The organism is Paenibacillus sp. J31P316 (genome assembly GCF_056269105.1).
In genome coordinates, this window is record NZ_JBWDNI010000002.1 from 1 (window position 1) to 57671 (window position 57671).

Sequence of the window (57671 nt, forward strand, 5' to 3'; positions counted from 1 at the left end):
CCTCATCCGAGCAGCAAGCTCCAGCATATCTTCTTCTTTCAACATCATCAAAGGGTGAAATCCTGCGAATTCATGAGTCTGAGTGAGGAAACTGAATCATTTCGAGGGAGCGTAATCCTGGGTCGCCGCGGCTTCGTCACCAGGAACACCGCCGTATGGATTTGTGCGGCGGAGATTCGCGCAATTTGATCCTACAACTTAGCGTTCACTACAGTTCAGGAGGTAATTTCCCCTCTGTTAACCACGTCTTCATTGCATGATCAAATGGAATATTGTCTTTTTTCAATCTGGGGTACCACTCCATTTGAGCATTAAGCAGGTCGATGTGAGACTTCAATGTAGTCACTTGTTCTTCTATTTTTTCTTTTTGTTTCTCAAGAATTTCCAACCTTTTTTCACCTGATTGGTCTCCTTGTAAAGTGAGATCCGCATAGTCTTTAAGCTGAGCGATTGGCATACCGGTACTACGAAGACAGTTAAGGAGATTGATCCACTGAATATCCTCGTATTCAAACATGCGTATACCGCTTTCGTTTCTTTTGATGATCGGCAGAATACCTTCTTTTTCATAATATCTTAAGGTATGGATGGACAACCCCGTCTTTTCTGCAACTTGGCCGATCGTAAATTCTTCGTTCATTCTGATTATGCTCCACCTTCCGCCATTCATTGAATTGAAACCTATGGTTCTTCTTGATTTAGAATATACGCGTTTGGAAACGATAAACCAACTTTTACGTCCCTCACTGGGACATCGAAACAGAAATCAAAATTATCCACTTGATCTAGAGTGAACTCTAGACTGTAGCATTTGAATTGTACGAAACAACATACGCCGTATGGGAATTTAAAGGGAGAGTGAAATCAAATGAAATACAAGTTGCTTGGTAAAAGCGGATTAAGAGTATCGGATATCGCTTTGGGTACGATGACATTCGGGGATCGTTGGGGCTGGGGAGCGGATAAAACGGAAAGTCGCAAGATTTTTGACGCTTATGTAGAGGCAGGAGGAAATCTAATTGATACCGCCAACATGTACACGGGAGGAGATAGCGAGGAATTCCTCGGGGAATTTGTTGCATCGGAGCGGGAGAAATTTGTCATCGCCACGAAATATTCACTGACCATGAATCCGAATGACCCGAACGGCGGAGGGAATCACCGCAAGAGCCTGGTTCAATCCCTAGACGCAAGCTTGAAACGGTTGAAAACCGATTATATTGATATGTACTGGCTGCATGCATGGGATTTTATGACCCCGGTCGAAGAAGTGATGCGGGCTTTAGACGATCAGGTTCGAGCCGGAAAAATTCTGTACATCGGCATCTCAGACACTCCGGCGTGGATTGTCGCAAGAGCCAATACAATGGCAGAGCTGCGGGGCTGGACTCCATTTACCGGATTACAGGTGCCATACAGTCTGGTCCAAAGGGAGGCGGAACGCGACCTAATCCCGATGGCAAAAGCGTTGGACATCGGGGTAACCGCCTGGGCTCCGCTGGGTGGTGGCGTGTTGTCCGGCAAATACAAAGGAGGCAGGCCAGAGGACTCTAAGCGGGTTGATTTTACTGGGGAAAGCGTTTCGGATCGAAATCGCTCTATACTGGAAACGGTTGAAATCATTGCTCAAGAGATCGGCAAATCGCCTGCACAAGTAGCCCTTAACTGGATCAGACAGCAGGAAGGAATGACAATCCCGATTATTGGTGCAAGAACGGAAACGCAGATCAAAGACAATTTAAACTGCCTCACCTTCGAGCTGACACGTGAGCAGATGGATCTGTTAACCATCGCCAGCAATATCCCACTGGGATTCCCGCATGATTTTCTGGGGGCGGATCAGTTCAAACAATCCCTTCATGGTCAATTCGCAGGCAGAATCGCCAATCGCAACTGATAACGGCCAAATAAGAAAATTTCAAGTGCGATGGGCGTTGAATGAACGGAACGATAGTTAAATGAATACGGCGGTAGTCCAAGACTTTATTTTCTAGTCTAAGACTGCCGCATTTCATGTCGCCGCTTTTGTGTCTTTGGACATACGTCGGATACGTGTCTTTAGACACCTTAAATGCGCTAATATTTTTTTGATATTTGTTTAAAAAGGACTTCATTCCTATTCATTCGTGACCGATATAAAGGATAATGATTCATTATCGCGACTATAGTCATGAAAGATCAGGAAAGAAGGGTTACTTTATGAGAATAATTCACCGCAAACCGATCAACGCTACTTTGCTTCAAGCAGGTATTAAGACTCGTTCTTCGAATTTCGCCGCAACGGCAGCCATAGAGAACGGATCGACGAAGCGCAGAGGAAAATTCACGACCGGCTTGATTAATGGATCGCTTTTGGTCGTGCCATTCTGGCTTTTTATCGCCTGGTTGATTTTTCACAATTAAGCTGAAATTCCCCGAGCTGCCAAACCACTTTCACCCGGCAACCTTTCCGAACTTATAAATTCTCCCTATACGCAGCTTTACTTCCCTTCCAAGATCGGAAAGAATAATCCGCAACTCCGTTCCGATGAATGGAGTTTTTTTGCATCAACCGGAGTTCTTTGTAAGTCATTTCCCTTCCGGGGCGTCTTTCATTTGCGCCGATAAGGTGCTAAATGTCTCGCTTCCATCTCTCGCGAAGTCGTAGCTTGCCACGATGAATGGCTACTTTCACATTGGTGATCGATAAACCCAGTTCACTGGATATCTCTTCATATCTGAGTTGATTCACGTAGAATAAGCGCAAAGCCCGTTTTTGTTTTACAGGTAACGCTGCGATCTCCCTTTCGAATCTTTCCCATATGTCTTTATTCAGGAACTGAATTTCGGGGTTTGTAGATTGGGCTGGATCCCTGATCAGTTCTACTTCGGTTAAAGGTAAAATGAGTGCTCGTTTCCGTTTTCGATACCAGTCAATAAAAATATTGTGCGTTACCGTGAATAGCCAAGACTTCACTTTCCATTCTTCGACCGAGTTTGAAAAGCTATAGGCACGTATGAATGTTTCTTGCATCAAGTCTTCTGCTATCCCCGAATCACCGGTCAGTTTATATGCATAGCAGTAAATATCGCTCCGATGCAAGAGGTACACGTCCTCTAAATTCAAGCCACTATTTCTATTGTCAAGAGAATTCGTACTTTCAGCATTGCGGCGTAACTGCTGACGCACGCGATGGTCCGAGGAAATCATATGTTCGTTCCCCCTGCTCATGGAAACATGCAAGAAATGGATGTTAAGCTTGCTATATTTTTGCCATGGTTTATAACCAATTTCGTTTTCATAAAAACCCTCCACGAAGCCGTCTGACTTTACTATAGCCGCCATTCATAAAGTAAAAAGAAAGAAAATGTTAAGTTTTATAAAGATACACAAGAAAGAAGAATCCGCTGTATCAGCGGACTCTTCTTTCCTTTATATTCGATTGCTTACATCGGTTGCATGGGATTGCCCTTCAAGATATCTTCCACTTCTTGGTAGCCCTCCAGGTAGGCAAAGTTATAACGTGCTGGAAGCGCGAACACGTATTTGTCATTGCGAGTTAGTTCGCTTGGTCCCATAGGCGCTGCGCCGATGAAAAACTTCTCCTGCCGAAGCGCGTTCCATTGATCGATTGTAAAGACGTAAATGGGGATATCCTGTCTAGGCTTGTCAGCTGTCCATTCGGGATGGCGGATGCCGATGGACGCGCCGCTTTCTACGACCTTACCGGCAGTCGCATCCTGACCTTTCCATTTGTCCGTTACGATCGTGTACCCTTTCCAAGTGTCGGGCAGCGTGAAGCGGAAGCCATATTGGGTATTCTCATAGACGGTTTGCTCGACTTGATTCGCTTGTGCAACGACTGGTACTGCCTGTTCAACATGATTCGCTCTGTTTGCGGACACTATGGCCGGTATGGAAACGGCGACAACAGCCAGCAGCAGCAGCACCGCGGCTCCCTTGTTTTTCTTTTTCATATTCATGTTTCCTCCTCGTTTTATTTTTACCTTCATTCACTACCGCGAGCGGTATGCCGCGTTGCCTCATGGAGCCTACCGCGATCCGGTCAAAGCCAGTTTTGCGGCTAATTTATATGAATACGAGTGTTTCGATTTGTTCATCACATAGAACTTCACCTCTTATTTTCATTGAAGAACAAGCGACGGTTGAATTACAACCTCATATTACCTAGTCCAGCCACGACAAGAATGACAGAACGGTAAAGAAACGGCTACAATTAGGTAACGAAGGTTTCTGCCTGTAGGAATGACAAAAGATGATTGGCGTTGGCCAGGATTGCACACTTCGCAGGTAAGCAGCACAGGTTTTCAAGCATAAGAAAAACCGCCAGGGCATAATGCCTTGACGGTTTGTTTATCGTTGATCTAATGTATATTCTTTGTCAGCACCTTCAAACGGTCCAACTTACATCGTTTAGTCGTGAATATCAGTTAAACACAATCGATAATTAGTATATAGTATGATCAATTTAATCATTTATAAACATCTTACCATCAAATTATTCGTTACGGTCATTCCGCACTTCATTAAATCGCTGCTTGCGATGAAGAATCACTTCAAGGAAGTATGAATCTCGACGACTCTGCTGTCGTAGCTGCTTCCGTTCCATACCGAGTAGGAGAGCTTATCGCCTGAGGGACTCCACGAGGAACTTACGGCGTTCTCGACATCGGCTACGATACGGGTCGCTTTATTGGCCAGTAGATCGTGGACGTATAAGCCTTTGACCGTCGCCCCGCTAACCTCCGCTTGCATGCTGTACGCGATCAGCCGTTGATCCGCTGACCAGGAAATTCCTCCAAGCTCCGCTCCCTCCGCAATCTTCTTCGCGTTCCCTCCATCGGGATCACACAGCACGAGTTTTACTTTGGAGCCGTCGTATTGTTTCACCAGCAGCTGCTTGCCGTCGGGCGAAGGAATGACGCTGCCCACGGAACCAAGCCCCATATCCTTGGTTTCGTTGGTATCCGAATGAAGCACCTTTAGGGCTTCATCCGCATTCGTGTTGTAGTAAATATTGTTGCCGAGCTTGACTGCGATAATTAGCGCGCCTTTGTTCAATTCCTTAAGCGCGGCGATATCGCCTTCCGTGTTTGCCGTGAAAGCCCCGCCCGCATAAGAAGTACCGATAATGCTATTATCATCCGACCATCTGGCGCTTGTGGCTCCTCCAATGGCATCGCCCGCCAGGCGAAAGGACTTCAGCGTTTCCAGATTCATGACATTATACGCGGGGTCGCCTAGCGTGTACTCCGAGTAGAGGAGATGCTTTTTGTCCGGAGACAAGCTGGCGCCTCCCAGGAAAACATTCTCTTGTTCCTTCAGCGGAACGAGCTCACCCGTCTTCAGCTTGAATAGGTACAAGCTGCGCGGATAAGAACCTGACAGCTCCTCCAGCTTCATCTTCGCTAATGCAGCGTTCTCCTTGGATACAATAACCGTATCCTCGTCTAGCCATCCGGATATTTCGATCTTATCGTAGCGCTTGATGCCGTCGACGGTAATGGCCGGTTCCGCAGCCGGCGCCTTGCTATCGTTATTAATAACGGTTATGGTGCTGCCCGGTTCCTTAATAATCTCGCGATTTCCTCCGCTATTTCCGCTGCAAGCGGTGATAGTAAGCAGCAGTGAAGGCACGCAGGCCATGATGGCTAATTTTGTTCGATTCATTGTGATCGCCTCCTGTTGCTTACAATAACAACCGAATGTTGCGAAGAAACGAAGAATTGTTTCCGAGTTGTAAACAATCTTATCGAGATTGAATCGGAAATGCGATTCGGAACGTCGTACCGTCGCCATCCGACTTTACAATGGAGATGCTGCCGCCCTGCGTCTCGGCATAACGCTTTGCCAGCGACAGACCAAGTCCAGCACCGCCATGCTCTCTGGATCTGTTCTTATCCACCGTATAGAACGCTTTGAAAATCTCATCTCCGAGCTCGCCTGGAATGCCGATCCCCGTGTCGGATATTTCGATGACAACCTCGTTGTCGCTTACAAAGTTGCTTACGCGAATGCAGCCGTCCGGTTTGTTGTATTTGATCGCATTGTCAAGCAGGTTCACGAGCACGATATTCATATAATCCTTATCGGCTTCCATGTAGGCTTCGCGCAAATCCGTTTCCAGCGCGAGGCCGAACTTATCCATTTTCCCCTTCAGGCTGCCAAGCACCGACTCAATGATTCCCCGTACCTCGATCCTTTCCTTGTTATACTCGAAATCGTATTTCTCCATCGCCGACAATTGCAGCACCTTCTCCACCATTTCGTATAGCCTCTGCGTCTCTTCGGCGATATGCGTTTTGGCCGTGGCCAGCAGTTCTTCGTCATCGGGATACATATCGAGCAGGTCGAGGTAGGCTTTTATCGAAGTCAGCGGCGTCTTGAACTCATGCGTGACATTGCCGATAAACTCCTTCTGCTGCCGATCCAGCTCCGATAGCTTGCGAACCGCAAGCGCCAGCTTCTCCCGCTCCTCGTCTTTATCCCGCATCGTGGCCATGAGGCGTTCGCTCATGGCGGCAATGCCCGAGCCCAGCTCCCCGATCTCGTCCCTCCGCTTGATGACCGGCAAGGCGAACTGTCCCTCGCGGATACGGCCAACCGTGTCGTTCAGCCGAATGATACTGCGAGCGGACGAGCTGAAGAACAAATAACCCAAGAGGAAGCTGAGCACGAACACGCCCGCTCCGATATAGATGAACAATCGCTTAATTTCTTCGTAGAAGGCTTGATGGTCATGGAGGGAATAATAGAATTGGATGACACCGACCTGCTCGTCGCCCGTACGCAGCGGGGTCAAATAATACATCGACTCCCCCTCCACCGAATACGCGGTCTTGTTCTTCAGCGCATAAGGCAGCATCCGTTTAATGCTGCTCGATGGAGGAACCATATCCCTCTTCCCTATGACGGCGCCGCTCCCATCGTACAAAACGACGGGCTGTCCGCTGATCCGCTCCAGCTGCTCAGCGAAAGCCGCTCCATGGGTCTCCAGGAATGTCTGCGGGACTTTATTGGATTGCTCCATAATGGATTGAATGAAATAGACGTTCGCCGTGTCGGCTTGCTGCGCGAGGAGCCTTTCTGCCTGCGCGCGCTGATTCCGCTCGATTCCCTGGAGCACCAGCAGGCTGAGTACGAATACCGTGAGCAATAGAAGACCGGCGAGAAATAAGCTGAACTTCAGCCTGATACTAATTCTCACCGTGACCTCCGAATGCCCTGTAGCCGATGCCGTGGACGGTTTGGATGATGTCGCCGTAGTCGGGTCCTAACTTCTTGCGCAAGCGTTGCACGTGAATGTCTACCGTGCGCGTCCCTCCGTAATAATCCATCCCCCACACCAGGTCGAGCAATTGCTCCCGCTCGTACACCCGATCGGGATTGGCCGCGAACAACGCCATCAGGTCGAATTCCTTGGGCGTCAGCTCCAGCTTGCGTTGCCCCGCTATAACCGTTCTTCTAGCGACTTGTACGTTCACGCCGCCTAGTCGAACCTCCATCGGCTCCTTCTTCTCTTGGGCGGCCTGCATTCGTCTAAGCAGGGACTTGAGCCTCGCAAGCAGCTCCCGCATATCGAAGGGCTTCGTCATATAGTCGTCAGCCCCAAGTTCCAGCCCGAGCACCTTATTCACGATGTCTTCCTTGGCCGTCAACATGATGACGCCAATGCTGCCTTTGTCCTGCAGCTTCTTCAGCACGTCGTAGCCGTCCATGCCGGGCAGCATCACATCGAGAATGATCGCGTCGGGTCGGGTCTCGCCAAGCCGCTTCGCGGCAATATCCCCGCGGTCGATGACCTCTACCGCGTAGCCTTCTCGCTTCAGGGCATATGAGATCGCATCCGCGATCGCTTTTTCATCTTCAATGACCATGATTTTTGCTGGCATGACATTTACACCTGCCCCATGTCGTTATCGTGTGCTTCTATTATAAGGGTTGGACGTGCCGTAACCAAAATTCAATCGTATAGAGCAGCGCTGCTTTTGTATGCAGTGAGGAGCATCAATATACGCTTCCTTTGTCTTTCGTCGGGAATGAAAAACCGGAACGTTCCTCTCAATGGAGAAACGTTCCGGTTTCATTCAGGTTTTCCGTCTGCGCCAACCAAAGACCTTCACATGGACAATCGCTCGGGTCGACCAATGAGCAACCAGGTGAAGAAGAATAAAGACCACGACCAGCGGTTTGAACAACAACCAACAGACCGCCCACATGACGAAAATTTGCCAAGGCTTCATTTTACGCATGAATCGATTAGGCCACAAACAGATCCGATAAAGGATATAGCGATTGCGGAGCGACTCCAGGTATTCGTCCTGGTACTGCTTGTCGTCTGGATTTAAACGCACCGCGCTGCGCATATACGTCTCGTGCAGCTTATAATCGCCGCGTCTTGCCGCAGCCCAAGCCAGGTGCATTAAGACAATCGCTTCTTCCGTACCATACCGGAGCGCTTCGCGTTCCAATTCTTTGGACGCTTCGTCATTTCCAAGCAGAGCTTCCGTATAGCTAAGGATCGATAAATATTGGGCATTCTCGGGCTCCAGCTCGAGAGCCGCCTCGATTTGCGCCTTCGCGTCCTTGAATTTGCCCTTCTTGTTCCATTGATTAGCTTGCAAGTAATAGTAATGAGCCTCGTAAGGATCAATTCGAAGCGCTTCCCGAACCGCCTCATCGAAAGCAGCCACGTTGCCGGTCTCGTAAAAGACCGAAACGCGGACATACCAGCCTAAATGATGTTCGGGGTCCCGTCTTAACGCTTCCCCTCCCCAATGCTGAGCTTTATCGTATTCCCCGTTTAACAGGCATATCTGCGCGTATAAGGCGTATGGATCCGGATTATGGGGATCTTCCCGCAGCAGCTCTTCCGTTTTGGCCATGGCTTCCTTATATCTCTTCCAAGACATCAGCTGATATACTGCGCTGTAGAGCGTACTAGAGGAAGGCGTCGCTATCTCCTCCACAAATAATCCTCCTGTCGAATCGTCTATTTAATCCCATGCCGCTTCGAATAGTCTAACACGATCTTATAGTCACCGTTCACATCGCTGTAGATCGCATAGTTCCTGGCTGTCGCAAACCATTCGACCGTTGTCGCCTTGCGTTCTTTTAACGATTTCCGTAGATCCTCCTGCGTAATCGGATGAATTTCTCCAGTCTCGAAGGTTCTCTCCATCGCCAATGTAACGGCATCATTAACGACCTGCTCCAGGTCGGCACCCGAGAACAGCTTCGTCTCTGCCGCCAGCTTGCCAAGATTGAGAGTGCTTGTAGGCTTGCCCGCAAGCTTCAGCTGCAAGATGGTAGAACGTTCTTCCTCCTCCGGAGGCGGCACAAATACGAGGTGGTTAAACCGTCCGGGACGACGCAAGGCGGAATCCAGATACCACGGCGTGTTGGTCGCGCCAATCACGAACACCTGGTCATTGCCGGACTGCAGCCCATCGAGCTCGGTCAGGAGCTGGTTCACGAGCATTCGTTCATGATGCTGCCTCATCTGGTGGCGGCTTCCGCCCATCGCGTCCAACTCATCGATAAAGATAACGCACGGCTTATTTTCTCGTGCTTTCTGGAACACGTCATGGAGGTTATGCTCGCTTTGACCGACGTACATCGACAGAATCGCTTGCAGCTCGATATGAATGAAATTCGCGTCAATTTCACCTGCTACTGCGCGTGCCAGAAACGTTTTGCCGCATCCGGGAGGTCCGAACAAAAGAAGGCTTCCTCCGGCTTCTTTGCCGTATGCTTTGAATATTTCCGGCTGCTTGAGAGGCAGGATGAAGTTCATTCGAATCTTCTTCTTCACTTCCTCCAGCCCGCCGACATCTTCGAATGTCTCCTTAGGCTTGTCCGATTCGACTAAGGAATGATTATCCTTATCGAATTGCATCAGCTTCAGCTTATTCTTTCGTCTCTCCGATAGTTCATCATAATCCGACATGCTAGGTTCCTCCTCCTGCTATATAGAAAATAGTAACATATTCAATTCATCGTTTGTTTTACTTTATCTTGAAGCAGCTCAAATTCGGTAACGAAACCATAAATTCAAGTACATGGATACAGCAGCATGCCCGACTTTTCGATGGAGCAGTCACAGCACTTTGCATAATTTTTTTATCGAAAAATTTCAGCGACATCTGATGGAAGAGCTCTTGCTGACCGCTTGCAAGGAAATTGTCCAGCAGTGCCCCCTCTCAGAAGCACAGCCTCAACCGATCTGACCGGCTCGAACAAAAAACCCACGATCACCATAAAATTCCACCTATTTCCGCGATATCCTCCCCGTTCGCATTCGCCCATTGAAGCGTGAATTGGCTGATTCGAAAGTGAACGCAACTTCGTAACCCTGAATCTGTATTGTTTAACAACCAGTGGGAAGGTATCTCCTTTGTGTCTTTTATTGGAAAACAATATAAATTCTTATCTTTGGAGGACAAGAAGTTGTATCCATAAAATAAAAAATCCGCGATTGTCGCGGCTCTTAATGAGATAATATTCTTGGCACCTTACATATAATAATTGGACTTTTATTTTCCAAAATATAGAGAGGGTGAAGAAGATGGAAAAAAGGCAAGAGAACCCCTTGCACCCGATTCCCCAGAAGGTTGCCGAAGGCTTTCAGCGTTATCGGGAGTATCTGGATGCCGTTAACGAACGCCAATTCGAGCTCGCAAAGCTCGCAAGGCCAACCCAGGACGAACGCATCAAAGAAATTACGATCAAAGAAGCGGCTTACAGAGCGATGGGCGTAGACACGGAAACCTACCGCCAATCGATCTCCGAACTAAGAAAGAGCCAAAACGACCGTATTCGGCTTCGCGAGAACCAGCCTCCGATTCTTCATACGTACGACGATTTATCGTTTAATTTTTCGCCTCCGGAGCCGCACGTAGACGATCCGACCTTCTGGTTTTCGACTTCCAATTGTTCTTGGTCTGAACCTTTCGCCGGGGAATACTTGGATGACGGACTCCATATCAGAGGTTACCTCACCTATGGCGATGGCGATCTTACCAAACGCTCCATCAGCGTCGTATCGCGCTACGAGTTGCAGGGAAATCGCATTCCCCGGCCGAATAACGTAAATGCTTGGAGCTCCGCACCCTATATTGAGTTGTCTGGCGAAATCTTGGGCTGGGCGGGGGTGGCGGACTGGCTCTCCGGCGACGATTGGAGCAAATGCTGGATGACGAAACGGCAGACGTTATTTCAATTTACGTTCGGAGAGGACGGTCCCTTCAAATATAAAATCGGCGAAAAGTCCGAAACGAAAGAATTGTTTTTTATCGAAAATAACGGCGATATGCGCCCTTATATTTTTCGCGGAACGGAGTTCATGCCTGAGGTTATCGTGCACGAAATACTGCCGGGCGAAAGCGTTTGGGCCGAGCTGGAAATTCGTTTCGACATGCAGCTCGAAGGCGACAGCTTGGTGTGGATTGATAAAGGCGATCTTATCGTGCGCGGCTACCAATGGCCGCTCGTACCGCTTAATTGGCTCGGTATCCCCATAAGTGGATGAATTCGGAGTGCTGACTTTTAACGACCTAACTCGGTGACCAAATAACGCCAAACCTCCAATATATCTGAGGTTTGGCGTTTTGTTCGCAAAATGATTGCCTATTCTGCTAATTAATATAAATGGACTGTAGTAATCTCCGACACCTAGTATAATCGACTAGTGCACCGCCACGTCATGCCTCTTCGCTGCGATCTGTCGCAAGCGCTGGATCGATGGACAAGGCGGTAATCTCCTTGCGCCATTCGCTTGTAAAATCCAAGTCTGCCGCAGCAAGGGAAGGCTCAAGCTGCTCCAGGTTCCGCGCGCCGATAATCGGCGAAGTGATGGATGGATGATTCAGAACCCATGCTACCGCCAATGTCGCAGGATGAATGCCCTTTTCGCTGGCATAGCCTGCAAATCGTTCTGCAATCGCATAGTAACTCTCATCGTGATAACGTTTCGTATAGTTGCTCTGATCGACCAGTCTTCCGGTAGCCGGTTTCTTGCCAATGCCGTATTTACCCGTCAACAGGCCGCCGCCCAGCGGACTATAGCTGATAACGCCTAGCTTTTCCGATTCGGCCAGCGGCAGCAGCTCGACTTCCGCTTGACGTTTCACAAGGTTGTACATGGGCTGAATGAGTTCAAAGCTTGCCAGGCTTTCCTTGGCGGAGATGCCGAGCGCCTTCGCAATCTGCCAAGCGGACCAGTTGCTGACGGCGGGATACAGAATCTTGCCCTGCCGCCGCAAATCATCGAGCGCACGAAGCGTTTCTTCAATCGCGGTCAACGAATCGAAGCGGTGAATAAAATAAAAATCCAAGCGGTCCGTGCGAAGCCGCTTCAAGCTTTGTTCAACGGACAAAAACAAATGCCTGCGCGAAGCGCCTCGCGCATTCGGGTCGGATCCAAAGGGGAATCCTGCTTTCGATGTCAGCACGAGTTCGTCGCGCTTGCCCACGATCAGCTCGCCTAAAATTTCCTCGGATACGCCGCCGCTGTAGACATTGGCGGTATCGAAGAAATTGATGCCTTTATCCAGGCAGCGATAAAACATTTGCTTGGAGGTTTCTTTATCGGCATTGCCGCCAAACGACATCGTGCCGAAACATAATTCCGATACTTGAATGCCCGTCTTGCCGACTGTTCTGTATTTCATTGCAACAACTCCTCCTTCGGTCAATGAGCGATGTCCAGCTCCATTTTCATTTTAACCGATCGCTCTCCGGTACTGCGAGGCGGAATGATCCTCCGGAAGCAGGCGATTCCCCGATCCGAAGAGCTTCTCCCGCAAGGTTCCGGGCTCATAGTCTTGTTGATAGACCCCCCGGCGCTGGAGCTCAGGAACAACCAGGTCGACGAACTCGCGCAAGCTTCCCGGCGTGATAAAATGGGCGAGATTAAACCCGTCCAGCCCCGTCTCCTCCAGCTGCTCTTGCATGCCGTCCGCGACATCAGCCGGCGTTCCCAGCAGTAATCGTCCCTGCCGGTTGTCTAGCGTGCCGATCCGCTCCATGACTTCTTTCACCGTAAGCTGATTCCGAACCTGCTTCGTATATTGGGCGGCTCTGCTCTGCCCGTGATCCGTGGCCTTGTAAGCGAGATATTCATCAGGCGAGTATGCCGACAAATCATAGCCGCTGGAGCCGCCGAATTGGGCAAGCGCCGCCTCCCCGCTCCAAAGAGCGGCATATGCCTTCAACTTATCTTCCGCTTCCTCTCTCGTGTTTCCGACGATCACATTCAATCCCGTGAACATTTTGATGCGCTGCGGGTCCCGGCCCAATTGCTCCGCTTTGTTCCGAATATCTTCAATCGTAGACTTGAGCGAAGCCTTGGTATTCCCTCCGACGAAGACGCATTCCGCATGCTTGGCCGCAAAATCGCGCCCTCGATCCGAGCTTCCCGCTTGGTATAAGACTGGCGTGCGCTGCAGCGAAGGCTCGCTTAAATGCGGTCCGGGAACGGTGAAAAACCGGCCTTGGTGTTCGATCCGGTGAACTTTGCCAGGTTCCGTATATACACCGCGGACGGCATCCCTCACCACGGCATCTTCTTCCCAACTGCCTTCCCAGAGCTTATAGACAACCTCTAGAAACTCATCGGCAAGCGCATACCGATCGTCGTGACGGATCATCTGGTCCAAGCCATGATTCAAAGCGGCATTCGGCAAATAGGACGTTACGATATTCCAGGCGATTCTTCCATTCGTCAGATGATCCAACGTCGTCATGCGCCTGGCGTGCGCATAGGGATGTTCGTAGGTCGTTGTAACGGTGACCGCGAACGACAAATGCTCGGTAACGGCAGCCATTGCCGGCACAATAAGCGCCGGATCATTCAGCGGGACTTGCACGGCGTCCCGGATGGCGGGATCCCGGCTCTGCTTATAGACATCATAAATGCCGACCACATCCGCAAGGAACAGGGCGTCGAACTTTCCTCGTTCCAACAGCCTGGCCATCTCTGCCCAATACGTCAGATCGGTATAACGGTGCCGTTCGCTGTCCGGATGCTTCCATAAACCGTGTGAATTGTGCATCGCGCTGTTCATATCGAACGCATTCATGATTATTCTTTTCCCCATTGATCGTGCCGCCCTTCTACTATATAACCCTAAATCTTATATTCATGATAAACCCCGTTCAAAAACCACTTGCCGACGTGATGCAGCTTCAGCCGGGCAGGGTCGTGAAGGGTGTGTATGCGAACGTTGCGCCAATGGCGATCAAAATTATATTTGCGGTCCATGGAGGACGTACCGGCTACTTCGAAGAGCGCATTCGTGATCTCGATCGCGGTCTCCGTTACGAGCCACTTCGCCGAGTCGACGGTTAGTGCCGCATGACCGGCAGTTAGTGCATTCAATTCGACCCGAGCCTGATCGATTGCGTCAGCGGCACGATCCAGCAAAGCTTCGGCTGCCTGCAAACGAATGCCGAGTTCTCCGAAACGTCGGATGAGGTCCGGCTCTTCAGCCGCTGTCGCGACTCCGCTTCCATACGCGGGACGCGTGTTGCTACGAACAAAAGCCGCGGCATCTTCCAAAGCAGCGCGCGCGATGCCGATATCAATCGCCGCATGCATGATTTGACCGAAGGCCGAGAAATATTGGGGTCCTTCAAAAATCTTCCAATGCGATAGCACCTGCTTCTCGGGCACTTTGACATCGAGAAGCGTGACGCTGCCGCTCGCGGTTGTTCGCTGGCCAATCCCTGACCAATCGTCGAGCACAGTTACGCCAGGCGCATGCCGCGGCACGAAGGCGGTCATTCGCTGTTCCGCTTCATTCAGAGCGGTGACGGGAATCCAATGCGAATACAGCGCGCCCGTCGTATAAAACTTGCTTCCGTTCAGCACGTACTCGTCTTCCCGATCCGATCCGCGGATGGACGTCGTGATTTTTCTTGCCCCTTTGCCCCGGCTTCGTTCCGCTAATCCGTTGCCGAACTGGGCGCCTTGCAGCACTTCCCCGAAAAAGAAGCGCTTTTGTTCCTCGCTGCCGATCAATTCGATCGTTTTGACGAAAAAATGATGGTTCTGCGGAATTTGGCCAATGGATCCGTCGGCATGGGAGATGATTTTAAAAATCTCCACAAGCGTTCGCGTGCTCACTTCAGGCCCGCCGTAGGCTTTGGGTACGACCAGTCCAAGCAGGCCCAGCTCGGCCAGCCGCTGCATCTCTCTAAGCGGCAGTTCGCGTCCGCGATCGCGATCCGATGCGCCAGCTCGAATCTCGTCCGCGAAGGTCCGCGCTGCGGCCAATGCCTCTTCGTCGCTTTGCAATCTATGCGCCTGCGGACGATCGCTGAAGAAAGCAAGCGGCAAATCCCGCTCCGCATACAGTGAAAGCGGCTCGCGCTGCGGGCGTTCGATTTCTCCGCTTTCCGCAACTACGATCGCCCGTCGGTGTATCGATTGCCCTTGCGCGGCATCTAAGGAACACTCGCCTTGCAGCCATCCGCCTGCTTGCAGTTCCCGATGAAGACGAACGAATCGATTCCATTTTTGTTCGGTTACGTCAACGCCGAATTGTCGATGAAGCTTCTCCGAGTAGAGGAATCCGATCGTTTGCTCGGGGATACCGAGCTGTTTGGCCGTCAGCCGGTTAGCTTCTTCAGGATGACGAATCGCCCACTCTGCGGCCAGGTGGATATGCCCGAGCAACCGCTCAATCACTTCCGGCTCCTCTTGAAGCCACCGCGCGGTAACGACCAACGCCGTAAGCTCCGAGGTAACGGGAAGGAATCCCTCCAGCTCCCGAACGTCCAACAATCGCTGCGTTTCGACAGCGACTTCGCGTTCAACGTACACGGCCTCTACTTCGCCCTGCAGCAAGGCGCGAAGTTCTCTTCCCCTCGTACCCGCATCCTCCTTCGCTTTAGCCGCTTTTAGCTCCACCAGCGTCGGACTTCCAGCCGGAATGCCCGCCTGTCTCAACGCTTCGTCGATATGCCTGATCGCCTCCTGTTTACGCAAGCCGAGCTTCCAGGGGTCACTATCCGCTATCCCAATGACAGCCCTGTGAAGATCGGCTGCGGAACGAAGCGCAGACTCCGAACGTACCAGAATCGTATGACGTCGCTCCTGCAGCTGAAGACCGACGATCGCTATGCTTTCTCCTCCGGAGAGACGCCGAAATGCCCGAACAGGGTGCTCGAATGCAAGGAATTCGTCGTGCTTTTCATTTCTATACAGCCGGAAAGACCCGGAAATCCGAGAAACCGGAATTCCGTTTCGGCGCAGATCCATAGGTAGTTCTCCCAGTGCATACGCAAGTGCTATCCCATGAGGCACTCTAGGCTCGGCAGCAGGAACCGCTTCTATGTTAATCGACATACTTATCCTCCTGTTAGGTTAAAGTAGTTTGTTTCCGATAAGCTGCGCCGGGGTGGTCTTCAGGCAACCGTCGAATGCCTGAACCGAAGAAACGTTCCCGCAATGTCGTTTCTTCATATTCCTCGCGAAACATTCCCCGGCGCTGCAGCTCGGGGACGACAAGCGCAATGAAATCGCGCAGGGTATCGGGAGAGAGGAGTTGGATCACGTTGAAGCCGTCAATTCCCGTTTCTTCGACCCAGTACTGGATACGGTCGGCGACCTCCTCCGGGGTTCCGACGACGAACAATCCCCGTCCGCCGAGCTGCCCCAACGTCTCCGTTACCTCGCGAACCGTCTTGGGTCGGGGACTGTCCTTCGTAAATTGGGCGGCAGCGGTTTGCCCATGGTCCGTCTCCGCATAGGTCAGAACATCGTCCGGATCATAGCGCGATAAGTCGTATCCGCTGCCGCCTCCGTAATGGGCCAATACCCCTTCCAGGCTATACAGCGATTGAAAGGTTTCGAACTTACGCTGCGCCTCCTCCCGCGTGCTGCCGACGATCGCAAGCAGGCCGGTCATGAGTTTGATATGCGCGGGATCCCGGCCGTAGGCGGCTGCTTGACTGCGAATGTCCTCCGCGTAGCGCTTCAACGTTTGAATGCTCCCGCCGCCAAGGAACACGGCCTCCGCATGCTTAGCGGCAAACGCACGGCCGCGCGCAGAGCTGCCGGCCTGGTAGATAACCGGCGTTCGCTGTAAGGAAGGCTCGCTCAAGTGCGGCCCGGGCACTTTGAAATAACGGCCCTCATGTTGGATTAGATGTACTTTCTCGGGGTTCGTGTACATCCCGTTCGCAACGTCGCGAATGACCGCATCGTCCTCCCAGCTTCCCTCCCACAGTTTATAGGAGACTTCCAGGAATTCGTCCGCGATCTCATAGCGTTCGTCATGACGAACCATCTGTTCCAGTCCGAAATTTTGGGCTGCGCTGGGCAAATAGGACGTGACGACATTCCAGGCAAGTCTTCCTTTGGTCAAATGATCGAGCGTCGACATTCGTCTGGCATGCGCGAAGGGCTTCTCGTAGGTCGTGGAGAACGTAACGGCGAAGGCAAGGTGCTTCGTCACGAGCGCCATCGGAGGGACAACGAAGAGCGGATCGTTGCAAGGAATCTGCACCGCTTCGCGAATGGCCGTTTCCGCGCCTTGTTTATAGACGTCGTACACGCCTACGACATCCGCCAAAAATAACGCATCGAACTTTCCGCGTTCCAGCAATTCGGCAAGCTCCGTCCAATAGCGAATATCCGTATACCGATGCCGGTTATTATCGGGATGACGCCACAGCCCGTGTACGATATGGCCGACGCAGTTCATCTCGAAAGCGTTCAGGTGGATTTTTTTAGGCACAATCATCGTCCTCCTTCTTACAAGCGTTTATCCAATTTCCGCACGATATAGTTTCCGGTAAATTGAAACACTTGGACAAACAGCACCATAATGATAATGGTCACGAACATGACATCGGTCTGATAGCGGTAGTAGCCGTACCGAATGGCAAAATCGCCGATTCCTCCCCCGCCGACGAGTCCTGCAACCGTCGAATAGGACAAGAAACTGACCGTGACGATGGTAACCGAATTGGCAATCCCGGAGCGGGCTTCGGCGTACAGCACTTTCCACACGATTTGAAATTTGTTTGCGCCCATGGACTCCGCTGCCTCCACTACGCCGCGATTCACCTCCAGCAGGATCTGCTCAATGAATCGCGCAAAATAAGGTACCGCATTAATAATCATGGGCACGGTTGCGGCCGTAGTCCCTAACGCTGTGCCGACAACCATTCGAGTAAACGGAATTATCGCGATCATAAGAACCAAGAACGGAAACGAGCGGATTAAATTGACAACCCCATTGAGAATGAGATAAAACGTAGGCCATTTTAGAAATGAATTCGGACGGGTCAGGAACAAAATGGTTCCGAGCGGTGTACCGATGGCAACCGCTATCGGGATCGTCAGAACGAGCATATACAACGTTTCCCACAAGGCCTGAAGCAGCTCGGGCCACGCGGCATTGACATTACTGAACATAGCTGGCCTCCAATTCCCGCTCCAATGTAATCTCGTTCTTGAACAAGTATTGCGCGATCGGAGATTGCGGCACGATATTTTTCGCCCGCAAATCAAACCTTTCGACGATTTTACCGCTCTCCATAACGGCGACTTTATTGCAAATCGCTTTTACGACATTCATCTCGTGAGTCACGATCACGATGGTGATGCCCAAGTTGCGGTTAATTTCTTGGAGAGCAGCCAATATGCTGCCCGTTGTTTGCGGATCCACCGAAGAGGTCGGCTCGTCGCACAGCAGAATCTTCGGATTGCCGGCCAACGCGCGGGCAATAGCCACACGCTGCTTTTGTCCGCCGCTTAACTTGGCCGGATACGCTCTCGCCTTGTCTGTCAAGCCGACCATGTCCAAGCATTCCTCGATGCGCTGCCTGCGTTCGGCTCTGGGCATTTTTGCGATTTCGAGCGGGAAGCTGACGTTATCGTAGACGTTCCGGTTATTGAGCAGGTTAAAGTGCTGAAAGATCATACCGATTGAAAGCCTTCTCATTCGCAGCTCGTGAAGCGGAAGCTTGGTGAGCTCTTCACCATCGACGATAACTTCGCCCGTGTCCGGGCGTTCCAACAAATTGATCGTCCGAAGCAGCGTCGATTTGCCGGCTCCGCTAAACCCGATCAACCCGTAAATATCGCCTTGCTCCACTTCAAGAGAAGCGGAGGATACCGCATGAAGCGGTCCTCCGGCGGTCGTAAACGTCTTGCTAATGTTGTGCAGGGTAATCATGGAAAGCCCTCCCCGTTATTACTTACTTGTTCAAGTAATCCAAGCTTTCGATCGCATCGCCGTACTTTTCCTTGTAAAAATCTTTGATGGCCTGGCTTTCGTACGCTTTTTGGAGCGCTTTGATCTTCGGCGTCCCGAGCAGCTTGGTGTTCGCGGCCACGATGCCTTTGTACGGCAAATCTTTGCCGGTTTCCAGCGCTAATGCATCCTCTTTAGGTTTATAGCCCATTTGAACGGCCGTACCGGCAAACAGAAAGCCGACGTCCACGTCGTCCAACGTGCGCTGCAGCATCAATTGATCGACTTCCTTGAATTTGAATTTATGCGGATTGTCGGTAATGTCTTTGAGCGTTGCGTGAATAACCTCCACGCCTTCTTTAAGCTTCAGCAGCCCGAGATCCCGCAGCATGAATAGCGCGCGTCCGTTGTTCGCCGGATCGACCGGAATGCCGAATGTCGCGCCGTCGGGAACCTCTTTAAACGACTTATACGTTTTGGAATAGAGTCCGGAAGGCGTGAACGTGGTGTAGAAAGCCCGCGATATGTTTTTTAGGCCTTGATCCTTCACGAACTGGTCGAAATACGCTTCGTGTTGGAAGGAATTCGAATCCGCATCGCCGTCGTTGACGATTTTATTCGGTTGAATAATGTCATTGACAACCACATAATCCAGCGTATAACCATCCTTGGCCAGCTCCGACTTTAGAATATCTACAATTTCTCCGTTAAACCCCGCATCGCTCATCACATGATGAATGACCTTATCCTCCGGATTTGCATTTGCTGCCGCTTCGTCCGAATCTCCCTTCCCGCAAGCTGCGACCAGGAAGGTCAGTGCCAGGATGATCATGAGCACGATAAATCGAATTGGATTCTTCATTTTTCTACGACTCCTTTTATAAGATGTATAGGTTAAAAATAGAGACTAGGACGGCGGACCAAGCCGAACGTCAGTGTCCCCAGTTGTCTGGTCGGTATGTAAAGGGGGAGCGATGCCTGTTTGCCAGGCGAAAGTCGGGCGCGTGCCATTTACGACGTAGTCGCCAACAATCCGTTCTTTATAAATCAGCGGATTATGGTTAGCAATCGTTCGGGCATTGCGCCAATAACGGTCAAGCGATTTGGAACGGATAGTCGCCGACGCACCCAGCGCGTCAAAAAGAGTGGATACGGCTTCGAGCACCAGTCTGGCAACGACCGTCTGCGCTTGGGCGACTTCAATCTCCGCCTTAACGCTTAAGTTGTCCGCGTATTCGGGATCATCCGCATGCTGCGCCTCATAGGCACCTTGCACTGCTTCGGCTGCCCGGAGCACGAGTGCGCCTGCTGCGTAAGCCTGGCTGTGCACGCGTCCCGCCACTTGCAGCACCTGCGGGTCCTCGCTGGATCGATTGGCTGCGGCGTGCGAATATGTTCGTCGCCGCTTCGCAATCTCCGTCGCCACGTCGCGTGCGGCTGCGCGGGCGATTCCGGCGAGCGTGGACAAATGAATCATCTGAGCAAACGCCGTTGCGTACTTGGGATACGTCTCCCGTGCGAACACGTCATCCGGTTCCACCGGCGTTTCCCGGAAAACAGTCGTGCCGCTTCCGGTCAGCGTTTGCCCGAATCCAGCCCAATCATCCACGATTTCAACGCCTCTAGCCGTCGACGGTACCATCGCGGTCACGATGTCCCCCTCTTCCACGCTCGCGCCTACGACGATCCAATCGGCGTATAGGGTGCCCGTAGAATAATACTTGGTGCCGTTTAAATGAAGGCGATCCTCGTGTAAAGTCAACTTCGTGTCATAAGTGCCGACCTGGGCGTTGCCAGTCTCGGTTAAGGCGTTTCCGACAATCGCGCCATCCGCGATACGCTGCAGCCAACGCCTTCTACGTTCCCCGTCGGGCAAATACAGAATGCGCTCGACAAACCCGAAATGTATTCGCAAGGCTTGGGTCACATTGGAATCGGCCTCCGACAACTCAATAAGCAAGTGGAACAATTCAGGAAGCGAGACGCCAAGGCCGCCCTCTTCCTTGGGAATTCGAAGGGCACCGAATCGCTTTTCCTTCAATAGTTGTATTTCCTCATGCAGCAGCTTTCGGTTTAACTCCCGATCCACTGCGCCTTGGCGAATGTGTTGAAAAACTGGTCTGAAACGCTCGGCCAATTGCTCATAATGGTCGGAGGGACTACATCCCCAGGCACCGCTGTTTTCTCCCATGTCGCTCCTCCTTGTTTCTTCGATTAACAATGAACCTTGGTCATCGGGACGATGACGCGTCTAATTTCCATCTGATTCACGCAGCCTTTCCTGAAAATAAAAAGGAGACCCGCATGCCTTAAGGCTGGAGGTCTCCGGTTGTCCGGTTGAACAAACTATGATGAATTGCCGACGGCCCCGCGTTTGGCAGAGTCTTGGATCAACTTCCAGATCGGAGCCGTGAGACTCTCTTTATCGTGCGCCAAGTACTGGTTGGCGAATCCCCGTACGGGATCCCCAGCGTAAAAGCGCTCATACAGTTCATGCCTGGCTCCCAAAGGGCTCCCGATCAGATCCCAGGCAAGCTTGAACAATTGCACCTTTTTCTCCGCACTGACGGTTGCTCCTTCGAAATACTGGCTCATCAACTCGGAAATCGTGCCGTAAAAATCTTCAATGCTGGACGGGACTTGAACAAATCCGCCACCGCCTACCTGCTGTAAAATTTCGACTGCGCGCGGATAAAACTTCGTCCCGATGTTTCTTGCCGTATGGATATAAGACAGCTCCGGGACTAGCACGCCGCTCTCATTGACCTTGGCTTGCGCCTCGGAAGCGATGATGAGGGCTTTCATGCAATCGATTTGCGTGAGCAGTTCTCCAAGCTTTTCTTGGATATGCAGAAATCCGCCTACCCCAATGGCTTCTGCCACAGCAAAAGTCACCCCGGTAATAAATTCAAGCTTGGCTACATAGCGAACGATATTTTGATGAAAAGCAAGGGCGTTCGCTGTCGTGTTCGCCCTCAACGCCATCACTTTCTTCGCATCGCCATACAACAAGACGCGTTCCCAAGGAATCAATACGTCATCAAAAAAGAGAACGGCATCCATTTCATCGTACCTGGCGCTAAGAGGTGAATCGTGTTCGTTCTCGCTGGCGAACGATTGCCGGCAGACAATATGCAAGCCCGGAGAATCGGCCGGAACAATCAGGACATGTGCGTGCTCCCGATGAGCCTGTTCCAGTTTGAGAAACGAGAAAATCACGAAATCATGCGTATACGGCGCGCCGGTGGCAATCATCTTAGCCCCTCTTACCACAATCCCTTCGCTCGTCTCCTTGACGACGTGCAGAAAGCGCGAGGCAATGCGGTCATCGTCAAGACCGCTGGACCGATCGATTTGCGGATCGATTATGGCGGTTGTCAAGAAGAGATCGTTATCCCGAGCGGTTTCATAATAAGCCGAGATTTTATGGGCAAATCCGGGTTCCAGACGCTCAAGCTCATTGCGCGCCGCATACCAGCCGGTAATGAAAGAACGCGCATAGTCCGATAGCCTGCTCATCATGCCATTACACTGTTTGGACCAAAAAGCAAAGGATTGGCTTCGCTGGGCGAGCTGTTCCGGCGTATGAGGAACCAGAAACGAACTATGCACGTAGGCTTCTCGCCCTTCCATTCGATAACCGACCTGCGTGCGAAGCAGGGGATCATCCAACGTATTGAAGAGGCTGCGAATCGTTCCCAGCGTCCCGCGAAAGGCAGGATGCGTTTCCAGCTGAACAACCTTGCTTCCGTTCAACCACACCGTTCGCCCGTCGTTCAAGCTTTTCAAAAACGTGTCGCCTCTCAACCGTCCACCTCCCCCACTAAAGCTTATAATTCCTATTAGTTAACTCAGGTATTGGGTATATCTTAACGTCGCGCCGTCCCAGGGTCAACAAACAAAATTCCAGGTTTTGGCGTTTATCGGACAAAAACGGAAGATATGAACGAGATGCGATCGTCAATCCAACAACACGCCGTTATTTGTTTGCCTTGTAATTCATCGCGTGATAAAATCCCATCGCCGCAAGCCGGCTCAATTGAATGGCCATATAATTCGGCGAGTAGATCATGCCTTGCTTTAACCAGGACACCGCAGTCCCCGTAATCCAGAACGCCATACTTTCCAGCAAGATGTCCAACGGGATCGGCTGCTTTTGACTCATTCGGTTGTTGTCGATTCGCAGACTAAGGGTACTCCGGACGGCTTCTATCAACCTTTCTTCGAACCTCGATTCCGGCAAATGCGATAACAATACGTGATAGGAAGAAGCATGATCGGCCAAATGCTCAAACATCACAGTAAAATACGGATCAGGCCCGTCTTGCTGCGGCTCATAGCCGAGAATTCCAGCCTTCCTGTTTTCATACAAGTCAGTCAACTCCGCAAGCTTGGCTGCAATGATCTGTTCCAGTAAATCGTATTTGTCCTTAAAATGCGCATAAAACGTAGAACGGCTAACGTCGGCTGTTTCCGTGATGTCTTTAATCACAATCGTATCGAACTGCCTTTTCTCGCATAAGGACAAAAACGCGCTAACGATATGCTGTTTTGTTTTCGGAATCCGGCGATCCGTTCGGGAGATACTCATGTGAATCACACCTTAGTTTAAAATCATACACCGTTAAATGATTTGTACAAAACTAGACATATTTAACAGAAGTGTTCACTTACAGCATTATTTAATTGCTCATTATCATAGCGGACAATGCAAAGTTAATCAATCGGAATTATCATATATTGTTAAGATACGGTCTTGTACGCTTGGCCATATTCGGTCATGGTAAACGCAGGAAAAAGCCGTCGAGTCGCGCTCGACAGCTTGCCCATTTCTTTGGCTCAACAGGAATGTTTAGCGTAATATTTTACGGATAAATGTAAGCTGCGGTGGATAACAAACGGCCATACCATTCATAGGCAAGGGGCAGAACCTTCTAAGTCGTTAACCGACCCTGAAGGTACTGCCCCTTAAGGTATGAATCAAATCATCCAGTCTGCATGGAAATCCTGCTTGAATTCTTGAGGAGAATGACCTTTGAACACCAGCTCCGGGTTTTTCACGCTCACTTTCGTGCCATTCGGAACCGAGGTCGTAATAAAGGCATTGCTACCTATTACGACGCCTTTGCCAATAACCGTCTCGCCGCCTAATATCGAAGCGCCGGAGTAGACCGTTACTTCATCTTCCAGCGTAGGGTGGCGCTTTTTGCCTCGAAGTGCTTGTCCGCCCCGGGTGGATAATGCGCCAAGGGTGACACCTTGATAAATTTTAACATGATTGCCGATAACGGTCGTTTCGCCGATCACGACGCCTGTGCCATGATCGATAAAGAAATAGCTGCCGATCGTTGCGCCGGGGTGAATATCGATTCCGGTCTCATTGTGCGCGTATTCCGTCATAATTCTCGGAATGAGCGGCACGGAAAGCTTGTACAATTCGTGCGCCAGCCGATAAATCGTGACGGTGAATATACCCGGGAAGGAGAAAATGATCTCGTTCATATCTTGAACGGAAGGATCGCCTTCGAAGGCGGCCTGCACATCGCTTGCCAAAACTTGCCGGAGTTCCGGCAGTTTGCTTAAAAAAGCGTACGTAATTTCATCGGACTTCGTCTCTACAGCGATGTTTGCCGTCTTATCGTTAGCGGCTTGATGCTTCAATACGGAACTGATCTGTTCGAGAAGCTTATCGTGAACTTGAATGAGCAGATCGCCGATGTGATAGTCCAGCGTAGCGGGAGTAAGCTTCTGTTTTCCGAAATAGCCCGGGAACAGAAGCTCTCTCAACAATTGGATAACGTCAATGATCGTATCTCTGCTCGGAAGAGCGACCGCATCCAATTGAATGACATGAGAATGCTGTTCATAGCTGGAGCCGATCGCAGAGACAAGGCTGCCGAGCTGCCCATGAAAATATTTACTCATCTTTTCATCCCCAATTCCCATGCTTGTACAAACAGGGAAGGCGAATCCTATGCCTGCAATCCTCCCTGTAACGTCATTTCATTGTAACTCCAATTGAGGTCGCTTTACAATTTCAAATGTGCTGTTTGCCCTTAATTGAAAAGGCTGCCGTGAAATTCCGGCAGCCTAATATCGTTGTGCTAACGTTTTCCGTTAGGTTAACATAAAGTATTAAATTCTCACGGGAGGAGCGCCAAACCTTAAAGCGTTACTTCTGGATTCAATACATAGCTCCGACGCACGTAAACGCGTTTAAACCCTGCTCGCCCAAAGTTGCGGTAAGACTGATTCGCGTGCTCTTTTCCTTCGGGCGGTTGTCCGGTTTCTCCCGTGAAACCGATAACGCCGGCAGCGATCCCATCCGCTATGCGCTTTTTAAACAGCGCATTCTGCGCCCCCCTGCCGCGATATTCCGGCAACGTCGAAGCTACACCAAGCCAAGCCCAGTTGTTGTCGATGAACATTGCTGCGGAAGCGACAGGTTTAGTCCCGTCATAGGCCACGTAAGTTTTCCATCTTGGCCGTCCGGCCAATGCCGTAAATAACGGTAGGTTTGAGGCCGGTATGCCGAACCCTGCCTGTACGGCGAGCCCGAAGTCTTCGGCAAAGGATGCCTCAACGAGCCGAATATCAAGCTCCGTCGGGATCGGATGGCTTTCCGCGGGCGATGCGTCCCGATAAAATTTCGCCCAACCGTTCCCGGCGCTTTCTAATCCTCTTGCGTTCAACCACTCCTGAATCGGTTCGGTAAGCGCAAGTGGCGGAATTTGCAAGCAATAGGACGGGACAGCATGCGCGTTCATCCATGCGAGCGCCTGTTCCAGCTCCGCTTCGTTGGCAGGCTCCGCAATCCCGACGCCGAGAATACGGTTAAATTCTGCGATCGGCAGCGCGTGATTGGCAAGGGCAATACTCGTTCCCACGCGCGCAAAGGCGGCCTTCGAACTGCGTACATAGTCTATTGGCGCAGCGGTAAACAGATCCAACCAGGCCTCTCGCTCGACCGTCTCGATAAACGGAAAGACCTTGTTTTCAATCGACGGTTTCATCATGCCGAATTTTTCCACCTCCATCGGAATAACTGCCAATTCCCCTATATGCGAATAGTAATCGATGTTTAACGTTGGTTGATTGATCTAGGCCCCTCTCCAATTAAGCCAAACGATTCAAATGAGCAGCCAGGGCTTCCGGATGCGAAAAAAACGGTGAGTGGTCAGAATCCATACTTATGACTTCTTTACAAGGCTTTTCTGCCAGCATCTGCCGCTGCAAGCCAATCGAAATTGCTTTATCTTTCAAGGTTTCAATATAGAACCGAGGTATTGATTCCGCATGTTGATCGGTAAGGCGGACAGCCTCGAAAAAGGGAGCAAGCGGTTCAAGGCAGAAACGTTGAATCGCATAGTTCACGTCGTCTTCCGAGCAATCTCCGTACAAATTCGCTCGGACCAATTCCTTGTTGAGATCCATATAGAGATGATCGTCGCTGAAAATTACGGCGGAAGGCGTATCGGAAGCTTGATCCTTTTTCTCGCTTTGCGAAATTTGAAGCAGCGTTTGTTCATTTTTTGGCAAGTACGCGCACAAATAAACGAGCGATTTGATCTTCTCCGGACGGTATTCGGCCGTTTGCGTAATGACAAGACCGGCCATGCTGTGTCCGACCAGCACGACTTGCTCCGATATGTTATCCAACATACGGGTTAAACTGTCCGTGTAGTTTATTAACGTAATATCTTGCACCGGCGTTTTGTCCAAGCCATGACCAGGTAAATCGAAGGTTATGACCTTGTGCCCCGCGCTTTGCAAGAGCGGTACTAGTTTATTCCAGCACCAGGCTCCATGCCAGGACCCGTGAACGAGAACGAAAGTACTCATCAAGTATGCCTCCTCTACTAACAAGCTTAAGTAAGGTTTAATATAATTTTGCACTTTGCACGGGGAACTTTTTCCCCAGCTGCTCTTCGGCAACTCGATAGTTCGACCGCGCCAGAACCGCCCGATCTGCCTGTTGAAGCATACTACCTGAACCACGGTTAAGGTCAAACTCGTAGGGCAGGTAAATGTTAACAGTCGGAAACCTGCAATACACGCTGGATCCCTTTACGCCCATTGAACGTCCGATGTCTCCATGGCGACAGAACGATTGATCCGGATGACGAGAATTTCGAAGCATCGTTATCGGTTTCTTGCTGATCGTGCTTTTCCATCGCGTAAAGATAAAAAAGAAAGAAGAATCCGCCGTATCAGCGGACTCTTCTTTCTTTTTTATTCAATTCCATCGGTTGAATGGGATTGCCCTTCAAGACATCTTCCACTTCTTGGTAGCCATCCAGGTCCTTGTTACTTTGTGGGCATCATCAGCTGCTTCGAAAGCTCATAGGCGCTTCGCTCTACCCAGTTGTGGGCGAGCTTGCCATCACGAACCTCCCATACCGCGATGCCGGTAAGCTGAATCGGGCGATCGTCGGGAGAAGAACCAAGTACGCCTTGGTTGTATCCCGTGACTACCCATAACGAAACAACGCGCTTGCCTTCGGCGCCGCTGAACATATCGAGGCTCTTTAACTTGATGTCGCGGATCTTCGAAGTAAATGTCCGTGCCCACTCCTTAAAGGCAGCGCGACCCACAATGTCGCCATCCGAGTTCGACAGAATAAAGTCGTCCGTGCAGAGACGGTCGATGACATCGAGATTCTGCGGAAGGTTGTAAACGTTGGCCCATAATTCCGTGAGAAGCTCTTCGCCTTGGTTGCTGCATACATTCATCTGTCATCAACACCTCATGCCTATTAAACGGGACAGCCAGAAATTAGTCTTTAGACTGTCCCGTTTTGATCATTTTATGAAGTCCAATTGTCCGATCTCTACGATTACGGCCTTGCGGGAGTAAGTATTGGAGGCCCAATAATCAGGGTATCATTCTGCTCGGCCAGTCGCCCAATTTCCTCGATTGAATGCCGGCCGATTTCAGGGAAGAAATCGTCTATTCCGCCCGGCGCGAATGTGAATAGGATACGTCCCTTATCAGGCCCGATGTTTGCCCACGCGTGAGGTACGCCTCGGGGAACCACGACGCTCGTTCCCGGAGAAGCTTCAAATTCCTCATCCCCTACTTGGAATCGGAAAGTTCCTTCAAGAATCTCGAATATCTCTTCCCGTTCCTTATGAATATGCTTCGGCGGACCAATCAAAGCCGGTACGCGCGCTTCAATGACGGTTATCGCTCCGCCAACTTGACTGCTATGAATACGAATGGCCATTTGTTCGCCCGGCATCGTGTCGAACCATTCGAGATCCTTGGCGAAAGTAACCGCTGCTTGGGATCCGGCCTTATTTGTCTGTTCCATTTTCAGTTCTCCCTTATATTGCAAATTTGTGACCGATCAGTCGTTCGCTAAGGCTCCAGAGCTCATCGGCTGCTTCGGAATCAACCGCATACGGCATCACGCCGGAATCTGTTAAAGTCGATTCGTTATCCAATTCAAAGTCCGACTCGGCGTCATGCCCCAGAGGAGCGATATCGCAGTTCTCGCAATAGACGCCGCCCATATTGTTAAGCTGCGGGCTCGTCGCGCACCATACGCTGGTAGCGGCCCCTTGCCCTACCGTCTTGAGATTTTTAGCGGGATCGAGAACCGGCTGTCCGTGCTCGTCAATGACGCCGGCCGCTCGCAGTTCCTCCTCCGATAGATGTTTTTCGAGACCGGTGCCGACGATGCTGCCCGGATGAAGGGAAAAAGCCCGCACGCCGTCGGCTTGGCCGCGTTTGTCCAGCGCGACCGCGAAGAGAACGTTGGCCGTCTTGGACTGGCCATAGGCTGCCCACCGTTCATAGTCGCGTCGGTCAAAGTTGGGATCATCAAACACGACAGGCGAAAAGTGATGTCCCCAAGATGAAACTGACACCACCCGTGCGCCGTTCGCCTCGCGCAGCGCCGGCCATAGCCGTGCAACAAGCTGGAAATGGCCCAAATGGTTAGTCGCGAATTGCGACTCATATCCCCTCGAATCGCGGGACAGAGGAGACGCCATAATGCCTGCGCTGTTTACGAGGATATGCAGTGGCTGCCCGGTGGCAAGAAACTTGTCTGCAAAGGCATTAATCGAAGCAGGGTCCATCAGGTCCATCATTTCAATATCAACGCCGTCGATGTTTGCAAGGGCGTTCGCCGCTTTATTATAGTCGCGCGTAGGAACGATAACCTTGGCGCCAGCAGAACGCAGTACGCGGACGGTCTCAAGGCCAAGTCCGGAATAGCCGCCAGTGACGATGGCAGTTTTACCGGAAAGATTAATGCCATTAATTACGTCTTCGGCTGTCGCAGAAGCTCCAAACCCGGAGCCGATTGGTGTTTGCTTTGTTGTCATCATGATGTTCTCCTTGTTTGATATTTAGACAAATAACGTTTAATGTCTATGTGGCTATACTATACAACTAGACAAAGTTTGTAAAGTGTATAATAATAACATCATGGATGACAATAAGAAGCTTCATATACAAACCGTTGCCTTAGAAGTGTTTTTCAAGTATGGGTATAAGCGAGTGTCAATGAATGAGATAGCAGAGGCCGCCGGCATATCGCGTGCAGGTCTGTATTTGCATTTTAAGAACAAGGAGGAAGTTTTTAACGCGACGATTCTTCATTATGGCGACCTGCTTATTGCAGAGATCGAGGAAGGACTCTCTTCCAAGAAGACGCCTGAAGACAAAATTTTATATGCGTTCGAGCTATGGTCTATAAACAATTTCGATCAATCCTTGAACTCGCCGGAAGTAAAAGAAATGACCGAAAGCTCGTATACATTTGCTCAAGAGGCACTCCATGCGAGCTACAAAAAGCTTGAGGTCGTTCTGATCTCTATCTTGGAATCCCGGTCGCCATCCGGCAGCAACCTAAATAGCCTATCTCCAGAGAAAATGGCACATCTACTAACAAGTGCATCTCGCGGGTTTAAAATGGTCGCCAGAAACTCTTCGGAGCTTCGCGAAATGATCGTAGACTTGCTTCGATTGGTTCCCAACCTGCACGAATGATAACGATGCCTGTCCGAACCCGGCATGAACTATAGGAAAAGCCGCTTGCCGGAACTTATGTCCGGTAAGCGGCTTTTCGGTATTCATGGGTATTGAATTTACGCGAGCATGCTGTAGAGCCGCCTATTTTCCGACAGCTGTGCTTGGAACATGTTGTGCCTCAGCTGGAAGTTAATGCAAATTGCCATTTCACATGCTTTACTTTGACGAAGCAAAGCATCACTATAAGGAAACTCTTTTCGTTGCCACTTCTTCTTGGAAGGTCTGGTCATGCTCAACGAAAATCATGGTTGGATGAAAGCTTTTAATAAGCTCTTCGATTTGCAAGCGTGAATACACATCGATAAAGTTCAGCGGTTCATCCCAAATATATAAATGGGCTTGTTCACAAAGACTTTTAGCGATAAGCAACTTTTTCTTTTGCCCGCCCGAATAGTGGGAGATATCTTTTTCAAACTGGATCCGGTCAAAATCCATCTTGCGCAGAATGGATTTAAATAACGGTTCGTCAATTTGATTTTCTTCGATAAAGTCGGATAACTTCCCCTTTAAATGCGAGGTATCTTGCTGTACATAAGAGATGACAAGGCCGGAACTAACGTTCACAGTACCTGTGTACCGGAGCGGAATCCCTAATATCAGTTTTAAAATACTGGTTTTGCCACTGCCATTCTTTCCATCAAGCACTACCCGGTCCCCCGCCTTAACGTTAAAACTTATTGGCGCATTAACCGATTCGCCATCATACCGAACAACCACGTCCGTAAACTGAATCAATTCTTTAGATTTGAATGCTAAAGGCGCTAATTGCAATACTTCCGTTTTTTCCACATTTTTAAGCAGCGTTGACTTTTCTTCAATCGCTTTATTTTGCCTGGTTTCCAGGGTCTTAGCGCGTTTCATCATTTTAGCGGCTTTATGCCCTACGTATCCCTTGTCCAATTTCGAACCGGAATTCGTCGTGCCATTTTTGGAAGCCTCGACTTGATTAGACCAATTGGCCGAACGTTTTGAAGATTGTTGCAGCCTTCCGATATCTTTTTGTAAACGCTCGTTTGTTTTTTCTTCATGTTCTTGCTGTCGATCGAAATTCAGCTTCCACGAAGAATAGTTGCCGCTTTGAACGTCTATATCGGCTCTGTTTATCGACAAGATGTGGTCAACGCAGCCATCCAGAAAGTTTCGATCATGTGATACCAGAATGAATCCTTTTTTCTTTTTTAAATAATTCGAAACCATCTTCCGCGCACGACTGTCCAGGTGATTGGTTGGCTCGTCAATTAATAGAAAACGCCCTTCATTCAAAAAAAGCGCGGCCAGCAACACCTTCGTTTGTTCCCCGTTCGATAAGGTTTCGAATGGACGGTACATCGCTTCGGCATCGACATCCAAATAAGAGATTTCCCGAAGCAGCTCCCAATCCTCTGCCCGAGGACATATCTCTTCTAATATTTCATGCGTGAATCTGCTTTTGTCCGATACGGGATATGGAAAATAATTAAATTCAACCGACGAAATAATAGTTCCCTTGTATTCGTATTTTCCTAATAACAAATTGAAAAAAGTTGTCTTGCCTCGACCGTTGCGGCCAATAAATCCAAGCTTCCAATCCGTATCGATTTGAAAGCTAACCTCTTCAAAAATAGGATCAAAACTGCTTGGATACGAAAATGTCAGGTTTTGTACATGAATCATTGACATGGTAAGCTCCTCCTTTTTATAACGCATTCACTCTTTATAAAAAGTCGGTTCATACCCATCTCTTCTTACTCGCTCCGCATAAGTTCAATGGATATTAACGACTTATACGGAGCAAATCATGTGTAATAACCGTGTCTGTGCTCATATTGCCACTCCTTTTTATATTTTATTCGTTGTGCCCCCGTATCATGGAACTTCCGATTCCTGCTATGTCCTTCGGATGTAGAACTATCGTTGCCGATTAGTGCTTGCTTGTCAACGTTCTAAGAATGAAGGACGAAAAATCGTTCGGTTTACGCCCTAAGATCCACGTTAGAACATTAGAATTCCCGATAGACCCATGTTCATTATAATGCTGAAACATCTTTACGATTGTATTTGCTTGATAATCTCCTAATCCGCGCTTTTTTAATTGTGCCGCGAATACGTCGTCTTGAGGCGTTTCAACCTTGATCTCACGGCCAAAATGCAGTTCCATAACTGCGATCATATCAGACAAAGATAAATTTTCAGGTCCGCAGAATTCATACGTTGCCCCTTTATATCCTGGACTCGTAAGAATGATCGAAGCTGCCTCGGCTAGGTCTTCTAAGTCAACCATACCTATGCGGGTTTCTGGAGACGTAAAATACTTTTGTCTAAAGATGCCCTCTTCGCTAAGCAGCTTCCACGACTCGAGTATGTTCTGCATGAATACGCCTGGCTGAATAATCGTATATGGAATGCCTGAATTCACGAGAAGCTCTTCGACCAGGAGTTTTTTCTGATGATGCGGCATTTCTTGAATGACGGGATGCAATACGGAATGGTAGACGAAATGTTCGATTTCCGCCAAGCGAGCTGCTTGTAGGATCACTTGTCCGATTTCGACTTCATCGGGATGCATAGCTGAGCAAATGTGGTAGACAGCCCTAATTCCGATTAACGCTTCACCGATTGCCTTTGGATCCAATATATCTCCCGCAACGACTTCCATCTCACCTAAGGATTCCATTTCCTGAATTTGTTCGGTTCTATGAACAAAAGCCCTAATCCGCTCTCCTTTAGGGAGTAAAGCCTTAATGATTGCACGACCGGTTTTCCCGTTTGCTCCAGTGATAAGGATCATACTAATTTCTCCTTCTATATTAAAGTGCTCTTATAAAAATAGCCGCTTGGTTTCAATTAACGTACGCTTTCGTCTAACGCTTGTTCCGGACGCACATGAACCTTCCCCATTTCCATCTCCCCCAAATTTAATAATGCCATCATACTGGATCTCTTTTATTTAATCCAATGCATTTCGTGTTATGTTCTTATTGATTAGATGGAATAATTGGGGTTGGAATTCGAGCTGGGGGAGTTGAATGATGGCTGCTTTGCATGCTTCGCGCGGAGTCCAATGCAGATTTGTTTTTCTCTTACTCCACCATAAGGAACATACGCCTGCCATGGACATGCACGTCCATGGCAGGCGTATAAGAATAATTGAAACGGCCTTTCAGCTAATGCTCGACATCAGCTAATGCTCGACAAGAAGTTCTCGTAAGAGGCTATCATTGTATCCATTCGGGCGTCTAGTGCTTCATCAATCGTCTGGAGCTCCGAATGCGCTTCGTAATACGCGAGCGACTGACGAATGCCCCGTTCAAAATTCGTCGTTGCCTGATAGCCGGGCACGAAGGCTTTGATTTTCCGGTTGTCGACGACGTAACTGTTGCTTGCGTCACCTAACAACCCGGCCTTGAACTCGGGCAAAAACAACGAGATGCATGCCGATGTCATGTGGATCGCTTCCGCCTTAGCGCCTGCTGCCTGGCCGATCGCAGCCAGGTATTGGTTCCAGGTCTTCACTTCATCCGACGTGATGTGAAATGCATGACCGAGCGTCTGGCTATTACCCAGCAATCCGACCAATCCTTTGGCAAAGTCGGTATTGTGCGTAATCGTCCACAGCGAGGTGCCGTCGCCCGGGACGATGATTTTCTTCCCTTTGCGTATGCGGTCAATCAGAGTCCACGGGTGCGCCCCGCTCGTAATCGCAAAAGGAATCGAGGTTTCACCGTATGTGTGCGATGGCCGGACGATCGTCGCCGGAAACCCCGTCTCGCGGTAAGCCCGAAGCAGTCGCTCTTCGCAGGCGATCTTGTCGACGGCATAAGGCCATCCCGGGTTATGCTGAGGCGCGGATTCATCGAAGAGATAATGGCTTGGCGGACGTTGGTACGTCGCTACCGTGCTGATGAAGATATATTGATCCGTCTTCCCCGCAAAAAGCTCGACATCCCGTTCAATATCCTCTGGCTTGAAGGCGATCCAATCGACAACCGCGTCGAAATGCTTCCCTGCCAGCAACTCCCTCATGGCCTGCCGATCGTTAATATCCCCACGAAGCATGTGGGCACCTTCAGGCGGAGAGCCCTTCTGGCGGCCCCGGTTCAAGAGGTACAGCTCCACTCCCTGCTGCACCGCCAGCTTAGAGGCTGCCGTGCTGATAAGACCCGTTCCTCCAATAAACAGCACCTTCACCGCTATCACTCCTTTATATTATCAGTACCATTGTAGCATCTCTATTTACTCCTGCTCGCACAATTTCAGGCACAGGTCATTGGGAAGCGATTTTACTTTCGGCAGATAAAGATCAGTTCATTGTGGTCTGCGGTAGCTGGTTCGTCGCTGAAATCTCCAAAGATCCGTATGTCGCTGAAGCCTGCGCGCTCAAGCATCAACACCAACTCGTTCTTCGTATAGTCATCCAACCTTTGCGTGTGAACTTCCTCCTTGATGAGGTTTCCTTCGTGCCACAGCCGGAGTCGCATCTGACGGGTGGCGACGTTCTCCAAGGGATCTGTCTCAAGTGTCCGGGCAGCTACTTCCAGCTCCGTGCCGTCGGCCAGGCGCTGGCGCTCACTGGCTGCAGGCCATTCCTCGGGTTCAGCCCGCCTATATTCAGGCAATCTCGCCAACCAGGCGGGCGGATCGTTCCATCGCACCGTATAATTGAATGCGAACGTGCCGCCTGGACGTAGATGCTCATGGCAGCGCTGCATGGCCTGCATAGTCAGATGACGTTCCCCGCCGAGCCCAATTACCCCGCAGGCAAATATCGTCCCGTAACGCCGGGGCAGATCCAGCTCGTGCATGGCCTGCGCATAGAGCCGGGGTGAAAGGCTTTGAGTTACTGCCCGCTCTTGGCAGACTGCAAGCATATCCTCCGAGTAATCGCAGCCATCCACATCCAGACCTGCCTGCAAAAATTGGAGCAGCAAGCGTCCGCTGCCGCAGCCCAGATCAAGCGCCGGTTGTCCGGACGTCCCGATCAGTTTCCGGTAGTAAGCCGCTTCCGGACCAACTTCCGTCCATAAATCGGCATGCGCCCGCGCGACAAGGCCATAATGCCATATTTGGGGTCGTTGCATATGCTGATTACCTCCCTGTAGTGGGTGAAATCAAATCGGAACAGTTTTACCATAACATGGTTTCCCGTTTCTTCCAGCCATGATGTCAGGTTATAAATGATTGTAATCAATCTGTACGGGAGGTTTCGCTGGCAAAGCCGAATTCCGGGATATTTCGATGGTTGGTGTAATGGAAAAAAGCCGCGGTTTTCGCGGCTTTGCTTTAAAACTTTCCTATTGTTTTACTACAAAGCTACCGGCTGTCCAAGCTTATTGGACTCATACGCGACAATCGCCACTTGCGCGGCTCGAAGGCCGTCTTCGCCCGTAATCGGCACGGGCTTGCCTTGCAGCAGCGCGCTTACGAAATCCAGGATCATATAGTGATCCATATCATCGCCCCAGAAGGCGTACACGCCTTTGCCCGTATCGTCGTTGAACAAATCGTTCTTCTGCGCGAAGCCGTCTACCGAAATAACGCCCTTCGTACCGACGATCTCCATCGTCACGTCTCCCCAAGTCGGGAACGAGCTCGGACGCGACCAGCTCGTATCCAGCACGGCGAATGCGCCGTTATCGAACTTGACGTGCAGGATGCCGGCATCGTCGATCTCATGGCCTTCCTTGAACAACGTTGCAGCATAGGCATAAACCTCTTTGACCTTCGACTGCAGCATCCAATTCATGAGGTCCATCACGTGTACGGTATGGTCAAGAAGCGCCCCGCCGCCGGACAAGCTTGGATCAACGAACCAGCCGCCCGGATTGCTGCCATGATTCGTTCCTTTGATCGCGACGATATCGCCGATATCTCCACGCTCGATGGCTTCCTTCGCTCTTACGACCGCCGCCAAGTAGCGACATGGGAATGCCGTCATCAGCTGGACGCCGTTCTCCTTGCACGCGGCGACCATGCGCTCCATCTCCTCTACCGAAATGCCCAGCGGCTTCTCGCAGAGAACATGCTTCTTCGCTTTGGCTGCATCGATGACCAGACGCGCATGATGCACGTTCTCCGAGCAGATCACGATCGCATCCACATCCTGGGCAAGCAGCTGCTTATAATCCGCATAATACGGAATCTCATGCCGCTCCACGAGATCCGCAACGCGACTGTTCACTTCATCGGCAATCCCCACGATGCTTACTTCGGGTATTTGCCGCAAGCTATTGAAATAACTATACGCATGTCCATGCGCGAAGCTGATCATGCCGATCTTTAAGGTTTTCATACGTGCTACCTCCCCGTTTAATAGGACCGCTAATGCAGCGCCACTACTTTGCCTGTCTGGATCGATTCAAGCGCGGCTGCTGCAATTTCCAACGCTTTACAGGCGTCATGCGCAGTAACGATGGACTCGCTGCCGCTTTTTATGCAGTTCAGAAAATGCTCCAGCTCTTTGTAGTAAGGATCCGTAAAACCGGGACTCTGCGGAATTTCGACAACCTTGCCTCCGCTCTGCGGTTCGGCTGCTTTCCGAATTTGCAGCGACTGCGCCTTCATGCTGTCCGTGCTGACCAAGCCTTTGGTGCCGGCAAATTCCGCCGCGTAGCGGAACGAGCCCGGGTAACCCCAGAATGCCTCCAGATTGGCTACGGCACCGCTCTCGAATACTAACGTGACCAGCGCATAATCCAGGCTGTCATCGTTACGGCCCATTGCGTACACGGTCTTCACTTCCCCAAGCGCCCACCGCATAAAATCAATGTCATGCACCATCAAATCGACAATGACGCCGCCGCTTTTATCCGCTTCTTTGAACCAGGCTGTCGCATCCCCCGGATGACCGCCTACACGGCGCGCGTGAGCGACGCCAACCTTGCCGAGCAGTCCGGCATCAATTTGCTGCTTGATCTGCGCGAATTCGGGGAAGAAACGCACGACATGGCCAATAAACAGGCGTACGCCATTCGCTTCGCAGCACTGGATCATTTCCTGCGAATCCTCAAGATGAAGCGAGATCGGTTTCTCGCAGATGACGTGTTTACCCGCCTTTGCAGCCTGCAAGACGAGTTCTTTATGCAAATAAGAGGGCACCGCAACGCTGACTGCTTCAAATTCTACCGATGCAACCATCTCTTCGAACGAGCTGTACGCGGTCGCAGCCACTTTACTCGCGACTCTATTTGCTTGTTCCATATCGATATCGCAAACGCCAACCAATTCTACGCCGGGCATCTTCGCATAGCTCATCGCATGCCACTGTCCCATGCCGCCGCAGCCGACAACAGCTACTTTCATCTCTCATTCGCCCCTTCGCTTGTTGTATACTTGTTACTGTTATCATAACGATTCCGTTCAACGACAAGAATGACGAGTTTTAACTTGTTTATATCCAAATTCGCTCTAGGAGCGCAAAGGTGACCGTCCCGATGGAAACATTCAAAGAACCGATCCATTACCAGAATGAACACTTATGCATGAAGGTTTGGCAGTTCGTCGATAAAAGAACGAAGCAGCCGCTCGCGCGCCACTGGCACTATCATAAAGAAGTAGAGCTTATCATTGTGCAAGAGGGTAAGATGGACCTCCGCACGCCAGACAACACATACCTCCTATCTCCGGGAGATGTCGTCCTCATCGGTTCCTCCCAGCTCCACCTAAGCAACAAAACCGATGACGAACCGCTTGTCTACATCGTGCTGCATGTTGACCTGAAGCCTTATTTTGACGAGGCCATGATGATGTATTACCGCCATTTCTCGGAGATGGTAAGACCTCTGGAGGATTTGAATTACATCTTCGCCCAGGATGCGCGCGTCAGACAGCAGATCGGACAAGTCATCGTCGACATTCACCGCGAGATGATGAACAAGTCCAAAGGCTATGAAATCGCCATCAGCATGCATATCAAGCATTTGCTGCTGACGCTGCTTCGAAATGACAAGCGCGAGCTGCTCCAGCCGTTTGAATATGTGGATGCCGCAGTGATGCAGCCCATCCTTGATTACGTCGACAATCAGTTGAACGGCAAAATCGAAATGGAAGAAGCCAGCCGGATTGCAGGGATGAGCTATTCGTACTTCTCCAAGTACTTCAAGAAATGCGTCGGCGTCTCGTTTATCGATTACGTCAATCGGCAGCGGATTCGCAGAGCCGAGCAGCTTTTGATGACCACGTCGGAAATCATCACGGATATCGCAGCTGAAGTCGGGATTGAGAACATGGCGCATTTCTATGAGCTGTTCAAACGGTTTACGGGTTCCACGCCGAAGCAATATGTGAGAAAGCTGCTCCACTCTGGGGACTGAACCCATAACGTGCGGCAAACAAAGCCGGTCGATAAGTCTCGTAATCACACACGCAGGCTGCCGTTCATGCCGGCAGCCCGGTGTCGTTGTGCTTTAGCGTAATCCTATTGCACTCTTACAGTGACAGTGATATAAGAATGTCATTTGTTATGCGTTCGGTTATCTCCTCACGATTCTCCTCGCTCAGTTGGTAAATTCTTATCCCAGATCGTTCCTTTATCTTGTCTATGCTCGGATGACTGTCCAAACAAATCGTCCCTAAAATAAAAGATTTAGAATGCGAGATTATCTCTTGAATCACAGTTTCAAATGGAGAGGAAAGCATTTGCATGAAACCGATCTCATCAACGACTGTAATCTTTTTCGTATTTATGGATAGGTTTACAGCCTTTAAAGCCACATTTTCAAAAGCAGCGATGTCAATCCCGTATCTCCCTACCCGAATTGAACTTTCAATATTAACGCTTGCAATGCATGCAGATTCACCAGTTAATGTGACGCAATTAAATCCAGTGCGACTGGTAGCGTTGCGTATCTCTTCCGTGTAAAAACCACCAAAATGCTCCGAACCCATTTTTTGAATAATACGTTTTATCGCTGTTGATTTTCCTACACCGGGTTTCCCGGTTAACAAATAGCAGCTATCCAAATGTATTCACTCCCCTATCTACGCTCCGCTCCAGCGCCTTCACTTAGGCTGCTTCCTCGCCAGTTTAGGTTGCATTCAGGATAATGTCCTTCAGTTCAATCAGCGTCTTGATTCGATAGCTGGCCAGCGAGAAGTCATGTGTTTTCGTGAAGTCGTTATGGACAATAGCACAGTCGATACCAGCCGCCACCGCTGCGTTCAACCCTCTGTTTGAATCCTCTACGACCAGGGTCTCTTCTTTGGCAGCACCGAAGCGCTTTAGGCCGGTCAAGTAGGGTTCCGGATGCGGCTTGCTGCGCTCGTAGTCTTCGCGAACAAGGACGAAGTCCATGAATGGAATAATCTGGCGCTTCTCATGTATAAGTTGAAAATCCGCATGTTTTGCAGTCGTCACGATGGCCATGCGGACGTACTTGGACAGTTCAGCCAGCGTTTCGACTACGCCTTCAATCTCTATGGCTTCTGTTCTTAGATAGTCCTGGTAATAGACGTTGCGGGCCTCACGCTGTTTGTTGATGGTCGCTTCATCGATGCCTGCCGCCCTGGCTTGGGACCAAGTGCCGAATGACTGGGTCATATCGCGGAGGTATTGATCTTGATTCAAGGTGAATCCAATATCGGCAAGAGCGCGTTCTCCCGCCTTGTAATACCAAAACTCCGTATCGACCAGCACGCCGTCATGATCGAAGAGGATGTACTTTTTCATGGTTTCGTTCTCCTTTGTCGGCTGAACATACATAATATGCAAAAAAAGGAAACCGACACATATTCAGCGTCGGTTTATTCTTTGCGCAATCTGCCCAATAGCGATGTGCGTATTCTACTGCTTCAAGTCCCTGTTTGCGCTGTCTTCTGGAATCGGTAACGCTCCGCCTGCAAATTGAACATATACGCATACTTGCCATTAAGATCCATTAATTCTTTGTGACTGCCCTGCTCGATGATTCGCCCTTCCTCGATCATGTAGATCCGATCAGCCATGCGCGTGGTGGACAGCCGGTGGGAGATGAAGACCACCGTCTTGTTGCTGGCTTCCTTCAGGATGGCTTCGTTCATGTTGTACTCGCTGATCGGGTCAAGGGCGCTGGAGGGTTCGTCGAGCACGATGATCCGGCAATTCTTATACAGCACCCGAGCGATCGCCACCTTCTGCGCCTCGCCGCCGGACAACAGGGTTCCCTGATCGTCAAACTCCTTGGTGATGGTGGTATCTATCCCCCTCGCCATGCTGGCCAGCTTCTCTCCTAAACCACTATTCTCCAGCGCTCTGACGATTTCCTCCCGCTGAGGAGACGGCATGCCCATAGACACGTTGTCCGCTAAAGAAGCGGCGAACAGCTCGTAGTCCTGGAAGGTAGCGCCGAACAGGTCGCGGTAAGCCATGAGGTCAAACTGCTTGATATTGACGCCGTTGTAGAGAATCTCCCCCTGATCAACATCGTAGAGGCGCATCAGCAGCTTGGTCAGCGTGGTTTTGCCGGCGCCGTTGTAGCCGACGATGGCTACGCTCTTATTCGGCTCGAAGGTGAAGCTGACGTCCTGCAGCACGGTCTCGCCCGTTCCGGGGTAGGCGAAACTGACATTTCTGAATTCCAGCGGCGCAACGATAGATGGCAGCGGCTGCTGTTCCGATGCGGGAGCGCTCTCTGCAGCCAGCTCGGAGCGATAGGCCAGGAAAGAGCGGATCTTCTCGATGTAAAGGCTATTCTCCTGCAGCTGGGGAACTCTCCGAGACAAGGTCATCAGCCCTCCGCTCACGCGCCGTGTGGCATTCACGAGCGATACCGCCGAGCCGTAGCTTAAGACTCCCTGCACCATGATTTTCCGCATGATATAGAGAATGTACAATCCATTCACCACGAACGTATTGAACAAGAAGTCGGCGGCGAACTCCTGGGCAATCATGGGCTTGGTACGGCTGTCGATCTCGCGATTGATTTGTTCGTTGGCTTCCCCGTACATGCGGTGGAGCCGGCCGGCGAAGGGGTTGAGTCGCAGCTCCTTCGCATAATCCGCCAGGTAGAACACCCGGCTCACATAGTCGCGTTTCCGCTGCAAGGGTTTTATAGCCAGATCCAGCTCGAACGTCTTCTTGTTCCGCCGCAGGTTGAAGAACATGGATCCGGCAAACGAGAGCGCTACGAAGAAAATCCCCTCCCAGTTCAGTGCAATCAAGAACGCGCCGGAAAGGATAATCTGGGTTAAGGTCCCTAACACCACTTTAATGGTATCCAAAGCGGCGGCGCTACGTTTGTCCGATTCGCTGACCGCCCACACGAAGTCGTTATAGAACTCCGGATTGTCGTAACAAGCCAAGTCCATACGGGCGGCAACGTCATAGATCTCTTTCTGCAGCCGCATGTTCACAGCCACTTTGCCGCGCGGCATAATGACATTGGAATGAATCGTCTCCAGCAGCAGCCACAGGCACGCGATGCTAAACACGAACAACGTATACCAGAGGACAACGCTGAACGGCTTATTGTACTGGATGGCATCGATCATATATTTCGGCATGTAAACGAATTCAAAGAATTGCACGGATGCATGCGCCGCCAGAATCAGGCAGGTCACAAGCGTGTACAGAGGGGCTGCCCGGAAGGAGTAACGCACAATGAACCAATTATTGCTCCAGATCCGCTTATTCACGCGTTTACCCCCCACTCTGCCGGCGAGGCGAATTCATCAAGGTCTCCGTACTTCTCGGCCTGTTTGGTATACATCGTTCGATAGAGTCCGTTCAAATCCATTAATTCCTCGTGGGAGCCCCTTTCTGCCACCGTACCGTTATCCAAAACATAGATCGTATCCGCCATCGTGGCCGCCGAGAGCCGGTGAGAGATGAGGAAGACGATCTTGTTGGCGTCATGCGCATAGGTTCTGGCCAACGCCTCGAAGATTTCATGCTCGGCCAACGGATCCAATGCACTGGAGGGTTCGTCCAGCACCAAGGCTGGTGCATCCTTGACCAACGCCCGCGCGATGGCCAGCTTCTGCACTTCGCCCTTCGACAGCACCACCCCCTCGCTGTCGAATTCGCGGGTCAGCGTGGAATCCACGCCATGGGGCAGATTAGCCAGCTTGGCGTAGATGCCGCTGGTCTTCATGGCGCTGACGCTCTTCCCTCGCAGCTCATCGCTCATTTCCTCCACCATCGCCACATTTTCAACCGCCGGAAAGGAGAAGACCTGGAAATCCTGGAAGACGACGCCGAACTGCCGCCGTATGCTCTGGACGCTGTACTCCCGGATGTCCCGGCCATTGATTAGAATAGCCCCTTCGGTGACGTCGTATAGGCGCAGCAGCAGCTTGATGATGGTGGTCTTGCCCGCGCCGTTGTGGCCCACGAGCGCCACTTTGCTTCCTCGCTCCGCCGTGAAGCTCACATCCTTCAGTACGGGATCGGAACCTGCATAGGCAAAACTGACATGCCGAAACTCGATAGCGTCCAGCGTAGTGATGTCCATGCCGGGCTGGTCCTCGGCAATTTGCGGCTCGTAGGCGAGAAAGCCGCGCAGATTGGCAATGTACAGGCCGTTCTCCGCCACTTTGACGAAGCCGTCCATCATGAAGGTCAGCAGGTTGGAGGCAACCACGATCGCGTTGGCCAGCATGGCCGCGTCGGCTATACTCAGATCCCGCTCGATGATCGCCCGCCAGGCCACGTAGAGCCAAACGCCTTCAAAAACAAACGGGTAAATAAGGACAACCTGGATAAAACGCAGCAGGGATGCCCCGCGCATATACTTCTTCACATTGGCCAAGAGCCCTGCGGCTCCGTCGTCATACAGGTTTTTGACAATGTCAAAGATGCGCGAGAGGCGGATCTCCTTGGCGTACTTCTGAAGGAAAACGACGCGGTTCACATAGCCCATCTTGCGATTGTGAGGCACGTCCTCTTGGCTATGCTGAAAGTTGATCTTATTGATCTTGGTTCCCATGGCGAAATTGGCAACTACCGGGAAGAAGGTGAACAACGCTACGAACGGATCGATCTGCGCCATGGTGAACATCACGAAAATTGCAGAGGCGATGTTCGTTACCAAGACCGCCATATCGTCCAGAATACGGACGGCGCGGCCGGTGGCCTCGGAAGCGGCGCGGGTGTACTGGTCGTAAAACGCGGGATTCTCGTAACAGCCGACGTCCACCTGACTGGCCTTCCGGAACAGCATCATGCTGATGGCTTGATTCAGCTTCTGCTCGGTGAAACGGGCATAGCGCTGGTTATACCAGCTGGAGAACAGGGTAAGCAGGCAGAAAGCCGCCATGGACCCCATCACGAATACGACCACGGAACCGTAGCTTCGGTCGTTTTCCAGCGCGTCCAAGAGAAAACGCACGAAGATTATACTGAAGAACACCCATCCGAAAAAGTCGGAAAAGGCATCCAGCAGCTTGGCGAAGACGCGTCCGGGCGTGATGGAAAAAATCACTCGCAGCATGTAGGCATTGTTGCGGATGATGACCCAGAGAGAGGAATCTTTGGTCTTGCTTGTTTTTTTTGGCATGATGACCCTCCTTAACAAGAAATAACCGATCAATATTCATCAGGGCAGATGGATTAAGGTATTCCATGCACCATCCATACTGCATTCCGTATACTACCCCTCAACTACATGAATTCGATAAAAGGAATAAAATCCCTTTTTAATTGTCGAATCTTGCAAATGCAGCCTAGTTACTGGAAAAGCAAACAAACCCTGCTCTTACTTCAACAAAAAAACGGCAACCGCTTATATGCCGGCTGCCGTCTTTTCCATGTTCTATTGATCGCATTCGCCATCCTGCGTTGAACTATCGTTCTCCATTAATTCAATAATAACTTATAATCAGTCGATAGACCTCCCCAGCCGACTTCTTTGATAATGAATAAGTGGTAGTTGTATCATTTATGCTCTCGATGATTCCGGCATCTTCTCTTATCCAGAGAAAATAGGTTTCTTTGCCCAATTCAACCTTATACGCTGGGTCTGCCATATCAGCAATGCCTGGGTTCTTTTTTGCGCGCTTAAAAGCCGTTTCGAAAATGGATCTATCAGTGGTGTCCGAAATGACTTTTAATGAATCCTGCTTAGTCTCTCGAAAGCTTTCCATTTGATAGATACTAACCTGGTTAATTTTTTCGTTTGTGCAGCCTTTTAGCGATGAGAGTATTAAAATGGCGGCACTGCAAAATATAATGTATTTGTATGTTTTCATAACATTCACCCACAACTTGAAACGCCCAACTATGTAATATTGTTGCAGTTGTTGATTAACGAAAATCTGCCCGTCACTTCAACGACAACCAGCAGCCGAAGTCTCTTCGGCTGCTGTCATGTCGTATTTAGCTGTAGTGTCCCGTTTGTTCAATTTAAAGGACCCTGTTTTGAAGCATTATAATATTTATCACTTACTTTTACTGCAATTACTTCATTAGGGTCTTTTCCTTTTATTTCATATAGCCTACTTCCTGTTGGTAAGTCATTGGAGTCTCCATTTTTTTTTGGCATAGGTGTTGTTCGTCTTTCAATCTTTCCAATCTCCTTGCCGATTACTTCAGTGGAAACCTCCTCGACTGAAAGTCCATAAACACTATTATTCCAGGCAATGGCACTTGGATAACTACTTGATGAGTTTGAGTCCTTACTTTGGTCACTACAGCCTACTACAAGGAAAGACACTAACAATACAAGAAATATCATCCTCATACATATTCCCCCTTGTGCAAAACGGTGGAAAACATCTCCTATATTTAGACGGATAAGAGTATTAATTTGTTCCAGTAATCTGTCCGTGAGTTGAACAATGATAACGGTAAATACTCATTCGCTATTCATAAAAGTAAAAACCGCGAAATACGAGGCTTCTACTGAAAAATTTTCTCCAGCTTCAGTGATTGTCATATTTGATGCTCACATACACCATAACCTTCTTATTCGGACTATAATCTTCGATCGTATGTCCCTTAACGCTCCACTCTGCAGTGTCGCCTTCGGCCAACCCGGCGATGCTGTACTCGTAGCCATCCGAGTTTTCATGTATCGTGCTCGGATATTGTTGGCCATCGCCCACGGACTTCAGGCTAAGGTCATAATTTTCTCCGTCGGGAGAACCGATGGAGACATTGACGAGCGCATGATAACCCTTAGGGGGAGTCCACGATCCTTTCAGCACTTGGCCAGGCGACGAGATGTACCCGTAATATAATGAATACTCGTAATGGTACCAACCGTCCGAGGACGTTTTGGTATCGGATAGCTGAAAAGTACTGGTAATCGGAGATTCCGCCGTATGGACACGCACTTCTTTTTCCTCGCTTTGATGACCATCGGCATCGACGGCGATTACGGAGAAGGTGTAGTACGTATCCGGGGATAGTCCCTTTACTTCATAGCTGTTCTCGTCTCCATTTACGGCAGCCAGTAAATGGACGATCGTGTTATAGACCTTGTACTTGTCTACGCCAGTTTGATCCGCGGCCGGCTGCCAACTCAGGCGAACGCTGTTATACGTCACGTCGGTAACCGTCAGCGCGTCGGCTTGCGGCCATTGAGGCGCTTCAGGAAGGGCCAGCCATGTTGCTTGGACTTGTACGGGAATATGGCGGTTTGTTGTGGTCCCGTCTCCGATTTCGCCGTTTCCGTTATACCCCCACCCCCAAACGGTCCCGTCGCTTCTTACCGTCGAACTGGCTCCGTCCGCCGAGATGGCGGACACCGAACCGAGATCGGGTACCTGGACGGGCGAAGAACTGTTGGCCGAGTCACCGTTTCCCAATTGGCCAAAGTTATTTTCTCCCCATGCCCAGACGGTGCCGTCGCTCTTCAAGGCCAAGCTATGATCGCGACCCGCGGCTATTGCGGTCACGGAATCGAGATGGATAACCGGAACGGGCGAAGAACTGCCGGTCGTCGTTCCATCGCCGAGTGCACCGGTGGCATTACTTCCCCATGCCCAGACGGTGCCGTCGCTTTTCAGTGCCAAGCTGTGCGAGAAACCAAACGATTTCCCGGCAGCGATGCTGATCACCGAGCCAAGACCTTTCACTTGAACCGGTGCCTTGCGATCTATATTGCTTCCATCGCCGAGTTCGCCGCCTCGGTTGCTTCCCCAACCCCACACGGTTCCGTCGCTCCTGAGCGCCAAACTATGGGTAGTGCCTACGGAAACGCCAATCACCGAATCGAGACCCTGTACTTGTACCGGCGCATTACGGGTTACCGTGGTTCCATCGCCAAGCGCGCCGAATTTATTATCGCCCCACGCCCAGACCGTTCCGTCGCTCGTGACGGCCAAATTATGATCTTGTCCTGAAGCAATGGCGACCACGGATCGAAGGTTGACCACCTGAGCCGGCGAAGAATTGTCCCACAAGGTGCTTCCGGTGCCCAGTTGACCGCTGCTATTGCTTCCCCACGCCCAAACGGTTCCGTCGCTTCTGAGCGCCATACTATGCTCCCAACCTGCAGTTATCGCGATCACCGAATCGAGACCCTGCACGCGTACCGGGGGTTCAACGCTGTCCGTTGTGCTTCCATAGCCCAATTGGCCGGATGAATTGCTTCCCCATGCCCACACGGTGCCGTCCCGTTTGAGAGCCAGCGTATGTCCCCCTCCTGCCGCTACCATCGTTACGTCCGAATTTGAACTTCCACCTTCAGCCGGGGAGCCGGGTTCTGCGGCGAAAGCCTGCACCGGCAGGGACAGCGTCAGCAACAGCATCGCGCATAATGAAAACCAAAACCATCGTTTCAATTCATTTCCCTCCTAGGACCGTATTTGCTTCGAGTATACTATTATCTGGAAATTACGATAGACCTCCAACGAGCCATAACCATCGTCCCGGGCAGTTTATCCCATTATGTAAAATTGGCCCGAATCTACTCGAATTGCAGGCAAACAGGCCATTCAACGTATGCAATCGCTAGAACCGAAAGAGCCGCCTCCGGATCGGAGGCGGCTCAGGAACCCATCAAACGGGACTATCGCTGGCGGAAGGTTAGTTTTGGTTAAAATCGTAATAAAATTTCGGCCGGTCGCCGAACAGCACCTTGTAAATATCGGCGTTCGTCTGCGTGACGCCGGTCAGGAACGGCTTGTACGGCCGATCGGCGACGTTCAGGACGCCGGAATTGTAATGTTCCGCCCAGTCGCCGATGCCCTGCCAATACCGTCCCGTCGCGGCTTGATCGACGTAATTGAACCAGTGCGCGCCGACCACGTACCCGAGGCTCGCGATGCCTTCGACGTAATTGCGGTAGCGCATGCCCCGCTCGAACTGGTTCGCGGCCGCGTTCGGCAGCAGCGGCGCCAGCCCCTGCTCGCCGGTACCGTAGCCGAATTCGCTGATCAGCACCGGCTTGCCGCCGGACTTCGTATGGACCTCGTTCAGCAGATCGGTTTCGATTTTGTACGAATAGTAGTTGATGCTGATCGCGTCCGAGTATTTGCCTTCCACCTCAGCCAGCACGTCGCGGAACTTCGCGTTATGGAACGACGTGGTGATCCAACGGTCGCCGAGCAGGAGATGATGCGGATCGTACTTGCGGTAGACGCGCGAGACCGTGCCGTAGAACGTGTCGAGGTAGAACCGGAAAAACTGGTCCATGTCCTTCCAGGACGCCGACGTCGAGACCGGAAGCGCGGCGTCCCGCAGCTCCGCGAACGACTTGAAACTCGTGCCCCAGCTCGCGTTGAACGCGTCGATCTTCTGATACTTGTCCTGCAGCAGCTTGACGAGGCGGACCTTGATCGCCGCAGAGCTCTTCAGCTTCGGCACGACGTCGTAAAACTTGTGATAATCGTACTCGTTGCCCATGAAATAGCCGATCAGCATCGGATCGTTCTTGTTCGGCGCGACCGCCTTCGCGAACGCCTGGTCGATCTTCGTCTCGGCACCGGGCGCGAAGATGTCGAAGATCGAGATGCCGTCGAGCTTGGCCCAACCCATGTCAAGCGGGAGCATCCGTACGTAAGGAAAGCCGTTTGCCTTGCCATACTGTTCTGGCGAGTAGCCGCCGGCGCTGTTGAAGCCCCATTTGCGCAGCCGCTGAACCGCTTCCGTGTAGAACGCCGCGTCGGTCGGAAAGGCGCCTGTTTTCCGATACTTGTTCGCCATGTAGAACGAGAAGCTGCCGGAATCGGACGGCACGAAAGCCGGCCGGTACGCGCCGTCGTACAACGGCAGCCACTCGAACTGCTCCTCGCGGCCCGCGACCTTCGTGTACGTCTCGTCCGTGTGGATGCCGTTCATGCCGAGGCTGAAGAACACGTCGCCGGTTGGCGTCGTCATTACCGTTCGACCGCCGGCCTGCCGGATCGCGAAATAACCGGTGCCTTTGAGGCCGTACTTGGCCGCGCTTCCTGCCAGTCCGCCGTAGCTGTCCAAGCCGGACGGAGCTTGCAGGCCGCCGTAGTACGCGGCGTCCACGGACGCGTCCGCCTTCAGCTCCTGGTCGCTCTTCACCTTCTCCGGGAAATTCGCCGCGGCTACCTGGCCGAACGCGTCTACAGTAAAGTCGGCTCGGCCGTTCAGCTTGTACGTCCTGACGGGACTCGCGATCTTGCCGTCCTTGACCGCGTACGCATCCAATACGGCGTAGTCCGTCAACCGAATCGGATCGGTATACGGCTTATACGGCGAAACGCCGTTCAACCGGTAATAGATCGGCGCGCCCAGCGAGAGCGTGGACAGCTCGACCTGCAGCCCGTCCGCGCCGCGGGAGGTCTTGGCTGACACCGTCGCCGTGGCGCGGTTGATCAGCACTTTGGCGAGCTGCGGCGACCAGGCTTTGGCGGCGCCGCGCAGCTCGACTTTCAGGTAGCGCGTCTTCGCCGGCAGCGCGAACGATTCTTCGGCGTATTGCTGCCAGCTGCCCGACGAGACGCCGACCGGGAAGGATGCGGCAGCGACTTCCTTATAGGTCTTGCCGTCCGCCGACGCGAAGTACCGGTTCTTCTCCAGGGCGATGCCGGTGAAGTAGTAGCTGGACGTCTGGAAGGACGTCATGTCGTAGCCCGTGTGATACACGACACTCCCCGGCGCCGTCGTCGAACGCGTTGCCCGTTTCCCGTCGCCGCCGAAGTATTCGGGGCTGTTCGTGGCCACATAGACGTTCGAACGGTTGTACAATTGCTTCAAATCGTCGAGCGGATCGATCAGACCGGCCTTCGCCAGGCTCCCGGGAATGTCCTTCATCGCCAAGTCGATCAGCGCGGCAGCCTCCTGGCGGGACATGGCCGCTTGCGGCCGGTAGGTCCACGCGCCGGCGCTTTGCGCGGCGTCAACGCCGTGCCAGCCGCGGGCGATCACGCCGCTTACGCCTTCGACCGCCCAGGCGCCTGGCTTGTCACTCAAGGCCGGCGCAGCCGTCAGCTTCAAGCCGAGCTTCTTGGCGTAACGCCATACCATCGCGGCGGCTTCCTCGCGCTTCACCGGCTGGTTCGGCGAGAATGCCGCGGCGGACGTGCCCTTCACGATGCCCGCTTTGTACGCGGCGCGCACGTATGGCGCGGCCCAATGGCCGGCGAGATCCTTGAACGACAGCGAGCCGCCGGGATCCTGCAGCCGGAACGCTTCCGCGGCCAGCTTGGCGAACTGCCCGCGGGTCAACGTGCTGTCCGGGCCGAACCGGCCGGGTGAGATGCCCTCGACGACGCCGAGCGCCGACAATTCGTCGATGTACGCATAGTACGGACTATCGGCGGATACGTCCTTGAATGCGGACGCGTCCGCGCGGGAAGCAGCTCCGGATAACGCCGCGAGCGCAAGAAGCGCCGCCGTTGTTAAGATCCTATTCTTGTTCATGTCGTCTCCTTTCGGGCTGGATCGGGCTGGATAACCGTTCCAATTCATAACGTTCGCAGCAACCGAAAGGTTTCGGACGTTTGCAAGGTTAAGGTTTGCTCATGATAGATGCTTATCTTGATAGAAGCTTATCTTGATAGAAGCCGATCATGCCCTTGCCGGCATGATCGGCTCTGCGGTCGTTCGATTACGGCATCGCGCGGAGAACGTTATCCTCCGTTCTCGTGAATCGCATCCAGGCCCGCATTGACGTTTTTCATGATTTGGACCATGTCCGTATAAGGTTGATCCTGCTGATTGACGAGACCGAGATTGAAATTTTCGTTGTCTCTCCGCCCGGTAACGGCTTGATCGTAATAGGAAAACCAGCCCGAGCCGACGAATAATGGATTTGCCGCCTGCCCTTCCACGAAGGCTTCGAAAGCGCTCCCTCGCTCCATGTTTCCGGACACGCTGGTCGATCCATTGACCGGCGACAGGCCATGCTGCGACGAACTGAACGTAAATTCCAAGTTGAGCAGCGGTTTGTTGAACGCTGCATACCTGGCGATCCAGCTTGGATCGTTCGAATAGTTGTCGACTGAGAACGCATCGACGACGTCCATCGCCGCGGAATCCCACTCGAGGCTGGTCCTCCAGGTCGGTACGATCGAGGCGCCCAGAAACAGATGGTTGGGATCGTATTTCTTCATGATGCGTTTCACCGTCGAGAAGTACGTGCCGGAAGCGAGCCGGATGTAGTCCGACACGATCTCTGCCGGCACGTTCGCGATGTTAAGGGACGTCGCCTTTAAATCGTCGAAGGATGCGGCGCTCGTTCCGAGAATCCCGTTGACGGTGGTAATGTCGTTATCGTATTTGACGGCGACTTGGTCGACGAATGCTTGCTTCGCCGCGGAGTCCGCTCCATAGGTCAAGACGGTCTTGACGATATCGGCGTTCCAGCCCGCTTCGTTGTCGTACGTATAACCGATCAGCCACCGGTCGTTTCTCAATTCTTTGAGACGCGGCGCGAGCGCTGCTTCTATGATGGCCGGCGCTTGCGGGTCGAACACGTCATAGGTCCATTGAATGCGCTTTAAATCCACCGGGTCCTGAAGCAGCTCAAGATACGGGAAGTCCCGGATGAATCTCGGTTTGGTCCACTTGCTAAAGGCATTGAATCCCCAATCGATCAGCCGTTTCCTCGTGATGTTCTCCCACTTCGCTTCGAAGTTGCCGCCGTATTTTTTCATGATGTTAGCGACGAGGAAGCTGACCCTTTCCCCGTTGATATCGCTGGCATAGGCTTGCGCATACGCAGCGGGATCGGGAAGTTCCTGGAATACGTTTCTTGGCGAGCCGTCCGCTTTCTTATACGGCGTGCCGTATCCCCACTCCCAAATGCTCGCGGCATCGACGCCTTTCAGGAAAAATTTGTACCCGGCCGGGGAAATAAACCACCATTTTCCGTCGATTTGCTGCAGCCGGAAGTAACCCGTTGCTCTGTACTGCCCGCCGTTCTTGATTCCGCCGTACGGGTCGTACTTCGACCGGTTCAACTTGACGTCCTTCAGCGCGCCGGCTTCCGCCGCGTACTCCTGCCGCAGTTGCTTGTCGGACGTTACCTTGTTGTCCCACGTCTCGTAGATCCATTGTCCGTATTTATCCGCCATCACGGCATCCTTCTTCAACTCAGCTTGCATTTGCTCGACCGTATAGGCTGAACTCAGTACCGTCCCCTCTTCTCCCGTTCCCTTAACAATTCGAACTTCCGTCAACGGGATATGCTGATAGGCATGCGCGCGCTTCATGTCGATGACGATAAACCGGGTTGCCTTGTTGTCAAGGGGCAGGTTAACCGTATTGTTCAGAGAGGTTCCGCTCGCCACGCGCTTGCCGGCGATATAATAATAATCCATCGTCTCTTCGCTGCGGTACTTGACCGTCAGTTCCTTGAATCCCCAATAACTGTTAGGCGCGTTCAAGACGACGTCGATGGCGGCGACCGGATAATCCTTCAGCAAGTCGATGACGACTTGAACGGTACCGGGGGCAGTCGCGCTTCCCATCCACCCGGCGTAAGTTGTCGTCAATCCATCCATGATGGCTCCGTTCTCCGAAGATACGAGTCCGGCGGCTCCGTTATCCGGTTGCTGGCCCGCATTGGGAGCTAGGCCGTAGTAGTAGTTTCCCGTCTTCAGCGGCACGTCTTCCGCTTGCGCATGCTCCCGTTGTACCGCAATGGACGGCACCAACAAGACGAGCACCATGATCAAGCTTCCGACCCAGCCCGCTTTCCGTTTCTTCCAGTCTCGCATCGCTGTCTCCCCCTTAGAGGTTGTCGTTCCTTTCGTTCCTTTCGTTCCTTTCGTTCCTTTCGTACCTCTCTAACCTTTGACTGCTCCGATCGTCATTCCCTTAATGAAATACCGCTGCAAGAAAGGGTACAGGAAGATGATCGGCCCGATCGTAATGACGACCGACGCAAGCTGTAAGCCCGTCGCGGAGACAGGCGTGTTCACGTTCGCGTTCAAGTAGTCCAGATTCTGCGAATTGGATATGATTCTGCGGAGCATCATCTGCAGCGGATGGCGGTGGGGGTCGTCGATGAACATCAGCGCGTTAAACCAGTCATTCCAGTACGCAAGCGCATAGAACAACGCGATCGTGGCAATCACGGGCATCGAAATCGGCCATATGACTCGGAAAAAAATGCGGAGCTCGTGCGCCCCATCCACCGTCGCCGCTTCGTTCAGTTCAAAAGGCAGCGTGCGGAAATACGAGGTCATGAGGAACGAATTGAACGCGGAGAATAATAACGGCAGCAGCATGGCGAGCAGCGAATCCCGAAGGTCCAGCCAGTTGGAAATGAGCAGATAATAGCCCACCAGCCCCGGAGGGAACAGCATCGTGAAATAAATGTAGAAGGACAGCGCATGTCGGTATTTGACGCGCGGATGGGCGGCCACGTAAGCGAACATGGCTGTAAGGAGCACGGCCCCGGAGGTACCGGCAACCGTAATGAAAACGGATACAAAACCACTTTCGTAAACTTGGCTTCCCTGCAGCAGGAACCGGTACGCATCGAGCGAAAATTCCGTCGGGAACATGCGGAACCCTTGAACGATTTGGCTTTCCGCCGTAAACGAACCGATATAGACCAGCCAGAACGGAAGGAAACAAAACAGAGCAAACGCGCCGACAAAAACATAAGCGGCCGCCGAAACGGCAAGCTGGGACATATCCCGCTGCTTCAGCGGTTGGTTTGGCTTCGAATGCGTTGAATTCTCCGCCATGGCGAACCTCCTTTGCCTGAACTAAAACAGCTTCGAATCGTTATCGGCCCGGCGGACGACCCCGTTGAAGAACAGAATCGTCGCGAATCCCATGACGGATTGAAACAACGCGACCGCGGCGGCATTGCTGTAGCTGTTCATATTCGTCGATCGGAGCGAGCGGTACGTGTACGTATCGATGACGTCCGTCGTATGGAAGAGCAGCGAGTTATCGCCGATAATGCCGTAGATCAAACCGAAATCGCCGTAAAAGATACGTCCCAGGCTCAGCAGCGTCAGCACGATGATCGTTGGCCGCAGGAGCGGAAGCGTGATGTAGCGGATTTGCTGCCATCGTTTGGCGCCGTCGATTCGGGCGCTTTCGTAGTATTCCTCGGAGAAGCCGGTCAAGGTGGCCAGGTAGATGATCGAGCCCCATCCGGCGCCCTTCCAGACGAACAGGATCGTCAGCAGGCCAGGCCAAACGGACGGCGTCTGAAACCAGTACACCGGGTCGAAACCGAACTGGGCCAACAGTCGATTGATCATCCCGTCCTGCCCGTTGAAGAAGTTGACGACCATCAGGTTCACGACCACGATGGAGATGAAATGCGGCAGGATGACAAGCGATTGCGTCGCCTTCTTGAAATATGCGCGACGGATTTCGTTCAAGAGCAGCGCAATGATCAACGAACAGATCGTGCCGGCCGCAAGGAACAGAAGATTCAGATAGACCGTATTCATCGTGACGCCCAGCCAGTCAGGCCCCGTGAAAAAAAACGCGAGATTGTCGAGTCCGATCCATTTGCTGCCCCAGAGTCCTTTGCCGGGGACAAACTGCTTAAAGGCCAATAGATGGGCGGACATCGGAACGTAAGAGAAAATAAAGACGTAGACGACAACGGGAAGCGACATGGCGTAAAGCCATTTGTTTTTCCGGAGCTCTCGCCATATTCCCATGGTTGATTCCCGCCTTCCGTTAAGGAAGTACCTGCGTAAGCTCGAGGCCTGCAATTCCTTTTAGGGAACCGAAGGCCGCGGGCTTAATGGATTTCGTTTCGAATAAAAACGGCTACTTCTTCTTGCTAGCCAGATAAGCGTCCAGCTGTTTCTGGAACGCTGCTTGCACCTTCTTCACGTTGTCGTAGGCCGCTTTTTTAAACTTCGCGATCCCTTCGTTCGGCTCCGTCACGCCCATCACGATCGGGTCGTAAAACTCTTTTCCCGCATTGCTCAGCTGCGCCACCTCGTTGGCGACCGGGCTCGGATCGAAGGTAAAGCCCGCCAGTACGTCAGGCGTAAAATAGCCCGGATCCCGCTCCCACTTGTTTAGCGCGATGACATCCTCGGACAAGCTGGCATCGATTCGATCCAGCTTCGGATTCCAGCCCCAAGCGAACGGAATGCCCGCATATGGATTGGCTTGAACCGGTTTATACAGCCCTTCGCCCGCTTCTTCCCAGTTCTTGCCCTTGATTCCGTAGGCCAATAGATCGTAATTGTCCCTCTGATTCAACCAATCGAGAAACTGCACGGCACGCGCTTTGTTCTTGCTAACGACCGGAACCGCGATGAAATTTCCCGCTTTGTAGGTCGAATTCAGCTTCATTTCCGGATTGTACAACGTGAACGCCTCCGCTGCCGCACCCGGAACCGACTTTTCAAGCGAGGTGCGGGTACTGAGATTGACTCCGAAGTCATTGAAGGTGGATACCGCCGCTTTGCCTTTCGTGAACTCCGAGTTGCGCAGCGTAAGCGCGTCTTTGGCCAATATGCCGTCCGTGTACAGCTTGTGGTTCTGCTCGAACGTGTTCATGATGAGCGGGTCCATGTCGTCGAACAGATTATAAATTTTGCCGTCATTCCCTTTCGTATACAGGCCAGGGTAATTGAGCACCGTCGCCAGATTGGCCGATGGATCGAGCATCCCCGCCAGCTTTAAGCCGATATGCTCGGCGCCGTTGGGAATGAACGGCGTCAAACCCGGCTCCTTCTGTTTCACCGCATGCATGAAGTCGATCAGTTCGTCATAGCTGGTGATCGGTTCGACGCCGAGCTTCTCCCGAATATCTTTCCGGATGACGAACGTCCAGGGACGTATGAAGTTCACCTCCAGCGGTACCGCGAACAGCTTGCCGTTCACCTTGTTGGATTCCATCAGCTCCGTCGAGCGTACGGCCTTGATGTCGGGACCGTACTTATCGATCAGTTCGTCCAGCGGTTCGTATAGGCCGGCGGCGATATTTTGCACCGGATTGTTATCCCAGATCAGATCGTAGTCCTCCGCGGAGGAAAGCGCGACCTGACGTTTCTGGAGGACGTCGGCCCACGGGATGAATACGACGTTCAGCGTCACGTTCAGCGAATCGGCCAGTCGATGCTGCATCTCCGTCTTCACTTCGTCCCAGTTCGCCGGCGGATCTCCGGGAAACATGATCTTGAGCGTAACCGGTTTTAACGTTCCGTCGACGGAAGCCGACGGTTCTGTTTTGCCGTTCCCGGCCGGTGGCGCCGACCCTCCCGAACTGCAGGCGGACAATGCGACCGTGAGCACAAGCGATGCTAGCAAGGGACCTCTTCTAACGAATCGCATGGATGAATCCCTCCCGACTATGTTTCGCCCGGCAGCGGATGCGGCACGGCGGATGAGCCCCGTAATCCGCTTGCCGGGCTTGTGTGTTCGATCTTACCCGGCCGCTCGGCATTTCGTATAGTGCGGTTTTCATCAAACGGTATGGATTTTGTCAATGCGGGCGATAGCGATTTTACGGATGCGTACGATCCGCATCGCTTCGTGCTACTTCTTCGCATTTTCCAGTCGGTATTGGCCCGGCGTTATGCCGGTTGCCCGCTTGAATAGCGAGAAAAACGTGCTTTTCGTTTGAAATCCGGACCGTTCCGTAATATCCGCTACCGTCCAATCGGTCGTCGCCAGCAGGTTCATCGCGAATTTAATCCGCTGGTCCGTTATATAATCGGATAGCGAAAGCGGATGATGGGCTTTAAATATTTGCCGGGCGTAGTTGACCGATATGTTCACGTGTTCTGCGACATCCTCTACGGCTAACATCGGATCGTGCAGATGAATGCGTACGTAGGCCATCATTTCGGCGAAGCACTCTTCCTTGCGGCCTGAACCGCTGTGCTGTCGCTGCCGATTCATCATCTGCAGAAGTTCTTGAAGCAGCCAACGCTTCACTTCGCCTATGGTGGAAAACCGGTCAAGGAAAACATGAATGCTCTTCATCCCTTGAAACGTCTTGCCGTTTTTGAAGCTCTTCATGATGGAATAGATGATATGGGTCAGCTGCAGCTTGCATTCTTCGTAGCTGAGACCGTGCATCTGCCGGGTAAGACTTTCCAGGTCGGCTTCCAACGCGGCTGCGTCCCCCAATCGGACGGCATGGATGGCTTGCGTCAGCAATTGTTCATCCGGTTCGCTTCCATCGCCGGGCCGATACCGATCCTGATCGGCCATGGTGAATACCCGGTCCTCGTCGCTTAGGAATGCCAACAGGGTCAGCTCGTAGGTATGCTCGTAGACCGGCTGAAGTTCGGCTCCTGCTTCAAGCACGGAACTAACCGCCGCCTGCAGCTCCAGCTTCAGCCAGCGCCTGATCTGCAAGCGCACGTCTTCCATCGCGTCAAGGATGCGGGCTTCCTCTTCGCCCGAAACGGATGACGAGACAAGGGCTACGATATGATCGGAACCGAAATCGACCGTTTCCGCGGCAAATCCGTGATTGTTCAGTACCTCCGTCATCATGTTCCCGAGTGCATAACGCAGCAGCTTGCGCGACGCGAAATCGTAATAGTCCGCGAACCGTCCGTACGATTCCAGACGGATCACCGCGATGCGGAACATCCCCGTCCGAAGAATCGCGGTCTGCTCGACAATAAACTGCTCGACGGGTCCGGAACCGGATGCTTGCGAACTGTGGATCCATTGCCGGATCAGATCGTCTTTAATCAAGGCTTTGCTGCTCTTCAAGGACAGGTCCAACTGCTCGAGCCTGTCGACCAGCCGATCGAAGCCGAAATCAAGCCAGTCGATCTCGCTGCCGGCGTTCATCGGATCAGCGATCGTTTCCTTGGACCCCAGCTTGGATCGAAGCCGAGCCGTCAAGTCGCTGATCGGCTTCAACCGGCGATACGATTGCCAGTACAGAAACAACAGCAGCGCAAGGACAAGGACGACGGAAGAGGCGATAATATCATACCGGATACGATCGATTTTGGCTTGCCATGACGAGTCGAGCGATAATTGGTAAACCCGCCACCCTTCGACCGGCAGCGAGGCCGTCTGGACCGACCAGGTTCCTTCCCCGGTACGCCACTCCCAGGACGCTGCCGCGGATGCAGGCTTGTCAGCGTTCGCCAGCTCCGAAGCCAAATCCGCATCCGCGTTGCCGAGCATGAACGCCTTGTTCGG

48 protein-coding genes (1 of these 48 running past the window's edge) are annotated in these 57671 nt (G+C 51.7%); 5 read left to right on the forward strand and 43 right to left on the reverse strand.

The window, feature by feature from the left end; all coding sequences use genetic code 11:
* On the forward strand, positions 1-189 hold a 189-nt coding region (locus tag AC0YNU_RS05420; protein WP_475754002.1), incomplete at its 5' end, for a hypothetical protein.
* Between the two features lie 19 nt (positions 190-208).
* On the opposite strand, the gene AC0YNU_RS05425 is transcribed toward AC0YNU_RS05420, so the two are convergent.
* Positions 209-640, reverse strand: coding sequence for a MerR family transcriptional regulator (locus tag AC0YNU_RS05425; protein ID WP_475754004.1), 432 nt, complete (start codon positions 638-640; stop codon positions 209-211).
* Between the two features lie 228 nt (positions 641-868).
* On the opposite strand from AC0YNU_RS05425, the gene AC0YNU_RS05430 reads away from it, so the two are divergent.
* Positions 869-1897 carry an aldo/keto reductase gene (locus AC0YNU_RS05430; RefSeq protein ID WP_475754007.1) on the forward strand — a complete coding sequence of 343 codons (1029 nt, stop codon included), beginning with the start codon at positions 869-871 and terminating at the stop codon, positions 1895-1897.
* A gap of 714 nt (positions 1898-2611) precedes the next feature.
* On the opposite strand, the gene AC0YNU_RS05435 is transcribed toward AC0YNU_RS05430, so the two are convergent.
* From AC0YNU_RS05435 to AC0YNU_RS05465, 7 genes are all read right to left on the reverse strand, one after another.
* Complete coding sequence (locus AC0YNU_RS05435; protein ID WP_475754009.1) at positions 2612-3190, reverse strand: RNA polymerase sigma factor; 579 nt, start codon at positions 3188-3190, stop codon at positions 2612-2614.
* A 236-nt stretch (positions 3191-3426) separates the two neighbouring features.
* Positions 3427-3957: a hypothetical protein gene (locus AC0YNU_RS05440; RefSeq protein ID WP_475754011.1), complete on the reverse strand. Its 531-nt coding sequence runs from the start codon at positions 3955-3957 to the stop codon at positions 3427-3429.
* 595 nt (positions 3958-4552) lie between these two features.
* Positions 4553-5671, reverse strand: coding sequence for a TolB family protein (locus tag AC0YNU_RS05445; RefSeq protein ID WP_475754014.1), 1119 nt, complete (start codon positions 5669-5671; stop codon positions 4553-4555).
* A gap of 79 nt (positions 5672-5750) precedes the next feature.
* Positions 5751-7208, reverse strand: coding sequence for a sensor histidine kinase (locus AC0YNU_RS05450; RefSeq protein ID WP_475754016.1), 1458 nt, complete (start codon positions 7206-7208; stop codon positions 5751-5753).
* A complete protein-coding gene (locus tag AC0YNU_RS05455; protein ID WP_475754018.1) occupies positions 7198-7893 on the reverse strand; it encodes a response regulator transcription factor in 696 nt (231 codons plus the stop codon). Before AC0YNU_RS05455 ends, AC0YNU_RS05450 begins: the two co-directional genes overlap by 11 nt.
* Before the next feature lie 195 nt (positions 7894-8088).
* Positions 8089-8970, reverse strand: coding sequence for a tetratricopeptide repeat protein (locus AC0YNU_RS05460; protein ID WP_475754020.1), 882 nt, complete (start codon positions 8968-8970; stop codon positions 8089-8091).
* A gap of 23 nt (positions 8971-8993) precedes the next feature.
* Entirely contained in the window at positions 8994-9950 is a 957-nt protein-coding gene (locus AC0YNU_RS05465) for an ATP-binding protein (protein ID WP_475754022.1), read from the reverse strand.
* A gap of 618 nt (positions 9951-10568) precedes the next feature.
* Between AC0YNU_RS05465 and AC0YNU_RS05470 the strand changes: the two genes are divergently transcribed.
* Positions 10569-11531 (forward strand): hypothetical protein, encoded by a 963-nt coding sequence (locus AC0YNU_RS05470; RefSeq protein WP_475754025.1) that lies wholly within the window; start codon positions 10569-10571, stop codon positions 11529-11531.
* 172 nt (positions 11532-11703) lie between these two features.
* Here AC0YNU_RS05470 and AC0YNU_RS05475 read toward each other — a convergent pair whose 3' ends face one another.
* The 16 genes from AC0YNU_RS05475 to AC0YNU_RS05550 form a co-directional block, all read right to left on the reverse strand.
* The gene (locus AC0YNU_RS05475) at positions 11704-12672 is read right to left on the reverse strand and encodes an aldo/keto reductase (RefSeq protein ID WP_475754027.1); all 969 of its coding nucleotides are present in this window, start codon (positions 12670-12672) and stop codon (positions 11704-11706) included.
* A 51-nt stretch (positions 12673-12723) separates the two neighbouring features.
* Positions 12724-14100 carry an LLM class flavin-dependent oxidoreductase gene (locus AC0YNU_RS05480; protein ID WP_475754029.1) on the reverse strand — a complete coding sequence of 459 codons (1377 nt, stop codon included), beginning with the start codon at positions 14098-14100 and terminating at the stop codon, positions 12724-12726.
* A 29-nt stretch (positions 14101-14129) separates the two neighbouring features.
* Positions 14130-15992: an SfnB family sulfur acquisition oxidoreductase gene (locus AC0YNU_RS05485; protein WP_475754031.1), complete on the reverse strand. Its 1863-nt coding sequence runs from the start codon at positions 15990-15992 to the stop codon at positions 14130-14132.
* Positions 15993-16365: 373 nt separating this feature from the next.
* The gene (locus AC0YNU_RS05490) at positions 16366-17745 is read right to left on the reverse strand and encodes an LLM class flavin-dependent oxidoreductase (RefSeq protein WP_475754033.1); all 1380 of its coding nucleotides are present in this window, start codon (positions 17743-17745) and stop codon (positions 16366-16368) included.
* A 17-nt stretch (positions 17746-17762) separates the two neighbouring features.
* Positions 17763-18428: a methionine ABC transporter permease gene (locus AC0YNU_RS05495; protein WP_475754035.1), complete on the reverse strand. Its 666-nt coding sequence runs from the start codon at positions 18426-18428 to the stop codon at positions 17763-17765.
* Positions 18418-19191: a methionine ABC transporter ATP-binding protein gene (locus AC0YNU_RS05500; RefSeq protein ID WP_475754037.1), complete on the reverse strand. Its 774-nt coding sequence runs from the start codon at positions 19189-19191 to the stop codon at positions 18418-18420. The genes AC0YNU_RS05495 and AC0YNU_RS05500 overlap by 11 nt, the downstream gene beginning before the upstream one ends.
* Positions 19192-19213: 22 nt before the next feature.
* Complete coding sequence (locus AC0YNU_RS05505) at positions 19214-20071, reverse strand: MetQ/NlpA family ABC transporter substrate-binding protein (RefSeq protein ID WP_475754039.1); 858 nt, start codon at positions 20069-20071, stop codon at positions 19214-19216.
* A gap of 45 nt (positions 20072-20116) precedes the next feature.
* Positions 20117-21400, reverse strand: a complete 1284-nt coding sequence (locus AC0YNU_RS05510) for an acyl-CoA dehydrogenase family protein (protein WP_475754041.1) — start codon at positions 21398-21400, stop codon at positions 20117-20119.
* A gap of 155 nt (positions 21401-21555) precedes the next feature.
* The gene (locus tag AC0YNU_RS05515; protein ID WP_475754043.1) at positions 21556-23016 is read right to left on the reverse strand and encodes a 4-hydroxyphenylacetate 3-hydroxylase family protein; all 1461 of its coding nucleotides are present in this window, start codon (positions 23014-23016) and stop codon (positions 21556-21558) included.
* Positions 23017-23188: 172 nt separating this feature from the next.
* Positions 23189-23800 carry a TetR/AcrR family transcriptional regulator gene (locus tag AC0YNU_RS05520; protein WP_475754045.1) on the reverse strand — a complete coding sequence of 204 codons (612 nt, stop codon included), beginning with the start codon at positions 23798-23800 and terminating at the stop codon, positions 23189-23191.
* A gap of 389 nt (positions 23801-24189) precedes the next feature.
* Positions 24190-25134, reverse strand: a complete 945-nt coding sequence (locus AC0YNU_RS05525; RefSeq protein ID WP_475754047.1) for a serine O-acetyltransferase — start codon at positions 25132-25134, stop codon at positions 24190-24192.
* 239 nt (positions 25135-25373) lie between these two features.
* The gene (locus tag AC0YNU_RS05530; RefSeq protein ID WP_475754049.1) at positions 25374-26246 is read right to left on the reverse strand and encodes a hypothetical protein; all 873 of its coding nucleotides are present in this window, start codon (positions 26244-26246) and stop codon (positions 25374-25376) included.
* 79 nt (positions 26247-26325) lie between these two features.
* Positions 26326-27051: an alpha/beta fold hydrolase gene (locus AC0YNU_RS05535; protein ID WP_475754052.1), complete on the reverse strand. Its 726-nt coding sequence runs from the start codon at positions 27049-27051 to the stop codon at positions 26326-26328.
* Between the two features lie 465 nt (positions 27052-27516).
* Positions 27517-27942, reverse strand: coding sequence for an ester cyclase (locus AC0YNU_RS05540; protein ID WP_475754054.1), 426 nt, complete (start codon positions 27940-27942; stop codon positions 27517-27519).
* Positions 27943-28046: 104 nt separating this feature from the next.
* Positions 28047-28523 carry a cupin domain-containing protein gene (locus AC0YNU_RS05545; RefSeq protein ID WP_475754056.1) on the reverse strand — a complete coding sequence of 159 codons (477 nt, stop codon included), beginning with the start codon at positions 28521-28523 and terminating at the stop codon, positions 28047-28049.
* A 13-nt stretch (positions 28524-28536) separates the two neighbouring features.
* Positions 28537-29547 (reverse strand): oxidoreductase, encoded by a 1011-nt coding sequence (locus tag AC0YNU_RS05550; protein ID WP_475754058.1) that lies wholly within the window; start codon positions 29545-29547, stop codon positions 28537-28539.
* A 100-nt stretch (positions 29548-29647) separates the two neighbouring features.
* Here AC0YNU_RS05550 and AC0YNU_RS05555 point away from each other — a divergent pair, with 100 nt between their 5' ends.
* Entirely contained in the window at positions 29648-30211 is a 564-nt protein-coding gene (locus tag AC0YNU_RS05555; protein WP_475754060.1) for a TetR/AcrR family transcriptional regulator, read from the forward strand.
* Positions 30212-30433: 222 nt separating this feature from the next.
* Here the strand turns inward: AC0YNU_RS05555 and AC0YNU_RS05560 are convergent, their stop codons facing one another.
* From AC0YNU_RS05560 to AC0YNU_RS05585, 6 genes are all read right to left on the reverse strand, one after another.
* Positions 30434-31912 carry an Lsa family ABC-F type ribosomal protection protein gene (locus tag AC0YNU_RS05560; RefSeq protein WP_475754062.1) on the reverse strand — a complete coding sequence of 493 codons (1479 nt, stop codon included), beginning with the start codon at positions 31910-31912 and terminating at the stop codon, positions 30434-30436.
* 241 nt (positions 31913-32153) lie between these two features.
* On the reverse strand, positions 32154-33020 hold the full coding sequence (locus tag AC0YNU_RS05565; protein ID WP_475754064.1) for an SDR family oxidoreductase: 867 nt from the start codon (positions 33018-33020) through the stop codon (positions 32154-32156).
* Between the two features lie 389 nt (positions 33021-33409).
* The gene (locus AC0YNU_RS05570; RefSeq protein WP_475754066.1) at positions 33410-34420 is read right to left on the reverse strand and encodes an SDR family oxidoreductase; all 1011 of its coding nucleotides are present in this window, start codon (positions 34418-34420) and stop codon (positions 33410-33412) included.
* Between the two features lie 92 nt (positions 34421-34512).
* The gene (locus tag AC0YNU_RS05575; RefSeq protein ID WP_475754069.1) at positions 34513-35310 is read right to left on the reverse strand and encodes a class I SAM-dependent DNA methyltransferase; all 798 of its coding nucleotides are present in this window, start codon (positions 35308-35310) and stop codon (positions 34513-34515) included.
* 224 nt (positions 35311-35534) lie between these two features.
* Positions 35535-36521: a Gfo/Idh/MocA family protein gene (locus AC0YNU_RS05580; protein ID WP_475754071.1), complete on the reverse strand. Its 987-nt coding sequence runs from the start codon at positions 36519-36521 to the stop codon at positions 35535-35537.
* A gap of 29 nt (positions 36522-36550) precedes the next feature.
* Positions 36551-37531 carry a Gfo/Idh/MocA family protein gene (locus tag AC0YNU_RS05585; RefSeq protein ID WP_475754073.1) on the reverse strand — a complete coding sequence of 327 codons (981 nt, stop codon included), beginning with the start codon at positions 37529-37531 and terminating at the stop codon, positions 36551-36553.
* A gap of 131 nt (positions 37532-37662) precedes the next feature.
* On the opposite strand from AC0YNU_RS05585, the gene AC0YNU_RS05590 reads away from it, so the two are divergent.
* The gene (locus tag AC0YNU_RS05590; RefSeq protein ID WP_475754075.1) at positions 37663-38541 is read left to right on the forward strand and encodes a helix-turn-helix domain-containing protein; all 879 of its coding nucleotides are present in this window, start codon (positions 37663-37665) and stop codon (positions 38539-38541) included.
* 115 nt (positions 38542-38656) lie between these two features.
* Here the strand turns inward: AC0YNU_RS05590 and AC0YNU_RS05595 are convergent, their stop codons facing one another.
* The 13 genes from AC0YNU_RS05595 to AC0YNU_RS05655 all read right to left on the reverse strand — a co-directional run.
* Positions 38657-39190 carry a nucleoside-triphosphatase gene (locus AC0YNU_RS05595; RefSeq protein WP_475754077.1) on the reverse strand — a complete coding sequence of 178 codons (534 nt, stop codon included), beginning with the start codon at positions 39188-39190 and terminating at the stop codon, positions 38657-38659.
* 64 nt (positions 39191-39254) lie between these two features.
* On the reverse strand, positions 39255-39896 hold the full coding sequence (locus tag AC0YNU_RS05600) for an HAD family hydrolase (protein WP_475754079.1): 642 nt from the start codon (positions 39894-39896) through the stop codon (positions 39255-39257).
* A 122-nt stretch (positions 39897-40018) separates the two neighbouring features.
* Positions 40019-41839, reverse strand: a complete 1821-nt coding sequence (locus AC0YNU_RS05605; protein ID WP_475754081.1) for an ABC transporter ATP-binding protein — start codon at positions 41837-41839, stop codon at positions 40019-40021.
* A complete protein-coding gene (locus tag AC0YNU_RS05610; protein WP_475754084.1) occupies positions 41836-43701 on the reverse strand; it encodes an ABC transporter ATP-binding protein in 1866 nt (621 codons plus the stop codon). Before AC0YNU_RS05610 ends, AC0YNU_RS05605 begins: the two co-directional genes overlap by 4 nt.
* 304 nt (positions 43702-44005) lie before the next feature.
* Positions 44006-44392, reverse strand: coding sequence for a YhfM domain-containing protein (locus AC0YNU_RS05615; RefSeq protein WP_475754086.1), 387 nt, complete (start codon positions 44390-44392; stop codon positions 44006-44008).
* Between the two features lie 149 nt (positions 44393-44541).
* Positions 44542-44883, reverse strand: coding sequence for a hypothetical protein (locus tag AC0YNU_RS05620; protein WP_475754088.1), 342 nt, complete (start codon positions 44881-44883; stop codon positions 44542-44544).
* Between the two features lie 181 nt (positions 44884-45064).
* The gene (locus AC0YNU_RS05625) at positions 45065-46930 is read right to left on the reverse strand and encodes an RCC1 domain-containing protein (RefSeq protein ID WP_475754090.1); all 1866 of its coding nucleotides are present in this window, start codon (positions 46928-46930) and stop codon (positions 45065-45067) included.
* A gap of 244 nt (positions 46931-47174) precedes the next feature.
* A complete protein-coding gene (locus tag AC0YNU_RS05630) occupies positions 47175-49982 on the reverse strand; it encodes an S-layer homology domain-containing protein (RefSeq protein WP_475754092.1) in 2808 nt (935 codons plus the stop codon).
* Positions 49983-50191: 209 nt separating this feature from the next.
* A complete protein-coding gene (locus tag AC0YNU_RS05635) occupies positions 50192-52282 on the reverse strand; it encodes a hypothetical protein (protein ID WP_475754095.1) in 2091 nt (696 codons plus the stop codon).
* Positions 52283-52351: 69 nt separating this feature from the next.
* Positions 52352-53260, reverse strand: coding sequence for a carbohydrate ABC transporter permease (locus tag AC0YNU_RS05640; RefSeq protein WP_475754097.1), 909 nt, complete (start codon positions 53258-53260; stop codon positions 52352-52354).
* A gap of 21 nt (positions 53261-53281) precedes the next feature.
* The gene (locus AC0YNU_RS05645) at positions 53282-54199 is read right to left on the reverse strand and encodes an ABC transporter permease (RefSeq protein WP_475754100.1); all 918 of its coding nucleotides are present in this window, start codon (positions 54197-54199) and stop codon (positions 53282-53284) included.
* Between the two features lie 112 nt (positions 54200-54311).
* On the reverse strand, positions 54312-55832 hold the full coding sequence (locus AC0YNU_RS05650) for a DUF3502 domain-containing protein (RefSeq protein ID WP_475754102.1): 1521 nt from the start codon (positions 55830-55832) through the stop codon (positions 54312-54314).
* A gap of 204 nt (positions 55833-56036) precedes the next feature.
* A protein-coding gene (locus tag AC0YNU_RS05655) for a helix-turn-helix domain-containing protein (RefSeq protein WP_475754104.1) crosses the window boundary here: on the reverse strand, positions 56037-57671 show its 3' portion. 558 nt of this gene lie beyond the right edge of the window; only the last 1635 of its 2193 coding nucleotides appear in the window; its start codon lies off the right edge, out of view; its stop codon occupies positions 56037-56039.

Excerpts from the sequence above, each read along its gene's own strand:
- AC0YNU_RS05425 (WP_475754004.1), bottom strand. The coding sequence starts at position 640 with ATGAACGAAGAATTTACGATCGGCCAAGTTGCAGAAAAGACGGGGTTG.
- AC0YNU_RS05430 (WP_475754007.1), top strand. The coding sequence starts at position 869 with ATGAAATACAAGTTGCTTGGTAAAAGCGGATTAAGAGTATCGGATATC.
- AC0YNU_RS05435 (WP_475754009.1), bottom strand. The coding sequence starts at position 3,190 with ATGATTTCCTCGGACCATCGCGTGCGTCAGCAGTTACGCCGCAATGCT.
- AC0YNU_RS05440 (WP_475754011.1), bottom strand. The coding sequence starts at position 3,957 with ATGAAAAAGAAAAACAAGGGAGCCGCGGTGCTGCTGCTGCTGGCTGTT.
- AC0YNU_RS05445 (WP_475754014.1), bottom strand. The coding sequence starts at position 5,671 with ATGAATCGAACAAAATTAGCCATCATGGCCTGCGTGCCTTCACTGCTG.
- AC0YNU_RS05455 (WP_475754018.1), bottom strand. The coding sequence starts at position 7,893 with ATGCCAGCAAAAATCATGGTCATTGAAGATGAAAAAGCGATCGCGGAT.
- AC0YNU_RS05465 (WP_475754022.1), bottom strand. The coding sequence starts at position 9,950 with ATGTCGGATTATGATGAACTATCGGAGAGACGAAAGAATAAGCTGAAG.
- AC0YNU_RS05470 (WP_475754025.1), top strand. The coding sequence starts at position 10,569 with ATGGAAAAAAGGCAAGAGAACCCCTTGCACCCGATTCCCCAGAAGGTT.
- AC0YNU_RS05475 (WP_475754027.1), bottom strand. The coding sequence starts at position 12,672 with ATGAAATACAGAACAGTCGGCAAGACGGGCATTCAAGTATCGGAATTA.
- AC0YNU_RS05480 (WP_475754029.1), bottom strand. The coding sequence starts at position 14,100 with ATGGGGAAAAGAATAATCATGAATGCGTTCGATATGAACAGCGCGATG.
- AC0YNU_RS05495 (WP_475754035.1), bottom strand. The coding sequence starts at position 18,428 with ATGTTCAGTAATGTCAATGCCGCGTGGCCCGAGCTGCTTCAGGCCTTG.
- AC0YNU_RS05500 (WP_475754037.1), bottom strand. The coding sequence starts at position 19,191 with ATGATTACCCTGCACAACATTAGCAAGACGTTTACGACCGCCGGAGGA.
- AC0YNU_RS05505 (WP_475754039.1), bottom strand. The coding sequence starts at position 20,071 with ATGAAGAATCCAATTCGATTTATCGTGCTCATGATCATCCTGGCACTG.
- AC0YNU_RS05510 (WP_475754041.1), bottom strand. The coding sequence starts at position 21,400 with ATGGGAGAAAACAGCGGTGCCTGGGGATGTAGTCCCTCCGACCATTAT.
- AC0YNU_RS05520 (WP_475754045.1), bottom strand. The coding sequence starts at position 23,800 with ATGAGTATCTCCCGAACGGATCGCCGGATTCCGAAAACAAAACAGCAT.
- AC0YNU_RS05525 (WP_475754047.1), bottom strand. The coding sequence starts at position 25,134 with ATGAGTAAATATTTTCATGGGCAGCTCGGCAGCCTTGTCTCTGCGATC.
- AC0YNU_RS05530 (WP_475754049.1), bottom strand. The coding sequence starts at position 26,246 with ATGGAGGTGGAAAAATTCGGCATGATGAAACCGTCGATTGAAAACAAG.
- AC0YNU_RS05535 (WP_475754052.1), bottom strand. The coding sequence starts at position 27,051 with ATGAGTACTTTCGTTCTCGTTCACGGGTCCTGGCATGGAGCCTGGTGC.
- AC0YNU_RS05540 (WP_475754054.1), bottom strand. The coding sequence starts at position 27,942 with ATGAATGTATGCAGCAACCAAGGCGAAGAGCTTCTCACGGAATTATGG.
- AC0YNU_RS05545 (WP_475754056.1), bottom strand. The coding sequence starts at position 28,523 with ATGGAACAGACAAATAAGGCCGGATCCCAAGCAGCGGTTACTTTCGCC.
- AC0YNU_RS05550 (WP_475754058.1), bottom strand. The coding sequence starts at position 29,547 with ATGATGACAACAAAGCAAACACCAATCGGCTCCGGGTTTGGAGCTTCT.
- AC0YNU_RS05555 (WP_475754060.1), top strand. The coding sequence starts at position 29,648 with ATGGATGACAATAAGAAGCTTCATATACAAACCGTTGCCTTAGAAGTG.
- AC0YNU_RS05560 (WP_475754062.1), bottom strand. The coding sequence starts at position 31,912 with ATGTCAATGATTCATGTACAAAACCTGACATTTTCGTATCCAAGCAGT.
- AC0YNU_RS05565 (WP_475754064.1), bottom strand. The coding sequence starts at position 33,020 with ATGATCCTTATCACTGGAGCAAACGGGAAAACCGGTCGTGCAATCATT.
- AC0YNU_RS05575 (WP_475754069.1), bottom strand. The coding sequence starts at position 35,310 with ATGCAACGACCCCAAATATGGCATTATGGCCTTGTCGCGCGGGCGCAT.
- AC0YNU_RS05580 (WP_475754071.1), bottom strand. The coding sequence starts at position 36,521 with ATGAAAACCTTAAAGATCGGCATGATCAGCTTCGCGCATGGACATGCG.
- AC0YNU_RS05585 (WP_475754073.1), bottom strand. The coding sequence starts at position 37,531 with ATGAAAGTAGCTGTTGTCGGCTGCGGCGGCATGGGACAGTGGCATGCG.
- AC0YNU_RS05590 (WP_475754075.1), top strand. The coding sequence starts at position 37,663 with ATGGAAACATTCAAAGAACCGATCCATTACCAGAATGAACACTTATGC.
- AC0YNU_RS05600 (WP_475754079.1), bottom strand. The coding sequence starts at position 39,896 with ATGAAAAAGTACATCCTCTTCGATCATGACGGCGTGCTGGTCGATACG.
- AC0YNU_RS05610 (WP_475754084.1), bottom strand. The coding sequence starts at position 43,701 with ATGCCAAAAAAAACAAGCAAGACCAAAGATTCCTCTCTCTGGGTCATC.
- AC0YNU_RS05615 (WP_475754086.1), bottom strand. The coding sequence starts at position 44,392 with ATGAAAACATACAAATACATTATATTTTGCAGTGCCGCCATTTTAATA.
- AC0YNU_RS05620 (WP_475754088.1), bottom strand. The coding sequence starts at position 44,883 with ATGAGGATGATATTTCTTGTATTGTTAGTGTCTTTCCTTGTAGTAGGC.
- AC0YNU_RS05630 (WP_475754092.1), bottom strand. The coding sequence starts at position 49,982 with ATGAACAAGAATAGGATCTTAACAACGGCGGCGCTTCTTGCGCTCGCG.
- AC0YNU_RS05635 (WP_475754095.1), bottom strand. The coding sequence starts at position 52,282 with ATGCGAGACTGGAAGAAACGGAAAGCGGGCTGGGTCGGAAGCTTGATC.
- AC0YNU_RS05640 (WP_475754097.1), bottom strand. The coding sequence starts at position 53,260 with ATGGCGGAGAATTCAACGCATTCGAAGCCAAACCAACCGCTGAAGCAG.
- AC0YNU_RS05645 (WP_475754100.1), bottom strand. The coding sequence starts at position 54,199 with ATGGGAATATGGCGAGAGCTCCGGAAAAACAAATGGCTTTACGCCATG.
- AC0YNU_RS05650 (WP_475754102.1), bottom strand. The coding sequence starts at position 55,832 with ATGCGATTCGTTAGAAGAGGTCCCTTGCTAGCATCGCTTGTGCTCACG.